This is a genomic window from Ornithinimicrobium cryptoxanthini, assembly GCF_023923205.1.
Classification (GTDB): domain Bacteria; phylum Actinomycetota; class Actinomycetes; order Actinomycetales; family Dermatophilaceae; genus Ornithinicoccus; species Ornithinicoccus cryptoxanthini.
Map to the genome: position 1 here is coordinate 2752790 of NZ_CP099490.1, position 54861 is coordinate 2807650.

Genomic DNA, 54861 nt, shown 5'->3' on the forward strand with positions numbered 1-54861 from the left:
GAACTGATGACCAGGACGAGGCTGATGATCTCCTGCTCGCTCAGTTCCAGCGCGCGCACCGCCTCCATCCCACGGTCAACGACCTCCATCGTTCCCGGGAGGAGAACCGACACCGGCCCTCGCTGGACCTCGAGCAGCCAGGGATGCTGTCGATACATGCTCTGGAGCTCTGCGACCCAGGTGCGCAGGTTCTCCCTCCAGTCGTCCCCGCTCTTCCTCCGCGGTGGCAGGAGCCAGTCCGCACCGCTCATGAGCAGGAGCAGTTCCTCCTTGTTCGCGACATACCGATACAGGGACATCGTGGTGAAGCCCAGGGACTCGGCCACGCGCTGCATGGTCACCGCACCCAGCCCGTGCTCATCGGCGATCTCGATGGCCTGTTTCACGATCTTCTCGTGGCTGAGCCCGCGGCTGGGACCGCGCTGCGGCGCCGCGTGCGCCCCCCACGCAATGGCCACCACTCGCGGCACACCACTATCCGTCATCTCACCAGCCATGAGATCAGTCTAGTCAATTAACTGTGTACGTCACACGCTGTGTATGTCATACTCTGTTTATGTCATACACACCTGATGCTGTCACAGACACTTTCACTGATGAGACCGTGATCGAGGTGTCCGGGCTGCGCAAGGGCTACGGCGGCCACGAGGTGCTGCGAGACCTGGACCTGTCGCTCGGGCCCGGCGTGCACGCGCTGCTCGGGCCGAACGGAGCTGGCAAGACCACCCTCGTCAACATCCTGACCACCCTGGTCCCCCACGACGAGGGGACCGTCAAGGTGCTGGGCATGGACACGCGCACCGACGCCCACCGCATCCGGCACCGGATCAGCGCCACGGGCCAGTTCGCCGCCGTGGACGAGATCCTGACGGGGCGCGAGAACCTGGTGATGATGGCCCGCCTGCTGGGGTTGCGGCCCCGGGCGGCGCGCCGCCGGGCAGGGGAACTGCTCGACCGCTTCGATCTGGGGCAGGCTGCCGGTCGCGCGACACGCACCTACTCCGGCGGCATGCGGCGGCGCCTCGACCTGGCGGTCAGCCTGATCTGGCCGCCGCAGGCGCTCTTCCTGGACGAGCCGACGACCGGCCTGGACACCCGCAGCCGCCTCACCCTGTGGGAGCAGATCCGGACCCTGGCTGCCGAGGGCACCAACGTCTCCCTCACCACGCAGTATCTCGAGGAGGCCGATCAGCTGGCTGACCAGATCGCCGTGCTCGACGGCGGCCGGATCGTGGCCAACGGCACCGCTGCCCACCTCAAGGGGCTGGTCGGCAGCGACGTGGTCCGGGCGCTGGACGCCACCGGCGCCGTGGTGCGTGAGGAGACCACCGACGGCACGGCCGCCGACCTGGCCAGGGTCACTGCGGCGCTGGCCGCGAACGACCCGACCTGGCGGGTGGAGCTGCACCGGCCGACCCTCGACGACGCCTTCCTGCAACTTACCGACCACGCCGCCACTGAGGCGGCCGACCCCACCGACAGCGCCACTGACGAGCACGACCTGATCCTGGAGGCCACCCGATGACCACCCGGGCTCCGGCACCCAGCCGGGGGTCCGGCATACTCACCGCCTCTGCCGTCTTCGTCGGCCGGGCCGCCCGGCACAGCCTGCGCGACGTCGAGTCGATGCTGATGGCGGTCATCCTGCCGGTGATGCTGATGCTGATGTTCACCTACGTCTTCGGTGGGGCGATCGCTCCGGACGGCGGCTATTTGGACTATGTCGTCCCCGGCATCGTCCTGACCTGCGCCGGGTTCGGGGCCGCCTCGACCGCGGTCGGTGTCGCACAGGACATCACCACGGGCACGATCAACCGGTTGCGGACCATGCCGGTGTCCAGCGCGACCGTCCTGGTCGGGCACGTCGTGGCGAGCCTGCTCCGCAACCTGTTCGCCACCGGCGTCGTCCTGTTGGTCGCGGTCCTGATCGGCTTCCGTCCCGACGCCGGGCCGCTGGACTGGCTGGGCGCGGTCGGTCTGCTGGCGCTCTACATCCTGGCGATCACGACGGTCTTCGCGATGCTCGGTCTGGTCGCCCACTCCCCCGAGGCGGCCAACGGCTATGGCTTCGTGCTGCTCTTCCTGCCCTATGTCTCCAGTGCGTTCGTGCCGGTCGAGACGATGCCGGGCTGGATGCAGGGCTTTGCGGCCAACCAACCGATCACTCCGGTCATCGAGGCGACCCGTGCGCTCTTTGCCGGCGCCTCGCCAGGGTCGAACGCACTGGTCGCGATCGTCTGGTGCGTCGGCATCATCGCGTTCGCGGCGGCGCTGACGGCCTACCTGTTCCCCCGCCGCGTGGCGCGCTGAGCCGTATGCCGAGGGGCAGGGCCGCGGATTTCGCCGGGGGTCGCGGGTCACCCACAATGGTGACCCGTGACCACTCCCGCGACGCACCCGCACCACCCCGCCGAGTCCCACGATGCGCCCTGGTGGCGCCATGCGGTGATCTATCAGGTCTATCCGCGCTCGTGGGCGGACGGCAACGGCGACGGGATCGGCGACCTACCGGGCATCACCAGCCGTCTGCCCTACCTGGCCGACCTCGGCGTGGACGCGGTCTGGCTGTCGCCGTTCTATGTCTCGCCGATGAACGACGCGGGCTACGACGTGGCCGACTACCGCGACATCGACCCCCTGTTCGGCACGCTGGACGATGCCGACGCGCTGATCGCGCAGGCTCACGAGCTCGGCATCCGCGTGATCGTCGACCTCGTGCCCAACCACACCTCAAGCCAGCACGAGTGGTTTCAGGCAGCACTGGCCACCGCACCCGGGTCGCCCGAGCGGGACCGCTACATGTTCGCCGAGGGCAAGGGGGCCGACGGCTCCCAGCCGCCCAACAACTGGCAGTCCGTCTTCGGCGGTCCGGCCTGGACGAGGTTGGAGGGTGCTGACGGGACACCGGGGCAGTGGTACCTGCACCTGTTCGACTCCACGCAGCCCGACCTCAACTGGGAGAACCCCCAGGTGCGGGAGATGTTCACCGACGTGCTGGCGTTCTGGCTCGACCGCGGCGTCGACGGTTTCCGCGTCGACGTCGCCCACGGGTTGATCAAGGCTGACGGCCTGCCGGACTGGCACGAGCGCACCGGGATGCTCGGCAGCCACGAGGAGGAGCACCGCACCGAGGGTGCACAGCCCGCGCGTGCACCGATGTGGGACCAGGACGGCGTCCACGAGATCTATCGCGAGTGGCGCCAGGTGCTGGAGGGCTACAACCCCGAGGGCGATCCCGCCAAAGACCGCATCCTCGTCGCCGAGGCCTGGGTGGAACCGGTCGAGCGGGCGGTGGCCTATGTGCGCCCCGACGAGATGCACCAGGCCTTCAACTTCGGCTTCCTGGAGTGCGCCTGGCGCGCCGAGGACCTCCACCAGGTGGTCACCGACTCCCTCGACGCCGCCGACCTGGTCGGGGCACCGAGCACGTGGGTGCTGTCCAACCACGACGTCGTCCGGCACGCGAGCCGGCTCGGCCTGGAGGTCGGTGTCACGCGCCCCAACGGGATCGGTGTGGGTGATGTGCAGCCCAACAACGCCCTGGGGATGCGTCGGGCGCGGGCCGCGACGGTGCTGATGCTGGCCCTGCCCGGCTCGGCCTACATCTATCAGGGCGAGGAGCTCGGCCTGCCCGACCACACGGCCCTGCCCGACGAGGTCCGTCAGGACCCGACCTGGGAGCGCTCCGGTCACACCGAGCGCGGTCGGGACGGCTGCCGGGTGCCGATGCCCTGGGAAGCCGGCCAGCCGACATACGGCTTCGGACCTGGCCACCAGAGCTGGCTGCCGCAGCCGGAGATCTATGGCCCGCTGGCGGTCGACCGCCAGCAGGGCGTGGCCGGCTCCTCGCTGGAGCTCTATCGCACCCTGCTGGCCACCCGGCGCGAGCTGGACCTCGGCGTGGGCGAGCTGGTGTGGGACGACGGGTTCGGCCCGGACGTCGTGGCGTTCCGCACGACCGACCAGGCCGGCGTCGGCGTGCACGTCATCGCCAACCTCGGCGCGGAGCCCGTGGCCCTGCCGACCGGTGCCGAGGTCGTGCTGAGCAGCGCCGCACTCGTCGGCGGTGAGCTCCCGACAGACACCACCGTCTGGCTGCGGGTGGGCTGACCCGCGGACCGCTAGGAGGTCTCGGGGGACCCGTCGGGCTCGCGGACGGCCGTCACCTGCACCCGCTCGATGCGCATGCCGTCCACGGCGAGCACCTCAAAACGCAGGCCGCTGGTCTCGATGACGTCGCCGGCCTCGGCGAGGCGGCCAAGACGCTCCAGCACCAGACCGGCGGCGGTGTCGTAGTTCTCGTTCTGCAGGGCGGCACCGGTCAGCTCCTCGAGCTCCTCGATGTTCAGACCACCGTCGACGGTGAGCGACTCCCCCACCGTCAGCGTGGCGTCCTCGGGGTCGGTGCGGGAGTCGTACTCGTCATAGATCTCCCCCACCAGCTCCTCCACCAGGTCCTCCATGGTGACGATCCCGTCGGTCCCGCCGTATTCGTCGACGACCAGGGCGATCTGCTGCTTCTCGCTGCGCAGCCGGTTCAGGGCGGGCATCACGTGCAGGCTCCCCGGCAGGGGCACGATGGGTCGGGTGATGTCCGAGATCCGGCTGACCTGCCACCGGTCGAGGGGCACCTCGAGCACGTCGCGGATGTGCACGAAACCCAGGATGTCGTCGACGGAGCGGCCGGTCACCGGGAAACGGGAGTGCGAGGAGCCAACGATCAGCCCATGGACCTCTTCCACGGTCGCGTCCCCGTTGAGGAACTGCACCGCAGTGCGGGGAGTCATCACGACGTCGAGGTTGCGCTCGTGCACCCGGAAGACGTCGGTGAGGATGCGGCGGCTGTAGGGACGCAGGCCCTGGTGCCCCTCGATGATGTCGCGGACCTCCTCGGTGGACATCTCCTCGGCGGAGGCGTTCGGGTCGCCGCCCAGCAGGCGCACCACCACGTTGGTGGACACCGACAGCAGCCAGATCACGGGACGGACCAGCTTGGCGAAGAGGTTCAGCGGGGGCCCCAGGATCTTGGTGAACGAGACCGATCGCTGCATCGCCAGGCGCTTGGGCACCAACTCCCCGAAGACGAGCGAGAGATAGGCGATCAGCAGGGTCATCGCCAGCAGCGCCACGGTGTCCGCGATCCCGTCCGGCACCCCCCATCTCATCAGCACCGGCACCAGGTCAGGGGCGATGGTCGAACCGCCGTATGCCGAGGAGAAGAACCCTGCGACCGTCACCCCGATCTGGACCGCGGAGAGGAACTGGTTGGGGTTGCGGACGAGGGCGCCGATGCGCTGGCCCCGCTCGCCACTCGCCTCGATCTTGCGCACCTGCGAGTCGCGCAGCGTGACGATGGCCATCTCGGTGCCGGCGAAGACACCGCCGATCAGCACGAAGAGCATGACCAGGAGCAGGTTCACGACTGTCTGGGAGTCCACGCACCTGACGCTACCGTCCGCAGGGTGGGCGATCCTGGAAATCCTCCGTCCTGGCCCGGTCGGTCCCCATCGGCTGGACGATCTCTCCTGCTCAGGCCGGTTACGCTTGGCCCATGACCCGCGACGATGCCTCCCAGGTGGGCCCCGCGAGCACCGATCCCGAGGGCCCCCGCGGCGACGGCAGAGTGGCTGGGGGACCACTGATCGCGGTGCCCGGCCATGCGAGTGCTGCGGCGCCCGACGGCGCGACCGAGTCCGACCAGATGCCCTTCGAGCGACGAGCCGCCACCGATGCGGAGGCCCGAGCCCTCGCCTCGGGACTGCGTCTGCGGATCCTGCGACTCACGCTCGATGAGGCGCTCACCAACAAGGAGATCGCCGACGCCCTGGACCGCAACCCCGCCTCGGTGCTCCACCACGTCCGCACCCTGGTCGACAACGGCTTCCTGCGCGCCGAGGATCCACGGCGCGGCACCCGCGGCGCACGAGAGATCCCCTACCGCTCGACGGGCAAGGCCTGGAACATGGACACCCAGGGCGTGACGGCGGGACCGATCGTGGAGGCGTTTCTCTCCGAGATCGGCGACGTGCCCCCTCACCTGCGAGAGCTGTCCCGCATGCGCGTCAACGGTTCGGACCTGCCGGAGTTCCGCAAGCGCCTTTATGACCTGCTGCTGGAGTTCTATCGACGTCCCCACGACGCGGAGTCGGCGCCGCACTCGATCTTCGTCGCGATCCACCCCGACACGTCGACCCCGCGGCGGCACTCCTAAAAATCGCGAGAGGTCGAGCCTGCTCGTGATGTCGCCGATGCCGGTGTCGGCGGATCCGCGCACTCGGCCCCGAAGTTATCCACAGGCGAGGAACGCGAGGGTTACGGATCCTGCCACGATCGGCCCATGACGGATGAGGCACTGGTGGGGAACGTCGTCGCCTGGGCGGGTCGCAAGCAGCGTGCGGTGGACGCTGCAGTCCTGGAGTCGGTGCTGCGGGCACGAGGGCCGGGAGCGGGCGTGGGGAGGTGGCCGCCTGGGTCCGTCGTGGACCTCCTCCTCGTGCGCTGGCCGAAGAGCCAGGAGGAACTGCCGGAACAGGAGACCCTGGCTTCCACACTCGAGACGTTCTGGAGGTTCCTTCGCGCCACGGGACTGATGGCGCACGGCTCGGCGGAGCCGAAGGCCCTCCTGCGGGAGTTCGGCCGGGCCGCCGTCCGGTTGTGGGTGCCTGGAAGTCCTGAGCAGGCTGTTTCGGAAGACCTGGCCTGGTTCAGCCCGTCCTCACCGGCGAAGACTGCAACCGCGATCCGCCGGTCGGTCTTCATCCTGAAGTGCCTCTGGCTGGCGGACTGGGTCGGCGAGGGCGTGGCGACGTCGGACCGGGGGTTCCCACCCGTCGGCACGCTCCACGACGTCGTCGACTATGACGTGGTCGAGCCGGACCTGATGTGGCTCGCCTGCGTGCGCGGAGGCCTCATCGAGGTCACCGCCGGACGAGCAGTGCAGGTCTGCGGCCGTCCCCACTCGGACGAGGAGTGGGTCCACCTCGGCCTGCAGCTCGTGGTGAGCCTCCTGCTCTGCCTTGACCTCGACAACCGTGACCCAGCGCTCTACGCGCTGGCCGGTCTGTGGCACCCGGGCTTCAACGGCTGGGAGGAGGACGAACTCGCAGAAGGGTGGTGGCGCTCGGAGCACAACCGGGCCGGTCACCGCGCGCAGAGTGGCGATCGGGAGAGATCCGCCGACGCGGCATACGGCGCGCTCATCCTGCTCGAGGAACTCGGCGTGCTCGATGAGCCTGCCGGCGGCGGTCGGCGGTTCGCGCCGACGGCACTCGGCCACGACGTGGCCCTCGCTGTCATGCACCTCGGCCTTCAGGGAGCGTTCCTGGAGGACACTGCCTGACCCGCTCGTGCCGCAGAGCGCTTGGCACGGTCTCATGTCATGCATGCAAACACATGCATAATGTATGGATGGGAGTGCTGATGCAGATCCGCGATGTCGACGAGGCGGTCCGGGACACCCTCAAAGCTCGCGCGGCCACGGAAGGCGTCTCGCTCAACACCTACCTGCGGACCTTGCTGTCCCAGGCTGCTGCGACGCCGACCCGTCAGGAGGTGTTCGACCGCATCGCGAGTCGCGCGGAGCGGTCCGACGCGTCGTCGGTCGATCTCGTCCGTCAGCTCCGCGACGCGACTTCTCCCCGTGACACGACCTCGCCCCGCGAGCCGTGAGCGTCGTCGTCGACTCGTCAGTGCTCGTCGACCTCCTGACAGGCGCCGCTCAGCCAAGCCTGCTCGGTGACGCCTTCGAGCAGGAGTGGCACGTGCCGGCGCATCTCGACGCTGAGGTCGTGCATGCCCTCAGGGGCCTCGTGCTGGGGGCTCATATCTCGGCGGCTCGGGCGCAGGACGCTCTGACCGACCTGCACGAGCTCCGGCTGCGCAGGTGGCCCCTTGAGCTCCCCCTCGCCCGTCGCTGCCTCGAGCTGGCGCACAACGTCTCCGCCTACGACGCGGCCTTCCTGACCCTGGCCGAGGTGCTGGACTGCCCCATGCTGACCAGGGACGCGAGGCTGGCCCGCGCTGCCGACGGTCTTAGCGGCGCGCAGATCCGGGTGGTGTGACGACGCCTTGGCCTCGCTCCGAACCACTCCACAAGTGATTAGCGGGTGAGGATGTGGCCGACGGGGGTGCTGGCGCGGGTCCAGGGGCCGGCGCGGAAGACGTTGACCTGCTCCCCCGGCCGGGCAAAGCCCAGGCCGTAGGCCGCCAGCCCGACTCCCGCTGGCAGGCCGCCTGCCGCCGGGCGGCCCCACACGCGCTCTCGCAGCGCCCCGACCGCGAGCGCGCCAGACCCCTCTGGGGCGCCCTGCGCGATCTCGGCGATGCCGTCCTTGGCGACAGACAGCAGCTCGTCCGCGTCGACCTGGCCTAGGGGCTCCCACCCGGAGCGGGCCGGGGTCAGCGCCGTCCAGGGCTCGCTGACCACCATCGGCGGCACCGACAGCAGGGTGCTGGTGTCACCCGTGCTGGCCCGGCGCGCCATCCGGTCGCTGATCGCGGACAGGGGCACCGTCGCATCCAGGGTCTGCGCACCACGCAGCGCGATCAGCGGCATCGTCCGCAGCCCCAGGACGACCCCCGAGCCGACCAGTCCGCGTCCGGGCAGGACACACACCCATGCGGCGAGGACGCCGCCGTTGGTCTGCAGCCGCACCGAGCCCTGGTCCATCAGGGACCGGGCCCGCCGCGCAAAGGTCGCCAGGTCCTGCAGGCTCTCGACGTCCGCGAACTCCAGGGTCACGCCCTCCTGCGCGTTCATCGGCGGTCCTTGTGGCTGCGCAGCGGCAGGGGGTCGCCCAGGACCACCTTCATGGCCGCCCGCTCATGCTCGGCGATCCGGCGCGGCCGCCCCTTGCTGAGCTCATAGGTGACCAGCGTCGACTCGGCCCGCGCGAAGGTGAGGTCACTGCCGCGCTGCCCCACGACATACGAGATGTCAAAGGCGGCACCGCTGATCCGCGAGCACCACAGCGTGACCAGCGCTGGCTCGTAGTTGAACGTCATCGGGGCCAGGTAGTCGATCTCGGTGCGGGCCACGAGCACCCCGTCCTCGAGCAGCGAGCGCTCCTGACCGAACCACTCGTGGAACGCATAGACCCGGGCCTCCTCCAGATAGCGGAGGTACTGCACGTTGTTGACGTGGCCGTAGGCGTCCATGTCGGACCAGCGGACGGCCACCTCGACCGTCGCGGCGTTCGGTGGCAGGGCGTGCGTGGTGGCAGGCATGGGGACATCCTCTCAGCAGCGCCGTGGACTAGAGTTCCGGCGTGACCCCGACCCCCGACGAAGCTATCGATGACCTCCTCGACGTCCTGGACCTGACCTTCGAGGGCAAGACCGAGGTGCGAGTCTCCTCCACCGAGGGTGTCGTCGAAGACCTGCGCGACACCGAGGGTGAGGTTTTCGTCGGCCGCAGCCAGCCGATGCCGACCGGTCGGGTCTTCGGCGGCCAGGTGCTGGCGCAGTGCGTCGTCGCCGCCGGGCGGACGGTGGACGTCGATGACGGGGACGGTCCGCGGTTCATCCACTCGCTGCACGGCTACTTCCTGCGCCCGGGCGACGCCAACCAGCCGATCCGTTTCCTGGTCGACCGGATGCGCGACGGGGGGTCCTTCTCGGCCCGCCGGGTCCACGCCGTCCAGGAGGGACGGATCCTGCTGTCGATGATCACCTCGTTCCAGGAGGAGTCCGAGGGGCTGGATCACCAGGTCACCATGCCGCAGGTGACGCCCGCGGAGCAGCTGCCGCCCGATGCCGAGGCGCTCTCCCAGATCGACCACCCGCTGGCGCGTCACGCCGCCAGCCGCGCCGTCGAGCTGCGGCACGTCGACGCGCAGCTCTTCCCCGGCAATGACATCGTGATCGGCGAGAGCCAGTCGGTGTGGCTGCGTGTGCCGCGCGCCCTGCCGGACGACCCGCTGCTGCACGCGGCGGTGCTGGCCTACGCCTCCGACTACAGCCTGCTCGAGCCCGTGCTGCGTCGGCACGGGCTGGTGTGGGGTGACCCGCGGCTGCGGATGGCGAGCCTGGACCACGCCATGTGGTTCCACCGCCCGGACGGACGGGTCGACAACTGGGTGCTCGCCACGCAGGTCTCCCCGTCCGCGCAGGCCGGCCGCGGCCTCGGGCTCGGTCACATGTTTGCCGCCGACGGCGCTTTGCTGGCCACGGTCGGCCAGGAGGGCATGGTCCGCGTCAAGCAGTAGGGAGCACCGCTTGCCTGGACTGGTCTCAGAGGTCGACGACCTGTTCCACGAGCTCGGCGACCAGGTCATAGGCGTGCGGGTCGGTGACGTTCGCCATCGCGAAATACACTGTGTCGGTGCCGATCTCGGCCAGGGCACCGAGCTTGTCCACCGCCTGGGCGACGCTGAGCGAGATCTCGCCCGTGCACATCGTCTCCCCACCGTCTCGGGTCAGCGCGAGCCGGGACAGCACGGTGTGCTCGATCTCCTGCGGGTCGCGACCGATGTCGGCACAGTGCCGGGCGAGCACGTCAAACTTGCCCCGCAGCACGCCCGGCCCCGAGTAGTCGAAGAGGTTGCACGCGTCGGCATACCGGGCGACCAGCCGCAACGTCTTGCGTTCCCCACCGCCACCGATCAGCACACGTGGTCGTCGCACGGGTTGCGGCGAGTTCAGGGGTCGTGCGAGGCGATAGTGCCTCCCGGCATACGGCGTCTCGTCACCGTCCCACATCTGCCCGATGATCTGCAGGGTCTCCTCGAGGCGCTCGAACCGCTCCGTCACCGGCGGATAGGCCACCCCGAGGCTGCGGTGCTCCTCCTCGAACCAGGCCGCGCCCAGGCCGAGCCAGGCCCGCCCACCGGACAGGACGTCCAGGGTGGTCACCGTCTTGGCGAGTATGCCGGGGTGCCGGTAGGTCACGCCCGTCACCAGCGCGCCGAGCTCGATCGAGGAGGTGAGCCCAGCGGCGAACCCCAGCGTGGTGTAGGCCTCCAGCATCTCCGCCTCCGGCGGCCCGAGCGCGGGGATCTGGAAGAAGTGGTCCATCACCCACAGGCTGCTCAGCCCTGCCTGTTCGGCATCACGCGCGATGCGCGTGAAGGTCGGCCCGATCGAGGCGGGCGCGTCCGGCCACGACCAGTGAGACACCTGCAGCCCGAGTTTCATCGCTCCAGTCTGCTCGATGGTGCCCGACGCCGGTCCGGTGACCCTGAGCGGACCGGTGTGGAGCGGACCGGTGTGGAGCGGAGCGGGGTGGATCGTCGGAGGAGTCGATATCGTCGTGCTGGCGACCGGTGCGGTCCAGATCGAGTCCCAGCCACAGTCACGCACGCAGGAGGAACGTTGATGTCGCTCCCCACCCACGGTGTCCACTCCGAGGTCGGCAAGCTCAACAAGGTGCTGGTCTGCCGTCCCGGGCTGAGCCACGAACGGCTCACCCCGAGCAACAGCGATGACCTGCTCTTCGACGACGTGCTCTGGGTCGAGAGCGCACGACGCGATCACCAGGACTTCGTCGACAACCTTCGCTCCCGCGGCGTCGAGGTGGTGGAGCTGCACGAGCTGCTGACCGAGACGCTGGCCGTCCCCGGGGCCCGCCAGTGGCTGCTTGAGCGCAAGCTCACCGTCAACGATCTCGGGCTCGGGCTGATCGATGACACCCGCGCCTACCTGGAGACCCTCGACGCGACGACGCTGACCGAGTTCCTCATCGGCGGGCTCGCCACCCGGGAGATGCCCCAGGAGTTCCGTTCCGACCACCTGGCGCTGGTGCGTGACTCGGGCGGGGTGACCGAATATGTCATGCCGCCGCTGCCCAACACCAGCTACACCCGGGACACCACCTGCTGGATCTATGGCGGACTGACCCTGAACCCGCTCTTCTGGCCCGCCCGGCACGACGAGACGCTGCTGATGAAGGCGGTCTACGAGTTCCATCCCGACTACACCGGCAGCACTGTCTGGTGGGGTGACCCGGAGCAGGACTGGGGGCAGTCCACGATCGAGGGCGGCGACGTGATGCCGATCGGCAACGGCGCCGTGCTGATCGGGATGAGCGAGCGGACCTCACGCCAGGCGATCACCCAGGTCGCCGCCACGCTCTTTGCGGCCGAGGCCGCCACCAGGGTCGTTGTCGCCGGGATGCCGAAGCTGCGGGCGGCCATGCACCTGGACACCGTCTTCACCTTCGCCGACCGCGACGTGGTGACCTACTATCCCGACATCGTCGACGGCATCAAGACGTTCTCCCTGCGCCCCGCCGACGACGGGAGCCTGGAGGTGACCAAGGAGTCCGGCTCCTTCATCGACGTCGTGGCCCACGCGCTCGGGCTGCCCTCACTGCGGGCGGTCGAACCCGGCGGCGGCTGGTATGCCGGTGAGCGCCAGCAGTGGGACAGCGGCAACAACGCGGTGGCCGTCGAGCCCGGCGTGGTCTTCACCTACGACCGCAACACCTACACCAACGAGCTGCTCCGCGCCGAGGGCATCGAGGTCATCCCCATCCGGGGCGCCGAGCTGGGCCGCGGCCGAGGCGGGGGCCACTGCATGACCTGCCCGATCTCCCGTGACGCGGTGGACTACTGACCCTGCGACCTGACCCATCCCGCACCGGCCAGGTCCAGGCGCCGCCCCGAGACGAACCGGAGGTCTAGGCCGGTCGCCGGGTCGGTGAACGCGAGCTCCGCGGCCAGCAGCTGCAGCGGCCGGCTGAAGTCGGCCGGTGCCACGTCCAGGACCTGTGGATAGAGCGGGTCACCCGCGATCGGTGCCCCGAGCCCGGACAGGTGCAACCGCAGCTGGTGCGTGCGGCCGGTCTCCGGCCGCAGCCGGACCAGCGCGAGGTCGCCGGTCCGCTCCAGCACCTCGATCTGCGTCACGGCGTTGGGCTCACCGGGCACCTCGACCGCCTGCAGCTGTCCGCGTTGCTTCTCGATGCGAGAGCGCGCCACCGCCGGCAGCGTCGCCGCCTGCGCGAGGTGGACGACGGCCAGATAGGTCTTGGTCACCCGTCGGGCCGCGAACAGCTCCTGGTAGTCCCGCCGCACCGTGGGTTCCTTGGTCAGCAGCAGCACCCCTGCGGTCAACCGGTCCAGGCGGTGCGCGGGCTGGACCTGCTCCCACCCGGCCTGTCTGCGCAGCCGCGCCAGCACGGTCTCACGCACGTGCCGCCCCCGGGGCATGGTGGCCAGGAACGGTGGCTTGTCCACCACCAGGATCCGCTCGTCCTCGTGCAGGACGGTCAGCTCGCCGGGCACCGACGTCTCCTCCGGGAGGTCGCGGTGCAGATAGACCCACTGCCCCGGTCGGTATGCCGTGTGCGCGGTGACGACGGTGCCGTCGCCCAGGAGCACCTCACCGGCCGCCAGTCGGCGCTGGACCTCCGGGGCACCCCTGGTCCGCTCGGCCAGGAACTCGGCGACCGTGCTGTGGGAGGTGCCGGTCGGCATACTGAACCTGGCTGGCGGCACGCCGTCGCGGTGCGGCAGCGGCGCGGACGCACGAACCCGCCGGCTCCGGGTCGGCTCAGGGCCGCCCGGCACCTGCGGGTCCATGGCCGCTAGCGCTCAGTCGCGGGTGAGCCTGCGGTAGGTGACACGGTGGGGACGTGCCGCGTCCGCGCCCAGCCGCTCGACCTTGTTCTCCTCGTAGGCACCGAAGTTGCCCTCGAACCAGTGCCAGGCCGACGGGTTCTCATCGGTGCCCTCGTAGGCCAGGATGTGCGTGACCACGCGGTCCAGGAACCACCGGTCGTGGCTGATCACGACGGCACAGCCGGGGAACTCCAACAGCGCGTTCTCGAGCGAGCCGAGGGTCTCGACGTCCAGGTCGTTGGTGGGCTCGTCGAGGAGCAGCAGGTTGCCGCCCTCCTTGAGGGTCAGCGCCAGGTTGAGGCGGTTGCGCTCACCACCGGACAGGACACCGGCCTTCTTCTGCTGGTCGGGGCCCTTGAAGCCGAACTGGGAGACATAAGCCCGCGAGGGGATCTCCACGTTGCCGACCTGGATGAAGTCGTTGCCGTCGGAGACGACCTCCCACAGCGACTTGTTGGGGTCGATCCCGCCGCGGCTCTGGTCGACATAGGAGATCTTGACGGTCTCCCCGACCTTGACCGTGCCGTCGTCCGGCTCCTCGAGCCCGACGATCGTCTTGAACAGCGTCGTCTTGCCGACGCCGTTGGGGCCGATGACACCGACGATGCCGTTGCGAGGCAGGGTGAAGCTCAGGTCGTCGATCAGGACCCGGTCGCCGTAGCCCTTCTGCAAATCGCTGACCTCGATCACCTGGGCGCCCAGGCGCGGGCCAGGCGGGATCTGGATCTCCTCGAAGTCCAGCTTGCGGGTCTTGTCCGCCTCGGCGGCCATCTCCTCATAGCGGGCCAGTCGGGCCTTGCTCTTGGTCTGCTTGGCCTTGGCGTTGGAGCGGACCCACTCCAGCTCCTTCTCCAGGCGCTTGGCCAGCTTCTGGTCCTTCTTGCCGGCGATGGCCAGACGCTCGCGCTTCTTCTCCAGATAGGTGGAGTAGTTGCCCTCGTAAGGATAGAGCCGACCTCGGTCGACCTCGGCGATCCACTGGGCGACGTTGTCGAGGAAATAGCGGTCGTGAGTGACGGCCAGGACGGCGCCAGGGTATTCCTTGAGATGCTGCTCCAGCCATTGCACGGACTCGGCGTCCAGGTGGTTGGTGGGCTCGTCGAGCAGCAGCAGGTCGGGCTTGCTCAGCAGCAGCTTGCACAGCGCGACGCGGCGGCGCTCACCACCAGAGAGGACCGTGACGTCCGCGTCCGGCGGCGGGCAGCGGAGCGCGTCCATCGCCTGCTCCAGCTGGGAGTCCAGGTCCCAGGCGTCGGCGTGGTCGATCTCCTCCTGCAGCTTGCCCATCTCGGCCATCAGCGCGTCGAAGTCGGCGTCCGGCTCGGACATGAGCTCGCCGATCTCGTTGAACCGGTCGACCTTGGCCTTGATCTCGCCGACGCCCTCCTCCACGTTCCCGAGGACGGTCTTCTCCTCGTTCAGCGGGGGCTCCTGCAGGAGGATGCCCACGGAGTAGCCGGGGCTCAGCCTCGCCTCACCGTTGGACGGCTGGTCCATCCCGGCCATGATCTTCAGGATCGTCGACTTGCCGGCACCGTTGGGCCCGACGACACCGATCTTGGCGCCCGGGTAGAAGGACATCGTGACGTCGTCCAGGATCAGCTTCTCGCCGACCGCCTTGCGGGCACGCGTCATGGTGTAGATAAATTCGGCCATGAGTCTCAGGCTATCCGGCGGAGGCGGTCCAGCCCGAATCGGTGGGCCACCTCCGCCGCCTGTGTCTGGCGCGCTGGGCCGGGACCCGGCAGCACGCCCTGCCGAGACCGTCAGGCGCTGATGGAGACCGGCTCCTCAGCGCCCTGCTCCTCCTCATAGTCTCCCTCGCCGTAGGTGTCCTCCTCGAGGGCCTCCGCACCTACGGGCTCCCCATCGGCTCCTGCAGCTCCGACCGGCTGGTCCGCGAGGGCCGAGCGCACGTTCTCGTCGTCCGCTGGGTCCTCGCCTGCGAAGTGCGGTCGTCGCACACTGGTGTAATCGGCCTGTCCAAAGGACAGGTTCGGGCCGATCGCGCTGGCCTTGATCTCCACGTCGGTGCCCCGCTTGTCCCCGTTGACCCAGTCGACGACCTTCAACCTGCCGTGCACGAGCACCGGCGTCCCCTTCTTCAGGGACTCGAAGGCGTTGACCGCCAGGGCTTGGTAGCACGAGACCTTGAAGAAACTGGCGCCGGTCTCGAGCCATTGGCCCCGCTCCCGGTCGAAGTAGCCGTGGTTGACGGCGACTCGGAAACTGGTAAACACGTCGCCGACCTTGGTGCTGCCCACCACCGGGTCCGCGGTCAGGTTGCCGGCCACCGTCACATATGAATCTGTCATCTGACTCCCCTTCGCTCGATCCCACGGGTCCGTGGGTGAGCACCACGTTCCAACCTCTGCCGCCGACGCGACAGGCCCTCACCGAAGGTGTGGATGTGCGAGGAGGACTTGGCGCGGCTGTGGACAGCCGCGGACGAGCGGGAATGCGACGCGGCGAGCCGGGATGTGCGGGGTTGCGCGACTACTTCGCGGCGGCCTGCAGCTGCTGACGCGCCTGCTTGTGCCGATCGAGCACGGCCGTCACCGGCGTGCTCACGTGCTCGTGGGCCACCTCGGCGACCGAGCTCGCCAACCGGCCCTCGATCGCCTGCCGCCGGCGACGCGCGCCGACGCGGGCGATAGCCCGCGACCCCAGCGCCAGCAGGATCCCGAGAAGCAGTCCTCCGCCGAGCATCAGCACAGGGATCGGAAGCGGGCCATACATCGGCACCTCTGCGTCGATCTGCAGGAAGCCGAGGGCGCCGAGCACCACCAGCCACGCCAGGCCACCAATGGCAATGAGCGCCAGCAGCCACTGCAGCAGGTTGACCAGCTGCCACCACATCGGGTTGCGTGCCCGCAGCGGGGTGTTCATCACGGCCTGGTCAAGCGAGTCGGCCAGCGCGGTGCTCTCGGGGGTCGCCGCCGCCGCGACCGCGTCGGCCCAGCGAGGCGGCAACCCGGCACCAGCTGTCTCGCCGACCTGCCTGGTGGCCAGGTCGACGGCCGAGCGGGCAGCCGGGCTGGGCGGGGGCAGGGAGGAGCGACCGAGCGCGGTCTTCACGTCGGACTCGGTGATCGCCGGCCGGTCGCTGCTCTCGGAGAGCCGCAACCGCCGCAGCGGGTCCGGGCGCAGCGCCGACACCCAGCGGGTGAACGGCCAGCCGACGTGGTCACCGGCCTGACGCAGATAGTCACGCTGCACCGCGTCAAGCACCACCGGCACACCGGCTGCGTGCTCCAGCGCGAGGACAAGCTTGTGGTCAGCCTTGCGGTCCAGCTTGGGGTCGACGTCACCCACGTCCTGCAGCAGGCCGCGGGCCGTGCCCTTGAGGTCACCCACGAGACGCTGCTCGGCGGCGTTGCGCCGCGCCACGACCTCACCGATCGCGCCGCGCAGCTCAGCCAAACCGTCACGCAGCCGGGCGGACGTGCCGATGACGTCGAACTCACCGGCTCCGTCGGCGGCCACGAGCTTGGCCAGGTCGGCCTTGATCCGCTCAGCGCCACCGGGGTCCTGGATCCGGTCGATCTGGTTGAGCACCACCAGCATCACGGTGTCGTGGTCCTGCAGCGGCGCGAGGTACTCGTTGTGCAAGCGCGCGTCGGCATACTTCTGCGGGTCGGTGACCCAGACGAAGACGTCGGAGCGCTCCAGGATCCGGTCGGCCTCCTGGCGGTGCGCCACCTCGGTGGAGTCGAAGTCGGGCAGGTCGACCAGGATCAGCCCGTCGAGCGTGCCGGAGTCGTCCGCGACGTGGTGCCGCTTGTCGATGCCCAGCCAGTCGAGCAGCTCGCTGGCGTCGTCGCTGGCGCCCCAGATGGCGGCGGCCGCTTTGGAGGTCGTGGGCCGGCGCACGCCGATCGAGGAGACGTCCTCACCGGCCAGCGCGTTGAACAGGCTCGACTTGCCCGACCCCGTGGCGCCCGCGAGCGCGACGACCGTGCGGCTGCCCTTCAGCGCCCAGCGCTGCCGCACCTTGGCGACGAGGTCCTCTCCCGCCTGGGCACGCTCGGGGTTGAGCTCCGCGCCACCGACGTCAAGAGCGTCGCTGAGCTGGTCGGTGCGCCACAGGAGAGACTCCTCGCGGCTGCCGGTGCGGCGGCTCATCGGTTCTCCTCCACCTGCTGCGCGGCGCCAGACAGGTCCTTGACCGCCTGCGGTGCCAGCTCCACGTCGTCCAGGACGGTCTCGTAGCGCCCCAGCTCCTCGTCATACAGCTCAGCGACCTTGGCCAGCAGCGCCTTGCGGGCCCGGGCGGCGAGCTCGCGCACGGCCTGGTCGCCGAAGATCGCCTCGAGCAGGCGCTGGGCCAGCACGGCAGAGCCGCCGGCGATGCCGACCTCGGCCCCGGTCAGCCCGGCTGTGGAGGTGAAGACGATCAGCATCAGCATGACCGCCAGGGCGTTGACCCCGAACGCGAGATAGCGCGCCGTCGTGCGCTTCTGGCCCGCCTCGTCGCGGACCATGGTGAGGACCTCGCCCTGCCAGTCGCGGATCGTCCGCTCGACGCGGCTGTCGAAGTCCGGGCTGGCCTTGGCGAGCTCAGGATGCTTCTGGATCAGGTCGGGGCCGCCGTCGGTCCCCTTCCACCTGCGCGTCGCGGCACCTGCGGCCACCTGCGCGTGGGAGGTGACCAGCGCAGCCGCCCCCGACTGCAGTGCCTCGCCCAGGTGCTCGGTGGAGACGGCCTTGCCGGTGAAGAAGGCGGTCAGCCGGTCGCGCAGACGGCTGATGCCTGCCTCGACCTGGCGCAGGAACTCACCGGTGCCGACCAGCTCCTGCCAGCGGGCGAGCACCTCACCGCGCAGCAGCGAACCATCCTCCATGCCGTCCTCGACACCCTGGGTGGCTTCGCTGTATGCCGTGCGCGCGGCTCGGCGCAGCGCGTCCCGGGCCTCGGTCTGGGCCTGGCCGGCCTGGGCGAGCTGCTCAGAGCGTGCGGCCAGCGAGCCGAGCGCACCCTCGAGGGTGCGGCGGATGACCACGGAGCGGGCCTTGGCATCGCCTGCGAGGGTGTGCAGCCACCCGCGCAGGCGCTCGGTGTCGCGGGAGGGCAGCATCCCGTCCTCGCCGAGGGCCGACTCCGCGATCGTGAAGATCGGCGACTTCGACAGCCCCTGTTCGCGCAGCATCTGGGCGAGGTGGATGCGGATGTCCTCCATCGCCTCCGGCGGCACCCGGTCGAGCACGATCGCCACGCTCGTGCCTCGCTCGGCGGCCTCGCGCAGCAGGGTCCACGGGACGGCGTCGGCATACCGCGCGGCGGTCGTGACAAAGAGCCACAGGTCGGCGGCGGCGAGCAGCTGGCGGGCCAGGTCGCGGTTGGAGGTGACCACCGAGTCGATGTCGGGGGCGTCCAGCAGGCCCAGGCCCGCCGGGAGCATCGTGGACGGGGTCAGGCGCACCGAGCCGGGGTCGTCATCGTCAGCCACCGAGCCGGTCACCCGGGACAGGCCGGGCAGGATCCGGTCACCCTCAAACCACTGCTTGTCGTCCGGGTGGTGCACCAGCACCGAGGCGCGGGTGGTGGGTCTCAGCACGCCGGCGCGGCTCACCGTCTCTCCCACGAGGGAGTTGACGAGGGTGGACTTGCCGGCGCCCGTGGAGCCGCCCACGACGCAGAGCAGTGGGGCGTCCAGGGAGCGCAGACGGGGCAGCACGTAGTCGTCGAGCTGGTGCACCAGCTCGCCCTGCGCGGTGCGGGCCTCCTCGACGCCGGGCAGGTCGAGGGTCAGTTTGACCCGCTCTGCCGTGCCACGCAGCTGCTCGACAGCACGCAGCAGGGCCCCTCCGGAGTCGGTGTCAGTCACGCCCCAAGATTGCCGTGTCCAGCGCGTTCGACCAAACCTGACTCGCGGGTTGACCCACACTGACCTGCCAGGAGGCCCTGTTGCACACGTCATACCCCGTCCTGTGACTTGCTGCGAGGGCGAGCGAGCACTTCACACAGGTCAGCGTCCCCTGCCGACGCGCCCCCGGCAGGACTCGAACCTGCAACCTACGGATTAGAAGGCCGTTGCTCTATCCATTGAGCTACGGGGGCCAGGACTCGACCAGCCGGCGAGCCGGTGGCCCAGTCTAGATGCGCCCCGGGGTGGTCCCTGCGTCGCGACTACGCTCACCCCATGGAGCACTCCGACCCGGGAGCCAACCCCGAGGCGCCGCTGGGGGCACTGCGCGATCAGATCGACGCCGTCGACCAGGAGGTCATGTCCCTGCTGATCCGCCGGCTCGAGCTGGTGGGTGAGGTCGGCAAGCTCAAGGGCGAGCACGGCCTGCCGATCTATGCGCCCGACCGCGAGCGCTCCATGATCGCTGCCCGTCGCGCCGAGGCCGAGCGCCGCGGGCTCTCCCCCGACCTGATCGAAGACGTGCTGCGCCGCTGCATGCGCGAGGCCTATGCCCACGAGAAGAACCTCGGCTTCACCCGGCAGGCTCCCGACCTTGGCCCGATCGTGATCGTCGGCGGGGCAGGCCAGATGGGCCAGCTCTTCGGACGGATGCTGAGGTTGTCGGGGTATGACGTGCGCCAGCTGGACCGTGACGACTGGTCGCGCGCGGAGGAGCTGCTCGACGGCGCAGGCATGGTGCTGGTGAGCGTGCCGATCAGCGACACCGTCGAGGTGCTGCACCAGCTGCCGCCGTTGCCGCACGACTGTCTGCTGGTCGACCTCACCTCGACCAAGGTGGCTCCCATGGCGGCCATGCTCGAGATCCACCCGGGTCCGGTGCTGGGCCTGCACCCGATGTTCGGCCCCGATGTCGACAACCTGGCCAAGCAGGTGGTCGCCTATGTCCCCGGCCGCATCCCCGATGCCAGCACCTGGCTGCTCGAGCAGATCCGGCTCTGGGGTGCGCGGCTGCATGAGATCAGCGCCGAGGACCACGATCACGCGATGGGCCTGATCCAGGCGCAGCGTCACTTCGCGACCTTCGCCGATGGCCTGCACCTGGTGCGTGAGGACCGCTCGATCGATGAGCTGCTGTCGCTCTCGTCACCGATCTATCGCCTGGAGCTGATCATGATCGGTCGGCTCTTCGGCCAGGACCCCGAGCTCTATGCCGACATCATCATGGCCTCGCCCGACAACCTGGCGCTGATCGAGCGCTATCACGACCGCTTTGCGGAGGCGCTGGAGATCCTCCGCGCCGGGGACCGGGAGGCGTTCATCGCCCGGTTCCGCGAGATCGGCGAGTGGTTCGGCGCCCACGCCGACCGGTTCCGCGCCGAGAGCCAGTCGCTGCTCGCCCACGCCGACGCCCAGCGTTAGCCAGCCTGCCAGCCACCTCGGCGGCCGCGCGAGCCATCCCGGCATCGGCCACAGAGTTCACCTGCACTCCCTGGCCGACGACACGCCGACGTGTCCCGGCCGCAGCGTGCACCTGCACGCTCGGACCGATGGAGGTGGGCGGTTCCGAGGCCGGCAAAACCGCTATGAAAACGCGTGAGAGACCAGCAAAACCGCTATGAAAATTGTTCAGCGCTTGTGAGGCACCTGGTGGATGACCTGCTGTGCCTGCGCCGCCTGCGACTGGGGTGGTGCAAAAGAGGCGCGGCGGGCGGTCACGGTGTGCAACAACGCCTGCTCGCGGTGCCTCCAGACCGGGTCGGGGTCACCCCGCTCGAGGTGGTGCCGGGCGATCGCCAGCTCGCTCGCCTCGTCCTGGAAGGCCTCCATCGCCTCCTCCGCCCGCGGCCCACCGACACCGCGCGCCCAGGACCGTGCCCGACGCCGCTCGCGCGGCGAGACCAGCATGGCGACCTCGGCGGGGGTGAACCAGCCGTTGAGCCCATAGCCGGTCAGGTGCTCACGCAGGATCCGCGTCTCCTGGCGCCGCGAATAGACCAGGATCAGCACGAAGCCGACAAACAGGGGCACCTGCACGAGGACATAGGCCAGGAAGAAGCCGCTGGTGCTACTGACGGCCGCGAAGTTCCACAGGAAGTGCAGGAACACCGCGGCGACGAAGCCCAGCAGCGGGATGAAGGCATAGCGCCACTGGCGCCGGAACGCGATCATGCCCAGCGCGAGGCCGAAGCAGGCGGTGAACATCGGGTGGGCAAAGGGGCTGATCAGGCAACGCATGATGAAGATGCCGAACAGGCCGGGGGTGCCGAGCACGTTGAAGGCGCCCCCGAGATAGATGATGTTCTCGATGAAGGCGAAGCCGACCGCGACCATGCCGGCATAGACCAGTCCGTCCACGATGCCGTTGAACTCGCGGCGGGCGACGAAGAAGATCACCAGCACGCCGAGGCACTTCAGCGCCTCCTCGATGATCGGGGCCACGAAGACTGCGCCGGCAAACCTCGGGTCGACCTCGAGGCCGGCAAAGAAGGCCATGCCGATCTCGTTGAGGATCAATGCCCCCAGCGTGCTCACCAGCGCGCCCCACAGGAACGCGAACCACATGATGCGGGCCGGCTCGGCCTCGAGCCGGTCGACCCACAACAGGACCGGGACGACGATCCCCAGCGCGATCGAGGCGGTCAGCAGTCCGAGCATCGTCGCGGTGGCACCGGTGCTGTCCAGGACCACGATCGACAGGGCGAGGCCGGTCAGGCCGAACAGGGTGATCGCCCCTCCCCACAGGACGAAGCGGCGCAGCGTGCGGCGCGGGGTGACGTTGGCCGGATGACCCGCGAACCCGGCATACGGTCCGTGTGGTCGACCGACCGGCGGCACCACCTGCGGCTGCGGCACCCCCTGGTAGCCGACCGGCGGTCGTGGCTGCTGCGACATGGGCCTCACGCTACCCGTCCGGCTGGGTAGTCTGGAGCACGTGACGGACACCATCAGCAAGGCCCAGGCTGACCGCATCGTCTGGATCGACTGCGAGATGACCGGGCTGGACATCGCCAACGACGCGCTCATCGAGGTGGCCGCCCTGGTGACCGACTTCGAGCTCAACGTCCTCGGCGCCGGCGTCGACCTGGTCATCCGGCCACCGGACCAGGCGATGCAGATCATGGGCGACTTCGTGCGGCAGATGCACACGGACAGCGGGCTGCTCGACGTGCTCGCCGACGGCATCACTCTCGAGGAGGCCCAGACCCAGGTGATGGACTACGTCACGCACTGGGTGCCGGAGTCGCGCAAGGCCCCGCTCGGGGGCAACACGGTGAGCACGGACCGTGCTTTCCTCGCCCGCGACATGCCCGACCTTGAGTCCCACCTGCACTACCGCATCATCGACGTCTCCTCGATCAAGGAGCTGTCCCGCCGCTGGTTCCCGCGCGCCTACTTCGCGGCGCCGGCCAAGACGGGTGGCCACCGGGCGCTCGGCGACATCTGGGACAGCATCACCGAGCTGCGTTACTACCGCCACGCGGTGTTCCAGGCCCAGCCCGGGATGGACTCGACAGCGCTGAAGGCGCTGGCCGCGCAGGCGGCCGCCGAGCACGAGCACTGAACGGCGCCAGTCGTATGCCGGGGGGCGGGTCTGACTGTGTTCGGAACCTCCGGCGGGAGCAGGTAGGATAGCCGCCGTTGCCTTCAGCGCCACCGGTGTCGACGGCAGCCATGGTGGGTGTAGCTCAGCAGGTAGAGCGCCGCGTTGTGGTCGCGGATGTCGCGGGTTCAAGTCCCGTCACTCACCCCATGAGCCGGCCCCAGCGCGTCACGCACTGGGGCCGGCTGCGTTGTGCTGGGGAGCCCCGGATAGGTTGACCCCGGGCCGCGAGCGCCCGACCACCCCCTGTCACAAAGGAGAACGCCACCCATGGCACCTGAGCAGCGCACGGCCATCGTCACCGGAGCGGCGCGGGGCATCGGCGCCGAGGTTGCCCGCCGCCTGGCCGCAGACGGCTTTGCCGTTGCCGCCCTCGACCTGGACGAGACCGCCCTGGCAGCGACCGTCAACGAGCTCACTGACGCCGGTCACCGCGCGATCGCGGTCGCGGTGGACGTCTCGGACGAGGACGCCGTCAACGGTGCCGTCGAGATGGTGGCCAGCGAGCTCGGCCCGCCGCTGGTGCTCGTCAACAACGCGGGCATTCTGCGCGACAACCTGCTCTTCAAGATGCAGGCCTCGGACTGGGACCTCGTGATGAACGTGCACCTGCGGGGAACGTTCCTGATGTCGCGCGCCGCGCAGCAGCACATGGTGGCGGCCAAGTGGGGTCGCATCATCAACATGTCGAGCACCTCTGCGCTGGGCAACCGCGGCCAGGCCAACTACGCGGCGGCCAAGGCCGGGCTCCAGGGGCTCACCAAGACCCTGGCTCTTGAGCTCGGTCCGTTCGGCATCACCTGCAATGCCCTCGCGCCGGGGTTCATCGAGACCGACATGACCCACGCGACCGCGGAGCGGATGGGGATCTCCTTCGATGAGTTCCGTGCGGCCAACGAGGAGCTGATCCCGGTCCGTCGCCTGGGGCAGCCCTCTGACGTCGCCCACGCGGTGTCCTTCTTTGCCAGCGAGGGCGCCAGCTATGTCTCAGGCCAGGTCCTGTACGTCGCCGGCGGCCCCAAGAACTAGCCACGCTGGTTGGGACGGTGACGCTGTGCACCCCTCCCCTGAGGTCTTCGACCTGTTTGCCGTGCCCGCTCACGGTGAGCCGATCGGTGGTGGGCAGGGCCACAGCGTGCGCGCCGGCGACCTGGTGCTCTCACCCGGTCGGGACGCGCGGACAGCAACCTGGCTGAACCCGGTGCTCGCGCGGCTCGCGGCCAGCCTCGACCACGAGCAGCCCCGCGCGCTGCGGATCGCGATGCCGATCCCGACGCGCGACCTGCGGTGGGTCGTGGACGGCTGGGGCGCCAGCCGGTTCGAGCCCGACGCCCGCCCGTGTCGTGATCTCGACGTGCTGGTGGCGACCGGGCGGCTGCTGCACGCCCACCTCGCGGAGGTGGTCCCGCAGGCACCGGCGGAGCTCGTCGCGCAGTCGGAGAGCTCAGTCGGCGCGGAGAGCTCACCTGGTGACGACGGCCCAACTCGTGAGGACGGCCCAACTCGTGAGGACGGCTCAGCCGGTCACGAGCCATCAGCCACTGTCAACCGGTGGGCGCGAGCCGCCCACCGGACCTTCAGCGATGACCCGCCCCTCGGCATACTCGGCGAGGACCTGGCCGCAGAGTTCGCGCCCGCCGACCTCGGTCCCGACCAGCTCGTCCACGGCGACCTCGCAGGCAACGTGCTGCTGGACGCGACGGGACTGCCGGTGGTGATCGACGTCGCGCCCTACTGGCGACCCGCACTGTGGGCCGAGGCGGTCTGCGTGCTCGACGCGGTCCTGTGGCTCGGCGCCGACCCGCAGGCCATGGACGAGTGGGCCCGTGGGGTGCGCCGGCAGGCCATGCTGCGGGCCGCCCTCTTCCGTCTGCTCAGCGACCCAGACCCGGATGTCGGGAGCTATCGCACCCTCGTGAGCGGTGTCCGGGGCTAGAGACCGTCCTGGTGGTCTGCGACGGCCGCCTCGAAGCCCATGCCCATCTCGTCGAGCTCGTCCGGTGCGTGCCCGAGCGACTGGCGCACCCGCCAGCGGCCCGCGCACAGGAGCCCCAGGTCGGCAGGGGGTCCGTCGCTGTCCTCCACCAGGGCGATGCCGCGGTTGAACCAGGCCAGCGCCTGCACGGCCTCGCCACGGGACTCCCAGATCGTCGCCATCGTCCAATAGGTCTCGGGCTCGTCCGGACGGCTGCGGCGCACGTCCTCGGAGAGCTCCTTGGCCTCCTCGGGCCGCTCGAGGCCGAAGAGCAGCTCGACGGCGAATGCCCGCGGGTCAGCTCCGTGCGAGATCCCCAGCTCACTGGCACTCAGCGCGTGGGCGAGAGCACCCTCCTGGTCACCCGCCTGAGACAGCTGAAAAGCGGCCCGCAGCATCAGGTCGCCGGGCCGCGCAGCGTCCTGCAGCTGAGGGTCGCCGGCCCAGGCCACCAGCTGCTCGGCCGCCGCGGCCCGGGCCCCGTGTGAGGCACCGTCCAGCCCTGCGTCAAAACGGTCCAGCCACTCGAGGTCGATAGGTTCGCGCACGCCCACACCCTAGTCGGGCGACCACCGCCCGCACGGACCTGACCGGAGGGAGCGGGTGCACACGTCGACCGGTCCCGGCGAACCGACACCAGAGCTGTTCTGATATTATTGTGATATCACTTTAAAGACATGAAGGAGGGACTCATGACCGATCAACCACACCCGGACCAGGAGGACTCGATGGGCCGTGAGCCGGCGAGCCAGCCGGTCGGTCACGCGGGGATGCGGGTGGACATCGATGAGCGGCCAGCCTGGTCCATCGACGGCTTCGCGGGGCTGATCATCTCGCTGATCGTCATCGGCGGCGGGATCGCCCTGGTCATCATCGGCGCGATAGCAGCCGAGGCGGGCGACGGCGGTGCCCTCGCGATCGTCGGTGGCTCGTTGCTGGTCGTGATGGGCTCGGTGCTGGCCAGCGCACTGACCGTGATCGCTCCCGGTCACACCAAGGTCGTGCAGTTCTTCGGCCGCTACATCGGCACCGTCCGCAAGCCTGGTCTGCGGATGGTCGTCCCGTTGGCCACGCGCAAGAAGGTGTCGGTCCGGGTGCACAACTTCGAGACCAGCGACCTGAAGGTCAACGACGCCGACGGCAACCCGATCAACATTGCGGCGATCGTGGTGTGGCAGGTCGCGGACACCGCCAAGGCGACCTTCGGCGTCGAGGACTATGAGGACTTCGTCGCGGTCCAGTCCGAGTCGGCCCTGCGGCACGTCACGATGGGTCACCCCTATGACAACGACGAGCACGAGGTCACCCTGCGCGGCGACACAGACGTCATCAATGCCGAGCTTGCCCGGGAGGTGGCTGAACGCATCACGCTCGCTGGCCTGGAGATCATCGAGGTGCGCATCTCGAACCTGGCCTACTCCCCCGAGATCGCTCAGGCGATGCTGCAGCGTCAGCAGGCCTCGGCCATCATCGCCGCCCGCGAGAAGATCGTGGAGGGGGCAGTCGGCATGGTCGAGACCGCGCTGGAGCGGCTGGAGAACCAGGGCATCGTCGAGCTCGACGACGAGCGCCGCGCCGCCATGGTGTCCAACCTGCTGGTGGTCCTCACCTCGGAGCGAGGCACGACCCCAGTCGTCAACGTGGGGTCTCTCTACACCTGAGCCAGGTGCCTCCCATGGACAGCCAGGACTCCCGCCCGGGCAGCGCCTCGGGTGCACCAGGACGCCGCAAGCAGGAGCGCAAGTCGGTCCTGCTGCGCCTCGACCCCGCGGTCCACGAGGCGCTGCAGCGCTGGGCCGCCGATGAGCTGCGCAGCGTCAACGCCCAGATCGAGATCGTGCTGCGCGACGCCCTGAAGGACGCGCACCGAGCACCGAAGGAGGCCGGCCCGATCCCCCGGCGGGGGCGCCCGCCCCGCCAGTGACCGCTCGGCCGCGAACCCACCTTGCGTATGCCGACACGCAGGTCCGCCCTGCGCCTCGCCGTCAGCGGCTGTCCGCCGACTCGCTCTGCTGCGCGGCCTCGATCCGCACGCGCCGGTTCTCCTCGAAGATCTCCTGGTGCTTCTCGGCCTTCTTGACCAGGTTGCGGTCATCCCGGGGCGGGGTCTGGAGGTCCTCCTCGGCGGGCAGGCCGGCTCTTAGCTGGCGACCGCGCTCAAACTCCGCGTCGAACTCCGCCCCGAACAGCAGCGCCACATTCACCACCCAGAGCAGCAGCAGCATCAAGATCGCGCCGGCCATCGCGCCATACGTCGCCGAGTAGTTGCCGAAGTTGGCCAGATAGAACCCGTAACCAGCGGTCGCGACCACCGTGACCAGGATCGCCACTAGCGCTCCGGGGGTAAACCACCGGAACTTGCGCTTCAGGTTCGGGGTGCCCCAGTAGAGCAGCGCGATGATGCCGATCACGATCACGAGCATCACCGGCCACTTGGCGATGCCCCACACCATCGTGGCCTGGTCGCTGAGCCCGACGACGCCAAAGACGGCATCGGCGACCGAGCCGGACAGTGCCAGCGACAGTGCCACGAGCACCACCATCAGCAGCACGACCAGCGTGATCAGCACCATCTGTGGGCGCAGCTTCCACACCGGGCGTCCCTCCTCGACGTCGAAGATCGCGTTCATTGCCCGGGAGAAGGCGTTGACATAGTTCGAGGCGGCCCACAGCGCACCAGCAAGCCCGATGAAGAGGGCGATCGAGGCACCGCCAGTCCCCTGCAGCGTGTCGATGTAGTCCGCGACAGGCGCCAGCTGCTCTTCCGATGCACCGAGGTCGGTGGCCACGTCCAGCAGTGCCTGAGTGGTGTTGGGACCCTGCCCCAGGACGCCGAGCAACGAGGTGAGCGCCAGGATCGCCGGAAAGATCGACAACACGGCGTAGTAGGTCAGCGCGGCTGCCAGATCGGTGGCCCCGTCGTCGGAGAACTCCGCGATCGTGCGCTTCAGGACAGCCTTCAGGCTGACCTTGGAACTGGGCTCGGTGGCCTCTTCGCTCAACTGTCATCATCCTTCTGGTTGGTGTCAGTCCGGCCAGTCTGCCAAACAGCGACCGGTGTCGCCGCACGAACGCACGGGGGTCACGCCCTGGGTCTGGCCGGCGTCCGGTGGTGCACAATGGCCGGCGTGACGTCCGCAGCTGTGCCCCGCCGAGCCGCGCTGACCGCCCTCATGGTGCTGTCGGCGCTCCTCCTAGCGCTCCTGCTGCCGGCGGTCACGGGCTGGGCGTCTGCCGCCGCTACCGGCTGGGGCACGAGTCCGACCTCGCCCCCGCCGCCGACCCCGACGAACCCGGAGCCCACGCCGACCTCTCCGCCCCCCACTGACCCGGGCCCCACCAACCCGGAGCCCACAGGTCCGGAGCCGACGGGCACCGAGCCTGAGCCCACCGCGCCGCCCACCACCGAGCCGGGGCCGACCGGCCCCTCACCCACGACGACCTCCCCACCACCGCCTGCCCCGCGCCCGCCTGCCCCGCGCCCGCCTGCCCCGCGCCCGCCTGCTCCACGCCCGACACCGACCGGCACCGCGCCCGCCCCGGCTCCGACGACGGCCCCGGACACACCTCCTGCCGACCCGGGCACCAGCGCTCCTCCGCTCGCATCCCCCGCCCCGGTCAAGGTGCCCATCCCCGAGCGCGGCCTGATGCTGGGGCGCGGCCTGGCCGCCGTCGGGCTGACGGTCGGCACCGTCGAGCAGCTCGACGCTCACCGACCGACGGCATCGACGCCGCGCGACGCGACGACCACGGGGGCGGCGAGCACAACAGAGGCCTCCAGCTCGACCGTGGTCGAGAGTCAGGCCGGCACGGCACCGGACAACGGCGGCTCGACCGTATTGATCGCGATCGCCGTCGCCGCAGCACTCGGGGCAGCACTCCTGGGTTGGTTCGGCTGGCGTTCTCGCTGACCTGCACCCCACGCAGGTGGCCGCGTCGACGGACCCAGGCACTCGGCATACGACACGAAAAAATCCCCGCCCGGAGTGGATCCGGACGAGGACTTCGGTGGTGCGCCCACAGGGACTCGAACCCCGAACCCGCTGATTAAGAGTCAGCTGCTCTGCCAATTGAGCTATAGGCGCGCGACGCAGAACAATAGCACCGGCAGCCTGCCCGACCGAAATCGACAGCGTGCGACAAGATGGTCCCCATGCGCGCCCTCGTGAAGACCGCGGCCGGACCCGGCCTGGAACTCATCGACATCCCCGAACCGGACCCTGGCCCGGGCGAGGTCAAGATCCGGGTGCTGCGCGCGGGGCTGTGCGGCACGGACTTGCACATCGAGTCCTGGGACGACTGGGCCGCCAGCATGCTGAAGCCTCCGCTGACGATCGGGCATGAGTTCTATGGCGAGATCGTCGAGCTCGGCGAAGGCGTGGTGAGCGGGGACGGCAAGTACGACTTGCGGATCGGCATGCGGGTCTCGGCTGAGGGCCACGTGATCTGCGGGCGGTGCCGCAACTGCCGGGCCGGCCGTCAGCACATGTGCGTGCAGACCTCCAACCTCGGCGTGAACCGTGATGGGGCCTTCGCCGACTACGTGGTGGTCCCGGCGACCAACGTCTGGGCCCAGCCGGACGACATCGACCCCGACCTCGGCGCGGTCTTCGACCCGTTGGGCAACGCCGTGCACACCGCCCTGAGCTTCCCGATGTCCGGCGACGACGTGCTGATCACCGGTGCCGGCCCGATCGGGGTGATGGCCACCGCCATCGCGCGGCACATCGGGGCCCGCTACATCGTGGTCACCGACGTCTCGGACTACCGTCTCAGCCTGGCCACCGCTGCCGGCGCCGACCGGGTCGTCAACGTCTCCCGTGACACGGTCCGGCCCGTGCAGGCGGAGCTGGGCATGGAGGAGGGGTTCGACGTCGGGCTCGAGATGTGCGGCTCTCCCACTGCCCTCGCGGAGATGATCGACAACGCGACCCACGGCGCCAAGCTCGCCCTGCTGGGGTTGCCCAAGGAGCCGTTCGCGATCGACTGGGGCCCGGTGATCACGCGGATGATCACGATCAAGGGCATCTATGGTCGCGAGATGTATGACACGTGGTATCGGATGACGTTCATGCTGCAGACCTCGCAGGAGCTGCGCGAGCGCATCCGCTCAGTCATCACCCACCGTTTCCCGGCTGAGCAGTGGCAGGACGCTTTTGCTGCCGCCCGGTCGGGCGAGGTGGGCAAAGTCATCATGGATTGGAGCTGACGAACGATGTATGCCGTGAAGGACGCCCTGGCAGGCGACCTGCAGGAGATCCGGGACGCGGGTCTGTTCAAGGTCGAGCGGGAGCTCACCTCACCACAGTCCTCGCACATCACCACCAAGACGAAGGACGACCTGAAGGCCGAGGCGCTGAACTTCTGCGCCAACAACTATCTCGGACTGGCCGACCACCCCGACGTCGTGGCCGCCGCGCACTCCGCCCTGGACGAGTGGGGCTTCGGGATGGCGTCGGTGCGCTTCATCTGCGGCACCCAGGCCCAGCACACCGACCTCGAGCGCGCCATCGCCGACTTTGTCGGCACGCAGGCCGCGATCTTGTTCCCGTCGTGCTTCGACGCCAACGGTGGCATCTTCGAGGTGCTGTTCGGCCCCGAGGACGCGATCATCTCCGACGAGCTCAACCACGCCTCGATCATCGACGGGGTGCGCCTGTCCAAGGCTCAGCGCTTCCGTTACAAGAACCGGGACATGGCCGACCTGCGCGCCCAGCTGGAGTCTTCTGCGGAGGCACGCCGCAAGGTCATCGTCACCGACGGCGCCTTCTCGATGGACGGCTACCTGGCGCCGCTGGAGGAGATCTGTGACCTGGCCGACGAGTTCGGTGCGATGGTCATGGTCGACGACTCCCACGCCACCGGTTTCATCGGCGAGGGTGGCCGCGGCTCGCACGAGGCGTGCGGCGTGCTGGACCGCATCGACATCCTGACCGGCACGCTGGGCAAGGCCCTCGGTGGCGGCAGTGGTGGGTTCGTGGCCGCACACCAGGAGATCGTCGACCTGCTCAAGCAGCGGGCTCGGCCCTACCTGTTCTCCAACGCGGTCGCGCCGTCGGTGGTGGCCGGGTCGGCCAAGGCGCTGGAGATCGCGCGCGACTCTCACGAGCCGCGCGCCCAGCTGCGCGCCAACGCCGAGCTGTTCCGGTCGCTGATGACCGAGGCCGGTTTTGACCTGCTGCCCGGCGAGCACCCGATCGTGCCGGTGATGTTCCCCGGCGACGACGGCGCGCGCAAGGCCAGCGAGATCGCCGACGTCATGCTCGACAAGGGCGTCTATGTCATCGCGTTCTCGTTCCCGGTGGTCCCGCGGGGCCAGGCCCGGATCCGCGTCCAGCTCTCCGCGGCGCACTCGGATGCCGACGTCCGGGCGTGCGTGGACGCCTTCGTCGCGGCCCGCGACGAGGTCGGCTGAGCTACCCGCGTCTTAGAGCCGGAAACGTATCTTGGAGCTGGTTGCAACAGGCTCCAAGATACAAGCGAGGCTGTAAGACGAGGTCTCCCAGCGGAGTGAGGGGCTGGCGCAACGCCTACCGGGAGCCGCGCGGAGGGCTACGCTGGCTGTGCATGAAGCCCTCCCGCCGGACCATGACGTCTCTGGCGGCTGCCGTCGCCCTCCTGCTCCCGCTCACGGCGAGCGCCACGGCTGCGCCCCCGTCGTTCACCTACGACGCGATCGGTGACTCGTATGCCGCCGGGTCAGGTGCCCCTGACGGCGCCGCCTATCCGGAGGTGCTGAACGGCCGGATGCGGATCAGCCTCGACGACTTCGCCGCCCTCCCCGGTGCCACCGCCGGGCCCTCGGACAAGGGCCTGTCGTCGCAGCTGGGCGCCCTGGACGAGGACACCGACCTGGTGACGCTGACCATCGGCGGCAACGACATCCCGTGGGGCGCCACCGTGACCCAATGCCTGGCGCTAGACGACGCGATCTGCTTCGGCGCTATCGCCGAAGTGGAGGCGCAGATCCAAAACCAGTTGCCCGCCATCCTGGACAGCGCCTACGCGGACGTGACCAACGCCGCGCCCAGCGCCCACATCGTGGTCACCGGCTATGCCCACCTGTTCTCCCCGCGATCAGGCGACTACACGGTCCCACTGACGCCGGAGTTCACTATGCGGATGTCGGTAGCCGAGCAGCAGGCGGCCAACGACGCCGCAGACCTGCTCAACCAGGTCATCGCCGAACGGGCTGCCGCCCACGGCTTCGACTTCGTCGACATCACCAAGCGGTTCGACGGCCACGGTGCCAATGCAAAGCAGCCGTGGATCCACGGCTTCCTCCCGGCCGCTCTCGGGGACTCCTTCCACCCGGACGCGCGGGGCTACCGCGCCTACGCCACCGCCCTGACCGCCGGCATCAGCCCGAAGGACCTGCGCGGCTAACCTGGCCGGGTGACGGACTACTTCGCAGGGGACGACCGCAGCAACTACGAGCGGATGGTCGCCGGTGACCTCTACATCGCCGACGACCCACGCATCGCCTCGGAGGGGCGCCGCGGCATCGAGCTCGCGGCCGACTATGGCACGACCTATCTCGAGGACCGGGACGCCGCCCAGCCGATCCTGCGGGAGCTGGTCGGCTCGCTCGGCGACGGTGTCGAGGTGCGACCGCCGCTCTATGTCGACTACGGCAGCAACCTGACCATCGGCGAGGGCACGTTCATCAACTTCGGCCTGACCGCACTCGACGTCGCCGCGATCACCATCGGCCGGCACTGCCAGATCGCCACCCACGTGCAGCTGCTGACTGCCTGGCACCCGCTAGAGCCCACTCCGCGCCGCGACGGGCTCGAGTCCGCCTCGCCGATCACCATCGGCGACAACGTGTGGCTCGGCGGCGGAGTCATCGTGCTGCCCGGCGTCACCATCGGGGACAACTCCGTGGTCGGGGCCGGCTCGGTGGTCACCAAGGACGTCCCGGCCAACGTGGTCGCGGTCGGCAACCCCGCCCGCGTCATCAAGCACCTCGAGGCGGAGTGAGCACACCTTCTGGGCCCGCCTCCCGCGCGGCACGGCCACTGGGAGCCTCGTTCGCGCTGGTCGCCACGATCCTGATCGCGATCAACCTGCGGCCGGGGGCATCGTCCGTCGGTCCGGTGCTGGAGGAGCTGACCTCCGATCTCTCGATGAGCACCGGCACCGCCGGGTTCATGACCGCACTGCCCGGGCTGTGCTTCGGCGCGGTGGGCGCGCTCGCCGTCGTCCTGGCCAGGCGGGTCGGTATGACGACAGGTATCTTCCTGGGCCTGGTCGCCGTCGTCGTGGGGCTGGTCGTGCGGGTCCTGGTCGATGACGCCATCGTCTTCCTCCTGCTCACCGCCCTGGCGCTGGCGGGCATGGCGATCGGCAACGTGCTGGTGCCCGCGTGGATCAAGCGCCACTCCCGCGACGGCGGCGTGCGGCTGATGACCTTCTACAGCTCTGGTCTGACACTTGGCGGCGCGATGTCCGCGGCACTCGTCGCCCCGGTCAGCGGTGCCACCGGCCTGGGTTGGCGCGGCGGCTTGGGGCTCTGGGGCGTCGTCGCACTGACCGCGCTGCTCCCGTGGGCGGTCATCGCGTTCCGCGAGCGGCAGACTCCCGGTGGCCGTGGGTCGCGCACGCGGACGGTCAATGTCGGGCGGATCGCCTCCTCCCCCACCGCGGTCGCGCTCACGCTGCTGTTCGGCGTCCAGTCGATGAACGCCTACGTCCAGTTCGGGTGGCTCCCCCAGATCTATCGCGACGCCGGGCTCTCAGCCGGACTGGCCGGCATCCTCATGTCGTTGCTGACCGCCCTCGGCATCCTCGGCGGTCTGATGATGCCCACGGTCATCGCGCGCTCCCCCACGATCGCGCCCTGGATGGTCAGCTTCGGGGTGCTGATGGTGCTGGGCTACACCGGGCTGCTGCTCGCGCCGGCGACGGCCCCGTGGCTGTGGGCGATCCTGCTCGGGGTGGCCGGCTTCGCCTTCCCCACCGCGATCGCGCTGATCACCGCGCGCACGCGCGACCCCGGTGTCACGGCCAGGCTGTCGGGTTTTGTGCAACCGCTGGGCTATGCGCTGGCCGCCATCGGGCCGTTCGCGGTCGGTCTGATCCATCAGGTGACCGGCGACTGGACCCTCATCTTGTTGCTGCTCATGGCCAGCGGGATCGTGCTCACTCTTGCCGGACTGCGGGTCTCCCGCCCGACCTGGGTGGATGACGAGCTGGGCGCCTAGCCTCGGCGTTGGACCAGCTCCAGCACCTGATCGAGGGTGCCCTGGATCGAGTTGAACCTGGCATCGATCGACTCGAACCTGGCGTCATGACCATCCAACTTGGCCTCGATCGAGACAAGCTGGTTGGTGTGCTGCTTCTGGATCGTCACGATATCCGTCAGGATGACGTAGGCGTCGTGCACGTCGTTCTCCACCCTGCGGACCCTCTTCTCGATGCTCCCCGACGTCGTCATCCCCCGACTCTAGGCTGATCCGAGTCGGCAGACCAGACCCATCCCTCAATCTGTGGACAACGGTCGGCGGGCTCGCACGAGCCAGCCACGCCCCGGGGCATAGGGCAGATCGCCGACCTGCACCTCCCCAAACCCCGCCGCGCGCAGCGAGGACTCCAACTCGCTCCGGGACCGGAACCGCAGGGTCGAGGTGGAGATGACGTCCTGTCCGTCGGGGAACTCGTTGTGCGCGGTGAAACTGACCAGCAGCGGGTCCTCCTGCACCGCGGTGACCTCCATCCACTCGGTCAACGGGCCCAGACCGGGCACGGCCGTGGTCGCAAGCGTGCGCTCCGGAGTCCAGCCCTCCCAGGCACGCGCCGCCGGCACCCGGCTCTCGAAGGCCAGGTGACCACCAGGTCGCAGCGCCTCACGGATCGCGCCGAGCGTCTGCCCCCAGGCGTCGTCAGTGAGGAACACCTGGGCGACGTTGGCAGTCATCGTCGCGAGGTCGACCTGCAGCGGCGGCAGCGCGGTGGCGTCACCGTGCACCCAGGTGACGCGATCGGCATACTCCTTGCCCCGGGCCACGGCCAGGCTGGCACCTGCGGGGTCCACCCCGGTCACCTCCATCCCCAGCCGGGCCAGCAGTAAGCCGAAGGTGCCGGTCCCGCAGCCGACGTCCAGCACCGATCGGGCACCGATCTCCTCAGCGACAGCCAGGTAGGTATCCAGGTCGCTGCGGTCGGGGTCGAGGATGTCATAGAGCGGGGCGAGGCGCGGGTCGTCGAACTCGGAGTCAGGCATGGCTGCGACCGTAGCCGCGCGGCGGCGAACCGCGAAGGACTTTTGCGCTGCGAGGCTACTGCCCGGACGGCGGGGGCGGCGGCGGAGGACCACCCTGGTAGCCGCCCTGCTGGTAGCCACCCTGCTGGTAGCCACCCTGCTGGTAGCCGCCCTGGTAACCACCTTGCTGGTAGCCACCCCGACCATCACCGCCCTGCCCATAGCCGCCCTGCCCATAGTCACCGGGGCCACCACTCATCGCCCGTTTGCTCTCGCCACGGCCGATGAACCACAGGATCGCACCAATGATCACGAGGAGACCGCCGAGCAGCATCCCGCCGATGCCGGCCAGGACACCGAAGATGCCACCGACAGCGCCGGCCACGTTCAGCGACGGGCCGATGAGCGTCCTGGGCCCCTCGCAGGCGATCTGGTGCTCGCCGGACTCCTGGGCCGTGAAGCTGCCCACGCTGACATAGGTCGTGTCGCCGCTGGTCCCCTGGAGGTCCGCGTTGCGCGTGAGCGACAGCTGCTGGCCGTCGGGGCCGGTCACGGTGCAGGTCGCCTGCTCGGTGCCCTGCTCAACCTGATAGATCGTGCGCTCGTCGCCGGCCTGGAGGGTCACCGACCGCTCCCCGTTGATGGGTTCGGCCTCGGAGACCGCCTCGGTGATCGCGTTGAACGAGGCCAACCCGGTGATGATCGCCAGCGCCAGAGAGGCGATCCCGATGGCTATCCCGACCCAGAAGGTGATCGCACCGGCCCGACGCTTCCCACGACCGGGCTCAGATCCTGCAGCAACAGACATGTCCGACACCGTAGCGCGGACATCCGCTGCCTGGGCACGGTGCCACGCGCTGCGGGAGGGATATATCTATCGCACAGCGGCCTTTGGCGTGCCCAGGTTCCGAGCACCAGGCCGGCCAGCCCGCTCAGAGCCAGCCCGACCGCCGGAACGCACGATAGAGGAAGATGCAGGCCAGCGCCATCAGCGCCACGACCAGGGGGTAGCCAAAGCTCCAGTGCAGCTCGGGCATGTCGTCGAAGTTCATGCCATAGATCCCGGCGACCATCGTCGGCACCGCCGCCATCGCCACCCAGGCCGAGATCTTGCGCATGTCGTTGTTCTGCTGGATCGAGATCTGGGCCAGGTGGGCGTTGAAGATGTCAGCGAGCAGCCGGTCATAGGTCTCGATGTGGTCGGTGACCCGCAGCAGGTGGTCGCTGACGTCACGGAAGCGCAGCCGCAGCTCCGCGGACTCGACCGGCCCGTCCTCGCCGGCGAGCCAGGCCACCGCCGGGGTCAGTGGCGAGGCGGCGCGGCGGAACTCCAGCACCTCACGCTTGAGCCGATAGATCGACCCGGAGTGTGCCGTGTCGTTGCTGCCGAAGACCGCCTCCTCGATCGTCTCCAGGTCGTCTGCGACCTCGACGTCGATCTCCAGATAGGTGTCCACGACCGTGTCCAGCACCGCGTGGAGCACGCCGTCGGCGCCCTCGCTGGCCAGTTGCTCGGGGTGCGACTCAAGCAGCGCCCGCACCGGGGCCAAGGGCGCTACATCGCCGCGCCGCACGGTCACCACGAAGTGGTCGCCGACAAAGATCATGATCTCGCCGGTCTCGATGTCGGAGGTCTGCTCGACATAGGCCAGCGTCTTGACGGCCGCAAAGATCGTCGACCCGTAGCGCTCGATCTTGACCCGCTGCCGACCGGACACCGCGTCCTCGACGGCCAACGGGTGCAGGCCCAGCTCGGCGTTGACCTCGGCAAACTCCTCGTCCGTCGGGTCTTTCAACCCGAGCCACAGGAAGTCGCGGGGCCCGCCGGCACGGATCTTCGCCAGATCCTCACTGAGGTCGCCGCACTCCTGGCGGGCACCGTCGCGATAGACCGCCCGGTCGACGATCAGGGGGTCACCCCCTGTTGAAAGCGCGGCGCGCCAGGCCCAGCACGATCGCCGTGCCCGCCAGGCCCGCGAGCACCATCGCCAGACGGTCCAGGCGCGGCTCTCCGGCCTCGTTGAACGCCGCGTGGTTGGCGCTCGCCTTCAGCGAGGCGATCTGCCGCCGCTTGATCTCGGCCGGGCTGACCCGGAACGTGAGTTCGTCCACCGTGCGGGCAAGCCGGGTCCGCGTCGCGTCCAGCTCCGCCTGGATCTCCTTCTCGGAGCGGGACGATGCCTTCTTGTCAGCCATCTCTTGCACGCCTTTCGCAGTGGTCAACCTCGCCTGAGACGATAACGCAGAACACCACCCATGACCTCAGGAGATGACATGTCCCGCCTCGAACCCGGCCAGCAGGCACCCACCTGGACGCTGCCCGACGCGAACGGTGACCAGGTTTCGCTCAGCGACTTCGCCGGCCGCAAGCTCATCATCTATTTCTATCCCGCCGCGATGACGCCCGGCTGCACGAAGCAGGCCTGCGACTTCCGCGACAACCTGGCGGTCCTGCAGGGCCACGGCTACGCCGTGGTCGGCATCTCCCCCGACACCCCCGCCAAGCTGGCGAAGTTCACCGACAAGGAGTCCCTGAGCTTCCCCGTCCTGGCCGACGAGGACAAGTCTGTGCTCACGGCATACGGCGCCTTCGGTGAGAAGAAGCTCTATGGCAAGACCGTCACGGGCGTGATCCGCTCGACGATCGTCGTTGACGAGGAGGGCAAGGTCGAGCTCGCGCGCTACAACGTCAAGGCCACCGGTCACGTCGCCATGCTCGCCAAGGCGCTGGGGGTCGACCTGGGGTGAGCCCGTCCTCGCCGCGGTCCAAACTCTCTTCCCACTGGAACTCAGGACCGTGACGAGGATCGCGGGGCACTACCATCGGGGTCGGCACGCGCTCGTGGTGGAATTGGCAGACACGCAGGATTTAGGTTCCTGTGCCTTCGGGTGTGCGGGTTCAAGTCCCGCCGAGCGCACTCACCCTGTCGGCTCGGCATCGGAGGAGGTATGACCACCGAGCACCTGCACCCGAGCGGCTACCCCTGGGCCGAGCGGGTGCGCGTCGGGATGTTGCGTCAGGACGCCTTCGTCGAGGGCGAGCTGAGCGATCACCTCCAGGAGCGGGTCCCGGTCGTCGCTGTCGGCTCCAACGCCGCACCCTCCGTGCTGGTCCGCAAGCTGGGCGGGCTCCTCGAGACCGGGCTGCCCGTCGGTTCGGGCATCGTCGATGGTCTGCACATCGGTCACTCAGCGCACGTCAGCGCCCGAGGTTATGTCGCAGCCGCTCCCGCACGCGGTGACCTGACACAGCCAGTGACGCTGTGCTGGTTCGATGCTGCGCAGCTGGCGGTCCTCGACGCGACAGAGCCGAACTATCGCCGGGTCCGCCTGCCAGGGGGTATGCCGTGCCGCCTGGTCACGGCGGACGGGGCCGGTGGGCCGTTGGTCCAGGGGGCGCAGGTCTATGAGTCGGTGCACGGCGTGCTGGGGGAGAGCGGCCATCCGCTGCCGCTGCAGGACCAGGACAGCCTCCTTCGCTGGCTGGCTGAACGGCTGCCCACCGAGTTCGCAGACGTCCTGGCACACGATCACCTGGTCGACGTGGACCTGCGGGAACAGGTGCGGCGGGCGCTGGTGGAAGCCGACCTCGTGGTGACGTCGGGGCTGTGACCGCCGACGGAGACTGACCCGGCCCAGGGACTCAGGGCAGCGCGTCCACCCACTCGAGAATCCTGGCCGCGGACACGTCCGGTGATGCCCCCACCGTGTCCAGCACGAGGTGCGGGTGCCGGGAGAGCAGCCCACCAGCCACGTGGTGACCGGCAGCAGAGGTCATCTCCCAGTCGCTCTCCATCTGTCGCACGTTGTCGTCCGACCACTCGAGGTCCCTCTTGGACGCCTTGTGCAGCAGCCTCTCCTGCGTGCGGTTGCGCCGAAGGCGGGTGTCCAGGTCGGCCCGCAGCTCGACGAAGGCCACCTCGTCGAAGATGCGGGCGAAGGACTCCAGCTCGGCTAGGTCGGCCGGCAGGTCGAGGGCCCACACGACCGTGAAGATCAGGTCGACGCCATGCTCAGCCGCCTCCTCCATCACCCGGCGCCGGAACTCGCTGTTGAGCACGTTAAAGGGCGCGCTGCCATAGCCGAAGACCTCGATCAGCGGTTCGATCGTCATGTGGTTGTGGAAGAGGCGGAACTCGCTGGCCGCTGCGACCGCGCGCCCCACGGTCATCTTGCCGACAGCCGGAGGGCCGAAGATCACGAGAAGCATGTGTCACAGCATGCCCGACGCGCCCCCAGCTGCCGCGCGGCCGCAGGTCGGTCAGGCCGACCTCGTGGTGTCGTCCGGGCTCTGACGACGGTCGCGACTGTCTAGCGACCCTGAGGCTCCATCGACTGCTGCGAATCGGCGCCCTTGGGGACGATCAGGAGGGTCCCCCGTGTGCCGTCGGTGAAGGTGACCATGTCATAGAACGCGTACTCCCCGGGTCGAGCGGGCAGCGTGACCCGGCGTGCGGTGTTGGGCGGCAGGGTGACATGGGTGTCGAGCGCGTCAATGTCAAACGACCTCGGGAAGAGGGGATCATCGTTGTGGAACACCAGGGTCGGGTCGCCCACCGGCAGGGTGACCTCGTCGGGCCGGACCTGCCCGTCATTGGTGATCACGACCTCGCCCGCCTCAGGGACAATCGTCACGCGGGTCAGGTATGCCGTCGCGGACAGGGCCGAGCCGACCACGAGCACCACCACCGCCCCGGCCAGCAGTCCGGAGGGCATGAGCGTCGCGGTCTGGCTCCTGCGCCAGAGCGGGACGGCGGCGACCATGACCGCGACCACGGCCAGCAGTCCCGCCAGGTTGAGGATGAAGGCCGCGAAGGCCTCCGGCTCCAGCAGCAATCCGATCAGCAACCCTAGGTGCAGCACCAGGTCCAGCACGCAGATCACCGCAGCCGTCACAGCGGCTGCCCGCGGCCGCTGCCGCGCGAGCAGCAGCAGGGCAGCAGCCATCCCGAGCATCAAAACCACCAGAGACGGGCCCACAAATCGGCCGATGGCCTGGAGCAGCCCGGCGGTGACGAGCACCGTCCAACAACCGATCCGGAAGAGCTGGCGCCAGGTGGTTGAGGCACGGGTGCGGGCGGTGGTCTGCGTCATGGAGGTCTGGGTCGTGGCGGTCTGGGTCATGGTGGTCTCCGGGCTCGGGAACGGTGGGTGCCTCCCACCGAAGCCCCCGCGCAGTCCCTTGCACCAGTGAGCAGCGTCCCGACGGCACCGGGATCGTCAGGAGCCGAGGCCGGCGTCGCGCGCCATGATGATCGCCTCGCTGCGTCCGCTGAGCCCCAACTTGGCGAAGATCACCGACACGTAGTTCCTGATCGTCTTGGGCGAGAGGCTGAGCCGTCCCCCGATGGCAGCGTTGTCCAGCCCGGCGGCAAGCAGGTCCAGCACCTCCCGCTCCCGTTCGGTCAGCTCCGGAAAGGCGGGGAGCACATCGATGCCTCCGAAGTATGCCGAGAGGCGGTCCCCCGGCTTGGCGTCGAGGAACATCTGCCCGCCTGCCACAGCTCGGACCGCCGCGACCATGGTGTCCGGGGCGGCGTCCTTGAGGAGATAGCCGCGCGCCCCGGCGTGCAGCGCCCGATAGACCGCGTCCTCCGACTCGCTCATCGTCGTCACGAGCACGGCTACCCCGGGGTGTCGGTCCACGATCTGCTGCGTTGCCGCCAGGCCGCCGATGCCCGGCATGAGCAGGTCCATCATCACGACGTCGGCCGGGGCGGACGCGAGTGCCTCGAGTGCCTGTTCGCCGGTCTCGGCCTCCTCGACCTTGACGACGTCGTCAAGGCGCTCGAGCAGGGCCCGCACCCCGCGCCGGAAGGTCGGGTGGTCGTCGACGACCAGCACTCGCGTGCCGGTCATGATGGTCCGGCTCCTGCGGCCGTCGGGGCGGGAGTCACCGGCACCACGAAGCGGACGCGCGTGCCGGCGGCGGGGTCTGACTGCAAGGTGAGCACTGCTCCCACGCTGCGTGCGCGGGCGTGCATGCTCTGCAGGCCAAGGCCCTCGGCAGCCTGGCGAACCTGGCCGTTGCCATCGTCAGCGATCTCGACGATGACCTCTCTGCCGACGACGTGGCCACGCACGGTCAGGGTGTCTGCCCCGGAGTGCCGGACCGCGTTGGACAGTGCCTCGTCCGCCACTCGGAAGGCTGCGACCTCGGTCTCGGGCCCTAGGCTGACGCCGTCCAGCCGCAGGTCGAGCTCGACCGTGAAGCCCGCTGCAGCAAGCCGCTCCGCCCGTGACTCGAGCGCGCCCACCAGCCCCCGCTCGGCCAGTGTTGCCGGACGCAGGCCGTCGACGATCCTGCGGACCTCCGACACCGCGTTGCCGAGATCATCACGAAGCTGCGTCAGCTCCGCGCGCACCCGCGAGTCGTCAACGTCGAGGCTCACGGCGGTCAGGCCCAGGGAGATACCGGCCAACTCGGGGCCCAGCCCGTCGTGCAGGTCGAGCCGCACGCGGCGGCGCTCCTCGTCGCGCACGCGGGTGGCCCGCTGCGCGTCCGCGCGCCACGCCCGCAGCAGTCCGGCGCGCTGCTCAGCGGCGACCAGTGCCCCTGCCACCAGGGTGAAGGCGGCGGCGACCACGATGTCGTTCCACGGATAGGCGAGCAGGCTCTGGGTCAGGACCGCCGCCGCGAGCACGACGAAAGCGACTGCCACCGAGGTGCCCTCGTGCCTGCGGACTGCCCGCACCACTGCCGTGCCCACGCAGAGCGGCATCATCACCAGCACAACGAAGGCCAGGCAGGCCTCGCCGACGGCCGTGAGAACGGTCGAGTCGACCCCCAGCGGATTGACCACACCAGGTCGATCGGCCACCGGGCCCGGTCTGAGGGCCGCAGCCACCGCCGCGATGCCGAGCAGGCTCAGCACCACCCCGAGCAGGGCGCGGCCCCACCGCGGGGGCAGCTGTCCGTCGGGCCACAGCAGGGGAAGCCAGGTGAGCAGCAGGAGGTAGGGCGCCCACGTGAAGGTCGAGATCCAGGCGGCCGCGGCACCCACCCCACTGAGGGTGCCGTCGCTCGCCACGTCATACGCCGCAAGCTCCCCGGTGAACCCGCAGACCGACAGCGAACCCTGCAAGAGCAGGACCGTCACCATGCCCCGTGGAGCGCCGCGTGAATACAGCCATGCGCCCAGCGGCACCATGATGACGGCCACCCACACGTCAGCGAGATACAGGGGGTAGGCCGCACGGTCCAACGCAGCCGTTCGGGCATGCAGCACGAGCCCAGCGACGAGCATCGCCGTCGAGACGACAGGCACCATCCAGACGACGAGCGAGGCTGTCCTCGACTCGTTCATCACTGAATTATTGCGGATCACCGGCACACCCCGCCGGCTGCGGCCCAGCCCCGGCAGTTTGTGGGCACCAGCCCTCGCGTTGTTTCGGTGGCGTGACGGGCCGGCTCGCGTGGTCCGACCCGTCACGCCCCAGGCCTGCTCAAGTGGGGCTGGCCCCAATCAGCGGAAGTCAGGCACGAGCGCCTAGGCCCCCGCACCCGGGTTGCCAGCCCTTCCTCGAAGATATACGATTTTGAGTCTGTCAAGGGCGAGGAGGCTCATGAGCACGCAGCCAGACCCCCGGTTCGCCGGACTACCGGCTCGGCCGGGCAAGATCATCGCGGTCCACCTGAGCTATGCCTCACGTGCCGACCAGCGGGGGCGCCGGCCGGACGCGCCATCCTATTTCTTCAAGCCCTCGAGCTCCGTGGCCGCCACCGGCACCGAGGTCGTGCGGCCGCAAGGCACCGAGCTGCTGGCCTTTGAGGGCGAGATCGCCCTGGTGATCGGGACTCCGGCCAGGCGGGTCGGGTTGGACGAGGCCTGGAGCCACGTCGGGTGGGTCACCGCCTCGAACGACTTCGGGCTCTATGACCTGCGGGCCAACGACAAGGGCTCCAACGTGCGCTCCAAGGGCGGTGACGGCTACACGCCGATCGGCGTGGACCTGATCGACGCGCGCGAGGTCGACCCCACCGACCTGCGGCTGCGCACCTGGGTCAATGGCTCCCTCGTCCAGGACGACAGCACATCGGGTCTGATCTTCCCGCTCGCACAGCTCGTGGCCGACCTCTCGCAGCATTTCACCCTCGAGATCGGCGACGTCATCCTGGCCGGCACGCCCGCCGGATCTTCCGTTGTCGTGCCAGGAGACGTCGTCGAGGTCGAGGTTGACGCCCCCAGGACGGGACAGACCAGCGGTCGGCTGCAGACCCCGGTGGTCGAGGCGAGCGAGGGTGCGTATGACGAGGCGCTCGGCTCCCTGCCCGCGGTCGACGACGCCCAGCGGATCGCCGCCTGGGGCTCCGCTCAGGCCGCCGGCCTGGAGGAGGGCGCCGGTGCCGACACCCCGTCCGGGCCGGCAGCAAAGGGTCTCACTCCGGAGCTGCGCGCCAAGCTCGAGCGGTGCCCCGTCGCCACCATGACCCAGCTGCTGCGCGGCCACGGACTCAACAACGTCGCGATCGACGGGCTGACGCCGCTGCCCGGGTCGGGCAAGATCGTCGGCACTGCCAGGACCCTGCGCTTTGTGCCCAACCGGGAGGACCTCTTCAAGACCCACGGTGGCGGTTACAACGCCCAGAAGCGGGCCTTCGACGCGGTCGGTGCGGGTGAGGTCATCGTCATCGAGGCGCGGGGCGACGCCAGCGCCGGGACCCTCGGTGACGTGCTCGCGATCCGGGCCAGGGCCAACGGCGCCGCCGGGATCATCACCGACGGGGCAGTCCGCGACTACGACGCCGTCGCCGCGGTGGGCATCCCCGTCTATGGCGCCCGCCCGCATCCGGCCGTGCTCGGCCGCCGCCACGTCCCGTGGGACCACGACCTGACGATCAGCTGTGGTGGGGCCACCGTCCAGCCGGGCGACATCATCGTGGCCGACACCGACGGGGCCATCGTGATCCCTCCAGCCCTCGTCGAGGAGATTGTCGACGCCGCCCTGGTCAAGGAGCAGGAGGACGCCTGGGTCGCCGAGCGCGTGGCCGAGGGTGAACGACTCGATGGCCTCTTCCCGATGAACAAGCAGTGGCGCGAGCGCTACGAGGCCGACCACTCCCGCGACGCCCACGCCTGATGCCACCGGTCATGACACCGAACACCGGGTCACTCAGCAAGTCGCAGCAGGCCTGCGCATGGCTCCGCGAACAGATCCTGGCGCACGAGTTCGCGCCTGGCTACCGGCTGGTGCTGGGCTCGATCGCCGAGCAGCTCGACATGTCTGTCGTCCCGGTGCGCGAGGCCGTCCGTCAGCTCGAGGCGGAGGGGCTGGTGACCTACGAGCGCAACGTGGGCGCGCGAGTGGCCATGACGGAGCCGTCGTCCTACGCCCACACGATGCAGACACTCGGGCTCCTGGAGGCGGCCGCCACAGCGCTGTCGGCACGCTATGCCACGGCCGAGGACCTGAGCGAGGCGCGCGACCTGAATGCGCGGATGACCGGCGAGCTGGCCATCGACAACCCCCACGAGTTCACCGGCCTGAACCGTCAGCTCCACGCGATCCTGATCAGGCGCTGTCCCAACCCCCGCCTCCTGGACCTGGTTGAGGCGGAGTGGGCCAAGCTGAGATACCTGAGGTCCTCCACGTTCAGCTTCGTGCCCCAACGGGCCGGTGAATCCGTCCGTGAGCACGAGGCCATCATCTCGCTCATCGAGAGGACGGCACCGTCCGCGGAGGTCGAGGAGGCGGCCCGGCACCACCGCCGTGCCACCGTGCTGGCCTATCTGTCCCACGAACATCTCGACATCAACCCGGAGCAGATCGATGTCCTGACCCACACCGGAGGTTCCCTGTGAGCGACCCGACGAGCCCTATAAGCGACCCGACGCGACCGGGCGGACACCACGTCCCGGCCGACCTGCCCGACCGGATCCAGCACTACATCGACGGCCAGTTCGTCGACTCAGTCGACGGCGCCACCTTCGAGGTCCTCGACCCGGTCACCAACGAGACCTACGTCCGGGCCGCGGCGGGCAAGAAGGCGGACATCGACCTCGCGGTCGAGGCGGCCCAGCGGGCGTTTCGCGAGGGTCCATGGCCGCGCATGCTGCCGCGTGACCGGTCCCGTGTCTTGCACCGGGTCGCCGATCTCGTGGAGTCCCAGGACCGTCGGCTGGCCGAGCTGGAGTCCTTCGACTCCGGCCTGCCGATCTCACAGGCCCTCGGGCAGGCTCGTCGCGCCGCCGAGAACTTCCGGTTCTTCGCCGACCTGATCGTGGCCCAGTCCGACGACACCTACAAAGTCCCTGGTCGGCAGATCAACTACGTCAACCGCAAGCCGATCGGAGTGGCCGGGCTCATCACCCCGTGGAACACGCCGTTCATGCTGGAGTCCTGGAAGCTCGGTCCCGCCCTGGCCACCGGCAACACCGTGGTGCTCAAGCCGGCCGAGTTCACCCCGCTCTCGGCGTCGCTGTGGGCTGGCATCTTCGAGGATGCTGGCCTGCCCCAGGGCGTGTTCAACCTGGTCAACGGCTTTGGCGAGGACGCCGGCGACGCGCTCGTCAAGCACCCCGACGTGCCGCTGATCTCGTTCACCGGCGAGTCCAGCACCGGCTCCCTGATCTTCGCCAACGCCGCGCCATACCTCAAGGGTCTGTCGATGGAGCTCGGCGGCAAGAGCCCCGCCATCGTCTTCGCCGACGCCGATCTGGAGGCAGCGGTCGACGCCACGATCTTCGGGGTCTTCTCGCTCAACGGCGAGCGCTGCACGGCTGGCTCGCGCATCCTGGTCGAGCGCTCCATCTATGACGAGTTCGTCGAGCGGTATGCCGAGCAGGCCCAGCGGGTGCGCGTCGGCTACCCGCACGAGGAGTCCACCGAGGTCGGGGCCCTCGTCCACCCCGAGCACTACGACAAGGTGATGAGCTACGTCGAGATCGGCAAGACCGAGGGTCGCCTGGTCGCCGGCGGCGGTCGCCCGGACGGGTTTGAGTCAGGCAACTTCATCGCCCCCACGGTCTTCGCCGATGTCGCGCCGGACGCGCGCATCTTCCAGGAAGAGATCTTCGGCCCCGTCGTCGCGATCACCCCCTTCGACACCGACGCCGAGGCACTCGAGCTGGCGAACGGCGTCAAGTACGGCCTCGCCGCCTACCTGTGGACCAACGACCTGAGGCGGGCCCACAACTTCTCCCAGGCCATCGAGGCCGGCATGGTCTGGCTGAACTCCAACAACGTGCGTGACCTGCGCACCCCGTTCGGCGGCGTCAAGGCCTCCGGGCTGGGGCACGAGGGCGGCTACCGCTCGATCGACTTCTACACCGACCAGCAGGCCGTGCACATCACCCTCGGCACCGTGCACAACCCCACGTTCGGCAAGCAGCAAGGACGCTGACATGAGCACTCCGACCCACCGCCCCGACCACGACATCGTCTCATCGGAGCCGATCGCCACGCCGAACGCGCCGCCGCCGGACATCCTGCGGTGTGCCTCGATGGAGCTCGTGGTGACCGACCTCGCCGCGTCGCGCGAGTTCTACCACGACGTGCTCGGCCTGGTGATCACCGAGGAGGATGACGAGGCGATCTATCTGCGCTCCTTCGAGGAGTTCATCCACCACAACCTGGTCCTGCGCCAGGGCCCGGTGGCGGCAGTAGCCGCCTTCTCCTTCCGGGTGCGCAGCCCCGAGGACCTGGACAGGGCGGAGGCCTTCTACGGCGAGCTCGGGTGCCGCGTCGAGCGTCGCGCAGAGGGCTTCAGCAAGGGCTATGGCGACTCGGTGCGCGTCGAGGACCCGCTCGGCTTCCCCTACGAGTTCTTCTATGACGTCGAGCACGTCGAGCGCCTCGCGTGGCGTTACGACCTGCACGTCCCGGGCGCCCTCGTCCGGCTGGACCACTTCAACCAGGTCACACCGGACGTGCCGAGGGCGGTTGGCTACGTCGAGGACCTGGGCTTCCGCGTGACCGAGGACATCCGCGACTCCGAGGGCACCGTCTATGCCGCCTGGATGCGCCGCAAGCCCACCGTGCACGACACCGCGATGACCGGTGGCGACGGACCCCGCATGCACCATGTCGCCTTCGCCACCCACGAGAAGCACAACATCATCGCGATCTGCGACAAGCTCGGCGCGCTGCGGATGTCCAACCACATCGAGCGCGGCCCAGGACGCCACGGCGTCTCCAACGCGTTCTACCTCTATCTGCGCGACCCGGACGGGCACCGCGTGGAGATCTACACCCAGGACTACTACACCGGAGACCCCGACAACCCACTGGTCAGCTGGGACGTGCACGACAACCAGCGCCGCGACTGGTGGGGCAACCCGGTGGTGCCGTCGTGGTACACCGAGGCCTCACTCGTCCTGGACCTCGACGGCAACCCCCAGCCCGTCGTCGCCCGCACCGACAGCTCCGAGCTGGCGGTCACGATCGGTGCCGACGGCTTCTCCTACACCCGTGAGGGGCACGAGGGGGACGATCACGACATGCCCAGTTGGAAGCAGGGCGAATACAAGCTCGGCCACCAGCTCTGACCCGCACGCCGCCCACCACCACATGAGAGGGACAGGATGCTGTCACCCGAGCAGATCGCCTCCATCGCCGATGAGCTGGCGCAGGCAGAGGAGGACCGCACCACGGTCCCGCTGCTGACGGCGCGTCACCCGCAGATGACCGTCGAGGACTCGTATGCCGTGCAGGCCGAGTGGCGTCGTCGGGGAGAGGCGGCGGGCCGCCGCCTCGTCGGTCGCAAGATCGGGCTGACGAGCAAGGTCATGCAGGCGGCGACCGGCATCAGCGAGCCTGACTACGGCGCGATCTTTGACGACATGGTCTTCGAGAACGGGTCGCTGATCGAGCACGAGCAGTTCTCCAACGTGCGGATCGAGGTGGAGCTGGCCTTCGTGCTCTCCGAGAATCTCGCGGGCGCGGACGTGACCGTCTTTGACGTGCTGCGCGCGACGGAGTTTGTCGTGCCCGCCCTGGAGATCCTCTCCTCCCGGATCGAGATGGAGGGCCGCACGATCGTCGACACGATCAGCGACAATGCGGCGATGGGCGGCATGGTCTATGGCGGCAACCCGGTCCGTCCGCACGACGTGGACCTGCGTTGGGTCTCCGCCCTGCTCTATCGCAACGAGACGATCGAGGAGTCCGGTGTGGCGGCCGCGGTGCTCAACCACCCGGCGTCCGGGGTCGCCTGGCTGGCCGGCAAGCTGGCCTCCCACGGCGACCAGCTGCACGCCGGTGACATCGTGCTCGCCGGGTCCTTCACCCGCCCGATGTGGGTGCATCCCGGGGACACGATCCTGGCCGACTACAAGGATCTGGGGACGATCTCATGCCGGTTCGTATGACGACGCTGCGGGATGCCCTGCACCGCACCGACGAGCGGGCGCTGGCCGGGATCTGGGTCTGCTCCGGGTCCCCGCTGGTCGCCGAGATCTGCGCGGGGGCCGGCCTGGACTGGGTGCTGATCGACATGGAGCACTCCCCCAACGGCCTGGCCTCGGTGCTGGCTCAGCTCCAGGCGGTCGCCGCCTATCCGGTGGTTCCCGTGGTCCGGGTCCCGACCAACGACCCAGTGGTCATCAAGCAGGTGCTGGACCTCGGCGCCCAGACCCTGCTGGTCCCGATGGTCTCCTCTGCCGAGCAGGCCCGCGCCGCGGTCGAGGCGATGCGCTATCCGCCCCGTGGCCGGCGCGGTGTCGGCTCGGCTCTGGCTCGTTCGGCACGCTGGAACCGGATCGACGGCTATCTGCAGGACGCCGACGAGCACGTGAGCCTGATCGTGCAGATCGAGACGATGGCGGGGGTGGAGGCTGCTGAGCAGATCGCGGCCGTCGACGGGGTGGACGCGGTCTTCGTCGGCCCGTCCGACCTGTCCGCCAGCATGGGACTGCTGGGCCAGCAGACGCACCCGGACGTGGTCGCCGCCGTGGGGCGCACTTTCGAGGCCGTCCGCGCGGCGGGCAAGCACTTCGGCGTCAACGCCTTCGACCCCCAGGCGGCCCAGGGCTACGTCGAGAGCGGCGCCGGGTTCATCCTGGTCGGGGCGGACGTCGCGCTCCTGGCCCGTGGCTCAGAGGCCCTGGCCCAGCGCTGGGTGCCGGCCGGCGAACAGGCTGAGCGCGACTCCTACTAGGACTTCTGCTCTCACCGGTTCGCCTGGATGATCTCCTCCTGATAGGGCGCAACGACCGTCGGGGAGACCCGCAGGTCGAGCAGGAGGAAGTCTCGCTGGCCCGGCGCCTGGTCGGCCCATTCGGCCAGGGCGTCGAGGTCCTCCAGCGTGGTGACGACGACCCCCTGCGCCCCGAGCGAGCTGGCGATCCCGGCGAAGTCCACCTCGGGGATCTGCATCGGCTTCTGGGTGACGCCCTTGCTGCCGTAGACGTGGACCTCGGCGCCATAGACCGCGTCGTTCCACACGACGGCCAGACCCCGGCCGCCGGCGACCCGGATCGCGGACTCCAGGTCAGCCAGGGCCATCAGGCCACCACCATCCCCCGAGGTGAGCACGACCGTCGACTCCGGGCGGGCCAGCGCGGCACCCAGGACGCTGGGGAAGCCCATGCCGATCGCCTGGAAGGCGGTGCCCACCATGATCATCCGGTCCGGGGAGGCGACAGGCCAATACATGTTGGCCCAGCCGATGAAGTGACCCCCGTCGGAGACCACGACGCGGTCCGGCGGAAGCAGCTCGCCGATCCGCGCCGCCGCTGATCGGGGGTCCAGGCGGCCGTCGGAAGCCAGCGCGTCGCCATCGTCATAGCGTCGGGCAGCAGCGACGTTGACCGACTCCCGCCAGCCACTGGGCTCAGCGTCAGCCAACCCGGCGACGAGAGCTGAAGCGATCACTCCTGCGTCTCCGCGCACATAGCCGCTGACATGCGGGTGGGTGGCCGCCGCGGCGACGTCGACCTGGAAGACCCTGGTCCCTGGGGCGAAGAGCTGACCGAAGCGCATCGTGAACTGGTTGAGCGAGGCGCCGAACACCACGGCGACGTCGGCCTCGCGCACCGCCTCCATAGCACCCTCGGCGCCGAACCCGCCGGCGACCCCGAGGTCGAACTCGGTGCGTGGGAAGAGTCCGCGCCCCAGTGCCGTGGTCGCGGTCAGCGCGCCGGTCGCGTCCGCGAGCTGGCCCAGGGCCATGCCGGCACCGGCCACCCAGGCACCACGTCCGGCGAGCAGGAGCGGCCTGCGGGCGGAGGCCAGAGCCGCCGTGATCTCGCGGACCCGCTCCTCGGCATACGGACCCTGCGGGGTGAGCCGGCCCGGCAGCCGGGGCTCCGGTGCCTCCGGCACCGGACCGACGTCGAGCGTCGCGACGTCATAGGGGATCGCCAGGACCGTGGGCACCCGATAGGTCAGCGCGTGCTCGATCGCGATGACCGTCGTGGCGGCGGCATCGGTGCGGCCCACGGTGTAGGTGCGAGCACCCAGCGCGGACGCCATCGCGATCTGGTCCACATCCCAGGCGCGCGGCCCCGAGGTGGGTTCGTCGCCGACGACGAGGACGAGCGGCACATGGGCCTGCACAGCCTCGGCCAGCGCCGTCAGCGTGTTCGTGAAGCCCGCGCCATAGGTCGTGGTCGCTGCGGCGAGCCGGCCAGAGCTGCGATGGAACGCGTCCGCGGCGGTGACCGCACCAGCCTCGTGCCGCACGGCGGTGAACTCTGCCGTGCTGTCGCGCTCGAGGGCGTCGAGGAAGTAGGCGTTCCCGTTGCCCATCACGCCGAACACGTGGTCGACATGGGCAGCGAGGGTGAGGGCCACGTGGGCGGAGACGGTCGACATGGTGACGATGTTTTCATGCCGGTGCGGGAGCTCCCCACACGGCGGAGTCCGTTCAGCGCTGGGCGAGCATGTGCTGGGCAAAGAAGTCGCTGAGCTCGTCGGTGGCCGTCAGCGGCAGGACGTGCGCGACATACTGGTCCGGACGCACGACGACCACGGCCCCGTCACGTGAGATCGCCCGCTCCTCAAAGATGTCCCGCCCGGGTGCAGCGGCGAAGGCCTTCTCCCAGTCGGTCAGCCCGAGAGGACCGCTCTGGGGCCGGAACGTCTCCGGCACCCGGGCGACGTCGACCTCCTCGAAGCTCTGCTGATAGATCACCTTGACGTCAAGGACGGTGTCCACGTCGGCCCCGGCGGGCGTATGCCGCAGCACCGGTGACTCCGGCGACGTCGACAGCCACTGCGCCCAGTCGGTCAGGGCCGAGGGTTCACCTGCAGCGGCAGCGTCGGCGAAGGCATAGATGCGCCAACGACCGTCGGCGGTCGCGTGGTGCCCCAGGTGCAGGGTGTTCCCGTCGCTGACCAGCACGACCTCGGCCGACTTGAAGCGCTTGCCGATCGGGAAGCCCTCGGCCAGGCCCTGGTGCTGATCGGTGCCGACGATCACCGACAGGCCGTACTGCGTCATGAAGCCGGAGGGGAACTCTGCGGTGCCGAGATAGTAGGTCGCGAGCTCGGTGGGGTCCTCGATCTCCTCGGGTTTGCGGGCCATCAGGCTGGACCACTCCCGGTCAAAGTCGATGAGCTGCTGGGCCACCGGCCGGCGTTCCGCCGTGTAGGTCGCCAGCAGCGACTCGTCGCTCAGTCCCGAGAGCACCGACCCGAGCTTCCAGCCGATGTTGAAGCCGTCCTGCATGGAGACGTTCATCCCCTGGCCGGCCTTCGCGCTGTGCGTGTGGCACGCGTCGCCGGTGAGGAAGACCCGTGGGTTCCGGTCCTCGCCCGCGGGCACGTCGTCGAATCGGTCGGTGACCCGGTGCCCCACCTCATAGACGCTGTGCCAGCCCACCTCCTTCACGTCGATGGAGTAGGGGTGCAGGATCTCGTTGGCCTTCGTGACCACCACCTCCAGCGGGGTCTGGCGCACCCGGTGGTTGTCGTCCTCGGGGACGGCGCCGAGGTCGATATACATCCGAGCCAGATAGCCGCCCTCCCGCGGGATGTGCAGGATGTTGCCAGCCTCGGCGTTGATCGCGCACTTGATCCGCCAGTCCGGGAAGTCGGTGTTGACCAGCACGTCCATCACGCCCCAGGCATGCTTGGAGATGTCGCCGACGTGCTGGCAGCCGATCGATTCGCGCACCCTGCTGCGGGCACCGTCGCAACCCACGACATACTTCGCCGCGACCACCCGCTCCTCGCCAGCGCTGGCCGCGTCGGCCCCTCCGGCCGCGTTGTCCGCATCGGAGCGCCGCAGCGTGACGATGACCGGGTAGTCCCCGCTGTCGGTGACCTGCAGGTCGACGAACTCCCAGCCGTAGTCCGGGCTGACCCGACCGGGTGCACGCTCGGCCGCCTCGGCGAAGTAGTCCAGGACCCGGGCCTGGTTGACGATCAGGTGCGGGAACTCGCCGATGTCCTGGGCATAGTCCGCGGTGCGCGCGGTGCGGATGATGTGCTGCGGGTTCTGCGGGTCCGGGCCCCAGAAGTTCATCCAGCCGATGTTGTAGGCCTCGGCGATGATCTCCTCCGCGAAGCCGAACGCCTGGAAGGTCTCCACGCTGCGCGGCTGGATGCCGTCGGCCTGCCCGTGGGTCAGTCGCCCGGAGCGGCGCTCGATGACGCGGGTGGTGAGCTGGGGGAACTGCGACATCTGGGCCGCGAGCAGCATGCCTGCCGGCCCACTGCCCACGATGAGGACGTCGACCTCAGCGGGGAGCTCGTCCGGCCGGTCGAGGCCGGTGCCGGCCGCGGGGCGGACCCGCGGGTCGCCGGAGACATAGCCGTGGTGGTGGAACTGCATCGCTATCGGATCCTTCCTCAGACACTCTCGACCCGCAACCCTTGGGCGGCGACTCCGGGTCGCAGCACCCGCCAGGTCCGCCCCCACGAGCGCACCTCGGTGACGACGACGTCGGCGACCTCGGCACGGGCCAGCACCAGCACGGCAGGGCCCGCGCCGGACATCGTGGCGGCATGCCCCAGCGAGCGCAGCTCGTCGACGACCCCCATCGACTCGGGATAGACCCCGCGGCGCTGCTCCTGGTGGATCCAGTCCTGGGTGGCGTCCAGCAGCATCGTCGGGTCAGCGGTCAGCGCGTGGCTCAGCAGCGCGGCCCGCCCCGCCTGCTGGATCACGTCGGCGCGCGGCACGAAGTCGGGCAGCACGCCGCGGGCGATGCTGGTCGACAGCCGGGTCGAGGTGGGCAGCAGCACCAGTGGCTCCACGCCGGGGTGCACGGTGAGTCGGGCCGTGCGGACGGTCGCCGGCGACGGCATCCACGACACGGTCAGCCCGCCATACACCGACGCCGACGAGTTGTCCGGATGACCCTCGGCGATCCCGGCGTGGGTGTTGACGAGCGTCAGGTCGTCCTCGGTCAGCTCGCCCCCACGCGCCAGGGCGAAGCCCAGGCCCAGCCCACCGACCAGGGCCGCGGCCGAGGACCCCAGTCCGGCGGACATCGGGATCGCGTTGCGGCAGGTCAGCCGCAGCCCGCGGCTGTCGTCGCCAACACCGTCGACCCACGGCACCCCGCAGACTTCGAGCGCGGTGCGCAGGGCCCGGGCGACCAGGTGTGTCTCGTCCGCCGGCAGCTCGTCCGCGCCCTCCCCCGCGAGCTCGACGACCAGACCGGGGGCAGAGGTGACCTCCACGGCATACGTCTCGCGCAGGCCCAGCCCCAGCCCCACGGTGTCGAACCCCGGGCCGAGGTTGGCCGAGCTGGCCGGGACGCTGACGACGACCCGGTCCCCAGGCGCGAGCATCAGTCGGGCAGGCCCAGCGCGCGGGCGGCGCTGACCGCGTCGACCGACACCCGGGTGGGCTCGATCTCGGAGCCGTCGGCCTGGCGCAGCGCCCACTGCGGGTCCTTGAGCCCGTGCCCGGTGACCGTGCACACGATCGTGGCGCCGGCTGGGACCAGGCCCGCGTCGGCCATCTTCAAAAGGCCTGCGACGGACGCGGCCGAGGCCGGCTCGACGAAGATGGCCTCGCGGGAGGAGAGCAGCCGGTGCGCGCGCAGGATCTCCTCGTCGGTGACCTTGTCGATGATGCCGCCGGACTCGTCGCGGGCCGCCTCGGCCTGCGTCCAGCTGGCCGGGTTGCCGATCCGGATGGCGGTGGCGATGGTCTCCGGCTCGTCGATCGGGTGGCCCAGCACGAGCGGGGCAGCGCCGGCGGCCTGGAAACCCCACATGGCGGGGCGGTGGGTGGCCGGCCCGGACTCGGCATACTCGCGATAGCCCTTCCAGTAGGCGGTGATGTTGCCCGCGTTGCCGACCGGCAGGCAGTGGATGTCGGGGGCGTCCCCGAGCGCGTCGACGATCTCGAACGCGGCCGTCTTCTGGCCCTCGATGCGCGCGGGGTTGACCGAGTTGACCAGCTCGACCGGGTAGGCCTCGGCCAGCTTGCGGGCCAGTGTCAGGCAGTCGTCGAAGTTGCCGTCGACCTGCAGCAGGGTCGCGCCGTGCGCGATCGCCTGGGACAGCTTGCTCATCGCGATCTTGCCGTCGGGGACCAGGACACCGCACGTCATACCGGCCTTGGTGGCATAGGCCGCAGCCGAGGCGCTCGTGTTGCCGGTGCTCGCGCAGATGACGGCCTTGGCGTCGCGCCCCGCGGCCTCGGAGATCGCCGCCGTCATGCCGCGGTCCTTGAAGGAGCCGGTCGGGTTGAGACCCTCATACTTCACATGCACCTGAGCGCCCACCAGCTCAGAGAGGTGCTCGGCCGG

General features: G+C 69.5%; 56 protein-coding genes and 4 tRNA genes (2 of these 60 only partly in view). 32 read left to right on the forward strand and 28 right to left on the reverse strand.

What is annotated here, in order from left to right; genetic code table 11:
• On the reverse strand, window positions 1-497 hold the 5' portion of the coding sequence (locus tag NF557_RS12690) for a TetR/AcrR family transcriptional regulator (RefSeq protein WP_252619895.1). Its footprint begins 262 nt before the window's first position; only the first 497 of its 759 coding nucleotides appear in the window; it begins with the start codon at window positions 495-497; its stop codon lies beyond the left edge, outside the window.
• Between the two features lie 59 nt (window positions 498-556).
• On the opposite strand from NF557_RS12690, the gene NF557_RS12695 reads away from it, so the two are divergent.
• From NF557_RS12695 to NF557_RS12705, 3 genes are all read left to right on the forward strand, one after another.
• Window positions 557-1525 (forward strand): ABC transporter ATP-binding protein, encoded by a 969-nt coding sequence (locus NF557_RS12695; RefSeq protein ID WP_252619896.1) that lies wholly within the window; start codon window positions 557-559, stop codon window positions 1523-1525.
• Window positions 1522-2310 carry an ABC transporter permease gene (locus NF557_RS12700; protein WP_252619897.1) on the forward strand — a complete coding sequence of 263 codons (789 nt, stop codon included), beginning with the start codon at window positions 1522-1524 and terminating at the stop codon, window positions 2308-2310. The genes NF557_RS12695 and NF557_RS12700 overlap by 4 nt, the downstream gene beginning before the upstream one ends.
• Before the next feature lie 66 nt (window positions 2311-2376).
• Window positions 2377-4110: a glycoside hydrolase family 13 protein gene (locus tag NF557_RS12705; protein ID WP_252619898.1), complete on the forward strand. Its 1734-nt coding sequence runs from the start codon at window positions 2377-2379 to the stop codon at window positions 4108-4110.
• 11 nt (window positions 4111-4121) lie between these two features.
• Here NF557_RS12705 and NF557_RS12710 read toward each other — a convergent pair whose 3' ends face one another.
• Window positions 4122-5438 carry a hemolysin family protein gene (locus NF557_RS12710; protein ID WP_252619899.1) on the reverse strand — a complete coding sequence of 439 codons (1317 nt, stop codon included), beginning with the start codon at window positions 5436-5438 and terminating at the stop codon, window positions 4122-4124.
• Window positions 5439-5551: 113 nt separating this feature from the next.
• Between NF557_RS12710 and NF557_RS12715 the strand changes: the two genes are divergently transcribed.
• From NF557_RS12715 to NF557_RS12730, 4 genes are all read left to right on the forward strand, one after another.
• The gene (locus tag NF557_RS12715; protein ID WP_252619900.1) at window positions 5552-6211 is read left to right on the forward strand and encodes a helix-turn-helix domain-containing protein; all 660 of its coding nucleotides are present in this window, start codon (window positions 5552-5554) and stop codon (window positions 6209-6211) included.
• Window positions 6212-6337: 126 nt separating this feature from the next.
• Entirely contained in the window at window positions 6338-7339 is a 1002-nt protein-coding gene (locus NF557_RS12720; protein ID WP_252619901.1) for a hypothetical protein, read from the forward strand.
• A gap of 68 nt (window positions 7340-7407) precedes the next feature.
• Entirely contained in the window at window positions 7408-7668 is a 261-nt protein-coding gene (locus tag NF557_RS12725) for a FitA-like ribbon-helix-helix domain-containing protein (RefSeq protein ID WP_252619902.1), read from the forward strand.
• Window positions 7665-8060 carry a type II toxin-antitoxin system VapC family toxin gene (locus tag NF557_RS12730; protein WP_252619903.1) on the forward strand — a complete coding sequence of 132 codons (396 nt, stop codon included), beginning with the start codon at window positions 7665-7667 and terminating at the stop codon, window positions 8058-8060. Before NF557_RS12725 ends, NF557_RS12730 begins: the two co-directional genes overlap by 4 nt.
• A gap of 38 nt (window positions 8061-8098) precedes the next feature.
• Here the strand turns inward: NF557_RS12730 and NF557_RS12735 are convergent, their stop codons facing one another.
• Window positions 8099-8758: a DUF8185 domain-containing protein gene (locus NF557_RS12735; RefSeq protein ID WP_252619904.1), complete on the reverse strand. Its 660-nt coding sequence runs from the start codon at window positions 8756-8758 to the stop codon at window positions 8099-8101.
• A complete protein-coding gene (locus NF557_RS12740; protein WP_252619905.1) occupies window positions 8755-9225 on the reverse strand; it encodes an acyl-CoA thioesterase in 471 nt (156 codons plus the stop codon). The genes NF557_RS12735 and NF557_RS12740 overlap by 4 nt, the downstream gene beginning before the upstream one ends.
• Before the next feature lie 41 nt (window positions 9226-9266).
• Between NF557_RS12740 and NF557_RS12745 the strand changes: the two genes are divergently transcribed.
• Window positions 9267-10205 carry an acyl-CoA thioesterase gene (locus NF557_RS12745; protein WP_252619906.1) on the forward strand — a complete coding sequence of 313 codons (939 nt, stop codon included), beginning with the start codon at window positions 9267-9269 and terminating at the stop codon, window positions 10203-10205.
• Window positions 10206-10230: 25 nt separating this feature from the next.
• Here the strand turns inward: NF557_RS12745 and NF557_RS12750 are convergent, their stop codons facing one another.
• Window positions 10231-11133, reverse strand: coding sequence for an LLM class F420-dependent oxidoreductase (locus NF557_RS12750; RefSeq protein WP_252619907.1), 903 nt, complete (start codon window positions 11131-11133; stop codon window positions 10231-10233).
• A gap of 16 nt (window positions 11134-11149) precedes the next feature.
• On the opposite strand from NF557_RS12750, the gene NF557_RS12755 reads away from it, so the two are divergent.
• Together NF557_RS12755 and NF557_RS12760 are read left to right on the forward strand one after the other, a co-directional pair.
• A complete protein-coding gene (locus tag NF557_RS12755; protein WP_252619908.1) occupies window positions 11150-11314 on the forward strand; it encodes a hypothetical protein in 165 nt (54 codons plus the stop codon).
• Entirely contained in the window at window positions 11314-12552 is a 1239-nt protein-coding gene (locus NF557_RS12760) for an arginine deiminase (RefSeq protein ID WP_252619909.1), read from the forward strand. The genes NF557_RS12755 and NF557_RS12760 overlap by 1 nt, the downstream gene beginning before the upstream one ends.
• Here NF557_RS12760 and NF557_RS12765 read toward each other — a convergent pair.
• From NF557_RS12765 to NF557_RS12790, 6 genes are all read right to left on the reverse strand, one after another.
• Entirely contained in the window at window positions 12546-13415 is an 870-nt protein-coding gene (locus NF557_RS12765) for a pseudouridine synthase (RefSeq protein ID WP_252619910.1), read from the reverse strand. The genes NF557_RS12760 and NF557_RS12765 overlap by 7 nt on opposite strands.
• 117 nt (window positions 13416-13532) lie before the next feature.
• The gene (ettA, locus tag NF557_RS12770; RefSeq protein WP_252619911.1) at window positions 13533-15215 is read right to left on the reverse strand and encodes an energy-dependent translational throttle protein EttA; all 1683 of its coding nucleotides are present in this window, start codon (window positions 15213-15215) and stop codon (window positions 13533-13535) included.
• Between the two features lie 110 nt (window positions 15216-15325).
• Window positions 15326-15874 carry a single-stranded DNA-binding protein gene (locus NF557_RS12775; RefSeq protein WP_252619912.1) on the reverse strand — a complete coding sequence of 183 codons (549 nt, stop codon included), beginning with the start codon at window positions 15872-15874 and terminating at the stop codon, window positions 15326-15328.
• Between the two features lie 181 nt (window positions 15875-16055).
• Complete coding sequence (locus NF557_RS12780) at window positions 16056-17684, reverse strand: GTPase (RefSeq protein ID WP_252619913.1); 1629 nt, start codon at window positions 17682-17684, stop codon at window positions 16056-16058.
• A complete protein-coding gene (locus NF557_RS12785; protein WP_252619914.1) occupies window positions 17681-19387 on the reverse strand; it encodes a dynamin family protein in 1707 nt (568 codons plus the stop codon). The genes NF557_RS12780 and NF557_RS12785 overlap by 4 nt, the downstream gene beginning before the upstream one ends.
• 160 nt (window positions 19388-19547) lie before the next feature.
• Window positions 19548-19620, reverse strand: a tRNA-Arg gene (locus tag NF557_RS12790).
• Between the two features lie 82 nt (window positions 19621-19702).
• Between NF557_RS12790 and tyrA the strand changes: the two genes are divergently transcribed.
• A complete protein-coding gene (gene tyrA / locus NF557_RS12795; RefSeq protein ID WP_252619915.1) occupies window positions 19703-20848 on the forward strand; it encodes a bifunctional chorismate mutase/prephenate dehydrogenase in 1146 nt (381 codons plus the stop codon).
• Window positions 20849-21055: 207 nt separating this feature from the next.
• Here the strand turns inward: tyrA and NF557_RS12800 are convergent, their stop codons facing one another.
• A complete protein-coding gene (locus tag NF557_RS12800) occupies window positions 21056-22321 on the reverse strand; it encodes a PrsW family intramembrane metalloprotease (protein WP_252619916.1) in 1266 nt (421 codons plus the stop codon).
• On the opposite strand from NF557_RS12800, the gene orn reads away from it, so the two are divergent.
• The 4 genes from orn (at window position 22320) to NF557_RS12820 (ending at window position 24966) form a co-directional block, all read left to right on the forward strand.
• A complete protein-coding gene (gene orn / locus NF557_RS12805; RefSeq protein ID WP_256841199.1) occupies window positions 22320-22991 on the forward strand; it encodes an oligoribonuclease in 672 nt (223 codons plus the stop codon). The genes NF557_RS12800 and orn overlap by 2 nt on opposite strands.
• A 113-nt stretch (window positions 22992-23104) precedes the next feature.
• A tRNA-His gene (locus tag NF557_RS12810) sits at window positions 23105-23180 on the forward strand.
• Between the two features lie 120 nt (window positions 23181-23300).
• Entirely contained in the window at window positions 23301-24059 is a 759-nt protein-coding gene (fabG, locus tag NF557_RS12815) for a 3-oxoacyl-ACP reductase FabG (protein ID WP_252619917.1), read from the forward strand.
• Window positions 24060-24084: 25 nt separating this feature from the next.
• Window positions 24085-24966, forward strand: coding sequence for an aminoglycoside phosphotransferase (locus NF557_RS12820; RefSeq protein ID WP_252619918.1), 882 nt, complete (start codon window positions 24085-24087; stop codon window positions 24964-24966).
• Here the strand turns inward: NF557_RS12820 and NF557_RS12825 are convergent.
• Entirely contained in the window at window positions 24963-25553 is a 591-nt protein-coding gene (locus tag NF557_RS12825; RefSeq protein ID WP_252619919.1) for a tetratricopeptide repeat protein, read from the reverse strand. The genes NF557_RS12820 and NF557_RS12825 overlap by 4 nt on opposite strands.
• Window positions 25554-25697: 144 nt before the next feature.
• On the opposite strand from NF557_RS12825, the gene NF557_RS12830 reads away from it, so the two are divergent.
• Both NF557_RS12830 and NF557_RS12835 read left to right on the forward strand, forming a co-directional pair.
• Window positions 25698-26666, forward strand: a complete 969-nt coding sequence (locus NF557_RS12830; protein WP_252619920.1) for an SPFH domain-containing protein — start codon at window positions 25698-25700, stop codon at window positions 26664-26666.
• 14 nt (window positions 26667-26680) lie between these two features.
• Window positions 26681-26929 carry a type II toxin-antitoxin system antitoxin gene (locus NF557_RS12835; RefSeq protein WP_252619921.1) on the forward strand — a complete coding sequence of 83 codons (249 nt, stop codon included), beginning with the start codon at window positions 26681-26683 and terminating at the stop codon, window positions 26927-26929.
• Between the two features lie 61 nt (window positions 26930-26990).
• Here the strand turns inward: NF557_RS12835 and NF557_RS12840 are convergent, their stop codons facing one another.
• A complete protein-coding gene (locus NF557_RS12840) occupies window positions 26991-28007 on the reverse strand; it encodes a YihY/virulence factor BrkB family protein (protein WP_252619922.1) in 1017 nt (338 codons plus the stop codon).
• Window positions 28008-28133: 126 nt separating this feature from the next.
• On the opposite strand from NF557_RS12840, the gene NF557_RS12845 reads away from it, so the two are divergent.
• Window positions 28134-28916 (forward strand): hypothetical protein, encoded by a 783-nt coding sequence (locus tag NF557_RS12845; RefSeq protein ID WP_252619923.1) that lies wholly within the window; start codon window positions 28134-28136, stop codon window positions 28914-28916.
• Between the two features lie 98 nt (window positions 28917-29014).
• On the opposite strand, the gene NF557_RS12850 is transcribed toward NF557_RS12845, so the two are convergent.
• Window positions 29015-29090, reverse strand: a tRNA-Lys gene (locus NF557_RS12850).
• A 68-nt stretch (window positions 29091-29158) separates the two neighbouring features.
• On the opposite strand from NF557_RS12850, the gene tdh reads away from it, so the two are divergent.
• From tdh to NF557_RS12875, 5 genes are all read left to right on the forward strand, one after another.
• Window positions 29159-30214 (forward strand): L-threonine 3-dehydrogenase, encoded by a 1056-nt coding sequence (gene tdh / locus NF557_RS12855; protein WP_252619924.1) that lies wholly within the window; start codon window positions 29159-29161, stop codon window positions 30212-30214.
• A gap of 6 nt (window positions 30215-30220) precedes the next feature.
• Window positions 30221-31420, forward strand: a complete 1200-nt coding sequence (locus tag NF557_RS12860) for a glycine C-acetyltransferase (RefSeq protein ID WP_252619925.1) — start codon at window positions 30221-30223, stop codon at window positions 31418-31420.
• Between the two features lie 152 nt (window positions 31421-31572).
• Window positions 31573-32391 (forward strand): SGNH/GDSL hydrolase family protein, encoded by an 819-nt coding sequence (locus NF557_RS12865; protein ID WP_252619926.1) that lies wholly within the window; start codon window positions 31573-31575, stop codon window positions 32389-32391.
• A gap of 54 nt (window positions 32392-32445) precedes the next feature.
• Window positions 32446-32988 (forward strand): sugar O-acetyltransferase, encoded by a 543-nt coding sequence (locus NF557_RS12870; protein ID WP_252624176.1) that lies wholly within the window; start codon window positions 32446-32448, stop codon window positions 32986-32988.
• Window positions 32985-34211 (forward strand): MFS transporter, encoded by a 1227-nt coding sequence (locus tag NF557_RS12875; RefSeq protein WP_252619927.1) that lies wholly within the window; start codon window positions 32985-32987, stop codon window positions 34209-34211. The genes NF557_RS12870 and NF557_RS12875 overlap by 4 nt, the downstream gene beginning before the upstream one ends.
• Here NF557_RS12875 and NF557_RS12880 read toward each other — a convergent pair.
• The 5 genes from NF557_RS12880 to NF557_RS12900 form a co-directional block, all read right to left on the reverse strand.
• A complete protein-coding gene (locus tag NF557_RS12880; protein ID WP_252619928.1) occupies window positions 34208-34444 on the reverse strand; it encodes a hypothetical protein in 237 nt (78 codons plus the stop codon). The two genes, NF557_RS12875 and NF557_RS12880, sit on opposite strands and share 4 nt — an antisense overlap.
• A 45-nt stretch (window positions 34445-34489) precedes the next feature.
• Window positions 34490-35230, reverse strand: coding sequence for a class I SAM-dependent methyltransferase (locus tag NF557_RS12885; RefSeq protein ID WP_252619929.1), 741 nt, complete (start codon window positions 35228-35230; stop codon window positions 34490-34492).
• 55 nt (window positions 35231-35285) lie between these two features.
• Window positions 35286-36017 (reverse strand): hypothetical protein, encoded by a 732-nt coding sequence (locus NF557_RS12890; protein ID WP_252619930.1) that lies wholly within the window; start codon window positions 36015-36017, stop codon window positions 35286-35288.
• Between the two features lie 124 nt (window positions 36018-36141).
• Complete coding sequence (gene corA, locus NF557_RS12895; protein WP_252624179.1) at window positions 36142-37119, reverse strand: magnesium/cobalt transporter CorA; 978 nt, start codon at window positions 37117-37119, stop codon at window positions 36142-36144.
• A 4-nt stretch (window positions 37120-37123) separates the two neighbouring features.
• Window positions 37124-37405 carry a DUF3618 domain-containing protein gene (locus tag NF557_RS12900; RefSeq protein ID WP_252619931.1) on the reverse strand — a complete coding sequence of 94 codons (282 nt, stop codon included), beginning with the start codon at window positions 37403-37405 and terminating at the stop codon, window positions 37124-37126.
• Between the two features lie 78 nt (window positions 37406-37483).
• On the opposite strand from NF557_RS12900, the gene bcp reads away from it, so the two are divergent.
• From bcp to NF557_RS12915, 3 genes are all read left to right on the forward strand, one after another.
• Complete coding sequence (bcp, locus tag NF557_RS12905; RefSeq protein ID WP_252619932.1) at window positions 37484-37957, forward strand: thioredoxin-dependent thiol peroxidase; 474 nt, start codon at window positions 37484-37486, stop codon at window positions 37955-37957.
• An 88-nt stretch (window positions 37958-38045) separates the two neighbouring features.
• Window positions 38046-38127 (forward strand) — tRNA-Leu (locus tag NF557_RS12910).
• Between the two features lie 31 nt (window positions 38128-38158).
• The gene (locus tag NF557_RS12915; RefSeq protein WP_252619933.1) at window positions 38159-38821 is read left to right on the forward strand and encodes a hypothetical protein; all 663 of its coding nucleotides are present in this window, start codon (window positions 38159-38161) and stop codon (window positions 38819-38821) included.
• Between the two features lie 31 nt (window positions 38822-38852).
• Here NF557_RS12915 and NF557_RS12920 read toward each other — a convergent pair whose 3' ends face one another.
• The 4 genes from NF557_RS12920 to NF557_RS12935 form a co-directional block, all read right to left on the reverse strand.
• Window positions 38853-39419, reverse strand: coding sequence for a DEAD/DEAH box helicase family protein (locus NF557_RS12920; protein WP_252619934.1), 567 nt, complete (start codon window positions 39417-39419; stop codon window positions 38853-38855).
• A gap of 101 nt (window positions 39420-39520) precedes the next feature.
• Complete coding sequence (locus NF557_RS12925; RefSeq protein WP_252619935.1) at window positions 39521-40333, reverse strand: cupredoxin domain-containing protein; 813 nt, start codon at window positions 40331-40333, stop codon at window positions 39521-39523.
• A 96-nt stretch (window positions 40334-40429) separates the two neighbouring features.
• The gene (locus tag NF557_RS12930) at window positions 40430-41068 is read right to left on the reverse strand and encodes a response regulator transcription factor (protein WP_252619936.1); all 639 of its coding nucleotides are present in this window, start codon (window positions 41066-41068) and stop codon (window positions 40430-40432) included.
• The gene (locus tag NF557_RS12935) at window positions 41065-42516 is read right to left on the reverse strand and encodes a sensor histidine kinase (RefSeq protein ID WP_252619937.1); all 1452 of its coding nucleotides are present in this window, start codon (window positions 42514-42516) and stop codon (window positions 41065-41067) included. The genes NF557_RS12930 and NF557_RS12935 overlap by 4 nt, the downstream gene beginning before the upstream one ends.
• A 259-nt stretch (window positions 42517-42775) precedes the next feature.
• Here NF557_RS12935 and NF557_RS12940 point away from each other — a divergent pair, with 259 nt between their 5' ends.
• Genes NF557_RS12940 through NF557_RS12965 form a run of 6 tightly spaced genes read left to right on the forward strand, consistent with a single transcriptional unit; the run spans window position 42776 to window position 49307 of the window.
• Entirely contained in the window at window positions 42776-44290 is a 1515-nt protein-coding gene (locus NF557_RS12940; RefSeq protein WP_252619938.1) for a fumarylacetoacetate hydrolase family protein, read from the forward strand.
• 11 nt (window positions 44291-44301) lie between these two features.
• Window positions 44302-45012, forward strand: coding sequence for a GntR family transcriptional regulator (locus NF557_RS12945; protein WP_252619939.1), 711 nt, complete (start codon window positions 44302-44304; stop codon window positions 45010-45012).
• Window positions 45009-46553: a 5-carboxymethyl-2-hydroxymuconate semialdehyde dehydrogenase gene (gene hpaE, locus NF557_RS12950; RefSeq protein WP_370584410.1), complete on the forward strand. Its 1545-nt coding sequence runs from the start codon at window positions 45009-45011 to the stop codon at window positions 46551-46553. The genes NF557_RS12945 and hpaE overlap by 4 nt, the downstream gene beginning before the upstream one ends.
• A gap of 1 nt (window position 46554) precedes the next feature.
• Window positions 46555-47697, forward strand: coding sequence for a 3,4-dihydroxyphenylacetate 2,3-dioxygenase (gene hpaD / locus NF557_RS12955; RefSeq protein WP_252619940.1), 1143 nt, complete (start codon window positions 46555-46557; stop codon window positions 47695-47697).
• Between the two features lie 36 nt (window positions 47698-47733).
• Window positions 47734-48519, forward strand: a complete 786-nt coding sequence (gene hpaH / locus NF557_RS12960; protein ID WP_252619941.1) for a 2-oxo-hept-4-ene-1,7-dioate hydratase — start codon at window positions 47734-47736, stop codon at window positions 48517-48519.
• Window positions 48504-49307 carry an HpcH/HpaI aldolase family protein gene (locus tag NF557_RS12965; protein ID WP_252619942.1) on the forward strand — a complete coding sequence of 268 codons (804 nt, stop codon included), beginning with the start codon at window positions 48504-48506 and terminating at the stop codon, window positions 49305-49307. Before hpaH ends, NF557_RS12965 begins: the two co-directional genes overlap by 16 nt.
• An 11-nt stretch (window positions 49308-49318) precedes the next feature.
• On the opposite strand, the gene NF557_RS12970 is transcribed toward NF557_RS12965, so the two are convergent.
• The 4 genes in view from NF557_RS12970 to thrC are tightly spaced (at most 52 nt apart) and all read right to left on the reverse strand, a layout consistent with a single transcriptional unit that may run on beyond the window.
• Window positions 49319-50965 (reverse strand): thiamine pyrophosphate-binding protein, encoded by a 1647-nt coding sequence (locus NF557_RS12970; protein ID WP_252619943.1) that lies wholly within the window; start codon window positions 50963-50965, stop codon window positions 49319-49321.
• A gap of 52 nt (window positions 50966-51017) precedes the next feature.
• On the reverse strand, window positions 51018-52928 hold the full coding sequence (locus NF557_RS12975) for an FAD-dependent monooxygenase (protein ID WP_252619944.1): 1911 nt from the start codon (window positions 52926-52928) through the stop codon (window positions 51018-51020).
• A gap of 17 nt (window positions 52929-52945) precedes the next feature.
• Window positions 52946-53893 (reverse strand): homoserine kinase, encoded by a 948-nt coding sequence (locus tag NF557_RS12980; RefSeq protein ID WP_252619945.1) that lies wholly within the window; start codon window positions 53891-53893, stop codon window positions 52946-52948.
• Window positions 53893-54861: the 3' portion of a threonine synthase gene (thrC, locus tag NF557_RS12985; protein WP_252619946.1), read on the reverse strand. 105 nt of this gene lie beyond the right edge of the window; only the last 969 of its 1074 coding nucleotides appear in the window; its start codon lies beyond the right edge, outside the window; the stop codon is at window positions 53893-53895. Before thrC ends, NF557_RS12980 begins: the two co-directional genes overlap by 1 nt.

Coding starts and splice junctions, on each gene's coding strand:
- NF557_RS12775 (WP_252619912.1), bottom strand. CDS start 15,874: ATGACAGATTCATATGTGACGGTGGCCGGCAACCTGACCGCGGACCCG.
- NF557_RS12940 (WP_252619938.1), top strand. CDS start 42,776: ATGAGCACGCAGCCAGACCCCCGGTTCGCCGGACTACCGGCTCGGCCG.
- NF557_RS12890 (WP_252619930.1), bottom strand. CDS start 36,017: ATGTCTGTTGCTGCAGGATCTGAGCCCGGTCGTGGGAAGCGTCGGGCC.
- NF557_RS12830 (WP_252619920.1), top strand. CDS start 25,698: ATGACCGATCAACCACACCCGGACCAGGAGGACTCGATGGGCCGTGAG.
- NF557_RS12865 (WP_252619926.1), top strand. CDS start 31,573: ATGAAGCCCTCCCGCCGGACCATGACGTCTCTGGCGGCTGCCGTCGCC.
- NF557_RS12915 (WP_252619933.1), top strand. CDS start 38,159: ATGACCACCGAGCACCTGCACCCGAGCGGCTACCCCTGGGCCGAGCGG.
- NF557_RS12765 (WP_252619910.1), bottom strand. CDS start 13,415: ATGCCGACCGGCACCTCCCACAGCACGGTCGCCGAGTTCCTGGCCGAG.
- NF557_RS12925 (WP_252619935.1), bottom strand. CDS start 40,333: ATGACCCAGACCGCCACGACCCAGACCTCCATGACGCAGACCACCGCC.
- NF557_RS12725 (WP_252619902.1), top strand. CDS start 7,408: ATGGGAGTGCTGATGCAGATCCGCGATGTCGACGAGGCGGTCCGGGAC.
- NF557_RS12965 (WP_252619942.1), top strand. CDS start 48,504: ATGCCGGTTCGTATGACGACGCTGCGGGATGCCCTGCACCGCACCGAC.
- NF557_RS12870 (WP_252624176.1), top strand. CDS start 32,446: ATGGTCGCCGGTGACCTCTACATCGCCGACGACCCACGCATCGCCTCG.
- NF557_RS12735 (WP_252619904.1), bottom strand. CDS start 8,758: ATGAACGCGCAGGAGGGCGTGACCCTGGAGTTCGCGGACGTCGAGAGC.
- NF557_RS12715 (WP_252619900.1), top strand. CDS start 5,552: ATGACCCGCGACGATGCCTCCCAGGTGGGCCCCGCGAGCACCGATCCC.
- hpaD (WP_252619940.1), top strand. CDS start 46,555: ATGAGCACTCCGACCCACCGCCCCGACCACGACATCGTCTCATCGGAG.
- hpaH (WP_252619941.1), top strand. CDS start 47,734: ATGCTGTCACCCGAGCAGATCGCCTCCATCGCCGATGAGCTGGCGCAG.
- NF557_RS12980 (WP_252619945.1), bottom strand. CDS start 53,893: ATGCTCGCGCCTGGGGACCGGGTCGTCGTCAGCGTCCCGGCCAGCTCG.
- NF557_RS12800 (WP_252619916.1), bottom strand. CDS start 22,321: ATGTCGCAGCAGCCACGACCGCCGGTCGGCTACCAGGGGGTGCCGCAG.
- NF557_RS12740 (WP_252619905.1), bottom strand. CDS start 9,225: ATGCCTGCCACCACGCACGCCCTGCCACCGAACGCCGCGACGGTCGAG.
- NF557_RS12900 (WP_252619931.1), bottom strand. CDS start 37,405: ATGGCTGACAAGAAGGCATCGTCCCGCTCCGAGAAGGAGATCCAGGCG.
- NF557_RS12760 (WP_252619909.1), top strand. CDS start 11,314: ATGTCGCTCCCCACCCACGGTGTCCACTCCGAGGTCGGCAAGCTCAAC.
- NF557_RS12885 (WP_252619929.1), bottom strand. CDS start 35,230: ATGCCTGACTCCGAGTTCGACGACCCGCGCCTCGCCCCGCTCTATGAC.
- fabG (WP_252619917.1), top strand. CDS start 23,301: ATGGCACCTGAGCAGCGCACGGCCATCGTCACCGGAGCGGCGCGGGGC.
- tyrA (WP_252619915.1), top strand. CDS start 19,703: ATGGAGCACTCCGACCCGGGAGCCAACCCCGAGGCGCCGCTGGGGGCA.
- NF557_RS12860 (WP_252619925.1), top strand. CDS start 30,221: ATGTATGCCGTGAAGGACGCCCTGGCAGGCGACCTGCAGGAGATCCGG.
- orn (WP_256841199.1), top strand. CDS start 22,320: ATGGGCCTCACGCTACCCGTCCGGCTGGGTAGTCTGGAGCACGTGACG.
- NF557_RS12945 (WP_252619939.1), top strand. CDS start 44,302: ATGACACCGAACACCGGGTCACTCAGCAAGTCGCAGCAGGCCTGCGCA.
- bcp (WP_252619932.1), top strand. CDS start 37,484: ATGTCCCGCCTCGAACCCGGCCAGCAGGCACCCACCTGGACGCTGCCC.
- NF557_RS12750 (WP_252619907.1), bottom strand. CDS start 11,133: ATGAAACTCGGGCTGCAGGTGTCTCACTGGTCGTGGCCGGACGCGCCC.
- NF557_RS12755 (WP_252619908.1), top strand. CDS start 11,150: ATGGTGCCCGACGCCGGTCCGGTGACCCTGAGCGGACCGGTGTGGAGC.
- NF557_RS12970 (WP_252619943.1), bottom strand. CDS start 50,965: ATGTCGACCGTCTCCGCCCACGTGGCCCTCACCCTCGCTGCCCATGTC.
- tdh (WP_252619924.1), top strand. CDS start 29,159: ATGCGCGCCCTCGTGAAGACCGCGGCCGGACCCGGCCTGGAACTCATC.
- NF557_RS12930 (WP_252619936.1), bottom strand. CDS start 41,068: ATGACCGGCACGCGAGTGCTGGTCGTCGACGACCACCCGACCTTCCGG.
- NF557_RS12935 (WP_252619937.1), bottom strand. CDS start 42,516: ATGAACGAGTCGAGGACAGCCTCGCTCGTCGTCTGGATGGTGCCTGTC.
- NF557_RS12695 (WP_252619896.1), top strand. CDS start 557: ATGTCATACACACCTGATGCTGTCACAGACACTTTCACTGATGAGACC.
- NF557_RS12835 (WP_252619921.1), top strand. CDS start 26,681: ATGGACAGCCAGGACTCCCGCCCGGGCAGCGCCTCGGGTGCACCAGGA.
- NF557_RS12780 (WP_252619913.1), bottom strand. CDS start 17,684: ATGAGCCGCCGCACCGGCAGCCGCGAGGAGTCTCTCCTGTGGCGCACC.
- NF557_RS12920 (WP_252619934.1), bottom strand. CDS start 39,419: ATGCTTCTCGTGATCTTCGGCCCTCCGGCTGTCGGCAAGATGACCGTG.
- NF557_RS12880 (WP_252619928.1), bottom strand. CDS start 34,444: ATGACGACGTCGGGGAGCATCGAGAAGAGGGTCCGCAGGGTGGAGAAC.
- NF557_RS12700 (WP_252619897.1), top strand. CDS start 1,522: ATGACCACCCGGGCTCCGGCACCCAGCCGGGGGTCCGGCATACTCACC.
- NF557_RS12720 (WP_252619901.1), top strand. CDS start 6,338: ATGACGGATGAGGCACTGGTGGGGAACGTCGTCGCCTGGGCGGGTCGC.
- ettA (WP_252619911.1), bottom strand. CDS start 15,215: ATGGCCGAATTTATCTACACCATGACGCGTGCCCGCAAGGCGGTCGGC.
- NF557_RS12975 (WP_252619944.1), bottom strand. CDS start 52,928: ATGCAGTTCCACCACCACGGCTATGTCTCCGGCGACCCGCGGGTCCGC.